Source organism: Bacillus nitroreducens, assembly GCF_964021195.1.
Genome location: NZ_CAXHYI020000001.1, coordinates 173,015 through 230,685, shown reverse-complemented (window position 1 = coordinate 230,685; position 57,671 = coordinate 173,015). Strand labels below are relative to the sequence as shown.

The following is a 57,671-nucleotide window of genomic DNA, read 5'->3' as shown; positions in this document are numbered from 1 at the left end:
AATAACGATTTAGTTTATACAAAATATGGATACCACCGTAAATCCAATAAATCACCAGGGTAGCGTCCAATGTCAAGATTAAGAGAATTTTTTTTGATAAGAGATAATCGCAAAGTCGGTCAGGTAAAATTAAACCCTTAAGTTATATATGTAGTAGGGGTTGTTTTTTTATTTGACTAGGAATACTAAATATTCCTATAAGGATTAATAACCCGATTAGGCTTATCTGTTCTAAGTAATTATTTTTCGAAAAGAGTGCAAGAGTTATTGCACTAACGAGTGAGTTGGTCCAAGAAGGTTTAAACGAAGAAACAAAAATAGGAATACCACTTGCTAAGATATTGAAGAAAGACTCATAAGATGGATTGATAAATGCGTATAACATTAAAAGTTAGATGTGGTTTCGAAATGCATACAATTTTTTATGTTGACAATATACCCATTGGGGTATAATATAAGACATGTAACATGAATTACTATTTCTTAAATAGGGTTGACACCCGTTTTTATTTTAGTTACTTTTATACCTATAGGGGTATAGGTAAAAAACAAAGAATGGAGGTATCTACATGGATATAGATAAAGTATTAGATGCAAAAGGATTAGCTTGTCCCATGCCGATTGTAAAAACAAAAAAAGCAATTGATAGTCTTGAGTCTGGCCAAATCTTGGAAGTTCTTGCAACTGACAAAGGTGCAAAAAATGATTTAACAGCATGGGCAGCATCTAGTGGACATGAACTAGTTGAAACAAAAGAAGAAAATGGTGTCCTTTCCTTTTATATTAAAAAAGGATAATACATGAAGAGAGAACGGGGAGGAAAAAGAATGACTGAAAGAAAAAAAACAACAATCGTATTATTTAGTGGGGATTATGATAAGGTGATGGCTGCTTATATTATTGCAAATGGTGCTGCAGCCTATGATCATGAAGTAACTATTTTCCATACTTTTTGGGGATTAAATGTTTTACGTAAAGATGAAGAGATTAAAGCAGAAAAAAGCTTCATTGAAAAAATGTTTGGCAAAATGATGCCTAGAGGCGCAAATAAACTAGGACTTTCAAAAATGAATATGGCAGGTATGGGGCCAAAAATGATTAAAGATGTTATTAAAAAACACAATGCATTACCATTACCACAGCTTATTGAAATGGCACAAGAGCAGGACATAAAGCTTGTTGCATGTACAATGACAATGGATTTACTTGGACTTAAACAAGAAGAACTGTTAGATGATGTTGAATTAGCGGGAGTGGCAGCTTATTTGGCAGATGCTGAAGATGGAAATGTAAACCTGTTTATCTAAAATACTTTGTTGCAAACAGGAGGAATGAACATGGAATACATCAACTATATCGTTTTTGCACTAATTGTAATTTTTATCATACAACGTCTGATTCCTACAACAGGAATAAGACATATTAGCACAGCTGAATTGAAGAATGAATTAAAGGACAAAAACAAACAATTTATTGATGTTCGTACTCCTGGTGAGTTCAAGGGCTATCATATTAAAGGATTTAAAAATATGCCTCTTCATCAACTTGCACAAAAAACGAATGAACTTTCAAAAGATAAAGAAGTAGTTGTGATTTGTCAAAGTGGTATGAGAAGTCAAAAAGCTAGCAAGCAATTAAAAAAATTAGGTTTTAAGCATATAACGAATGTTAAAGGTGGCGTAAGCTCCTGGAGATAAGGATATTTGTAGTTAATAGTATCAAATTTAATAGGAGGAAATTATAGTGAAACAACTAACAGCAAAAGAAGTTGAAACTTTACTAAGTGAAAGAACAACCTTAAATATTATCGATGTTCGTGAAGTTGATGAGGTTGCAGCTGGAAGAATCCCTGGAGCGGTTAATATTCCATTAGGACTAATAGAATTCCGTATGAACGAACTTGATAAGTCAAAAGAATATGTTATGGTTTGCCGTTCAGGTGGTAGAAGTGGAAGAGCTTCTCAATTCCTTGAAGGACAAGGATTCAAGGTGATCAACATGGAGGGCGGTATGCTCGCTTGGGAAGGTAAAGTTGAATAAATTTTTTTGAGTGTTATTATACCCTATTGGGTATGGAAGTGGTGTCAAAATGTTGATTTTAATTAAATATTGAACGTTAAAAAGATATTTTGGAGGTAATAAAATGGAGTCATTAAAAACGAACCTTGTATTAGATGCAAAAGGTTTGGCATGCCCAATGCCGATTGTCAAAACTAAGAAAGCAATTAATAATTTAGAGGGCGGTCAGGTTTTAGAGGTGCAAGCAACCGATAAAGGTTCAAAAGCAGACCTTAAAGCATGGGCTGAGAGTACAGGGCATCAATACATTGGTACAATCGAAGAAGGCGATGTACTAAAACATTATATTCGTAAAGCCAGTGGTGAAGAAGAGACAGAGAAAAGACATCCTAATGTAGTATCAAACGAAGATTTGGGGGCTGCTCTCTCTTCTGGAAAGGATATTCTTGTTCTTGACGTTCGTGAAGCTGCCGAATATGCATTTAGTCACATTCCTGGAGCAATCTCCATTCCGTTAGGAGAATTAGAGGAAAGAATCAATGAACTAAATGCAGATCAAGAAATCTATGTTGTTTGCCGCACAGGTAGTCGAAGTGATTTAGCATCACAAAAGCTTACAGAAAAAGGTTTCAAAAACGTAATTAATGTGGTACCTGGAATGAGCAAGTGGGCTGGAAAAACTACTAGTTTAACAAATGAATGAGATAAGGAGTAATGAACTCATGAATAATATTACAGTGTACACGACAACTCGTTGTCCTTATTGTGTAATGTTGAAAAATTTTTTAGCAGATCAAAATATTCCTTTTACTGAAATGAATGTTGACTCAAAACCGGAAATGATGCAGTATGTTGTAAATAAAACTGGTCAAATGGGTGTACCACAAACGGAAGTAAATGGAAAATGGGTCCTAGGCTATGATCCGAATAGTATCATGACAGCACTAAAAAATGAATAAGTAATCGTATTATAAAAATTTTTAATTTTAATAATACCATAGGGGGTAATTGATAAATGACTGTTAATGTAATGACTGCAAAAGAGGTTACGAAAAAAGTGTTCGATAAAGAACCATTATTTATCTTAGATGTTCGTAACGAGAGTGATTTTAACGATTGGAAAATTGAAGGTGAAAACTTCGACTATTTAAACATTCCTTACTTTGAATTACTAGACGGGGTTGAAGAGATCCTTGAAAAATTGCCAAAAGACAAGGATATCCTAGTTGTTTGTGCGAAGGAAGGCTCATCAATCATGGTAGCAGAAATGTTTTCTGAAGCTGGGCTAACTGTATCCTACCTTAAAGGTGGTATGAAGGCTTGGAGTGAGCACTTAGAGCCAGTTAAAGTTGGCGATTTGAAAGATGGTGGAGAAGTCTACCAATTCGTTCGTATCGGAAAAGGCTGTCTATCTTACATGGTAGTATCAAACGGTGAAGCAGCGATTATCGATGCAACTCGTATGACGGATATCTTCCTTGATTTTGCTGAAAGCAAGGGTGCGAAAATTAAGCATGTATTTGATACTCATTTACATGCTGACCATATTTCGGGAGGAAGAAAAATAGCAGAAGCCACAAATGCAACTTACTGGTTACCACCTAAAGATGCTACAGAAGTTACGTTTGAATACGCGGCTTTAGAAGGCGGTCAAGATGTGACAATTGGAAATACAACCATTACTATTCATGCATTGTATTCTCCAGGACACACAATTGGCTCTACTTCTTTTGTTGTTGATGAAAAATTCTTACTTTCTGGTGATATTCTGTTTATTGATTCAATCGGTAGACCAGACCTTGCTGGTTTGGCTCAGGATTGGGTAGGAGATCTTAGAGAAACTCTCTATAATCGCTATAGAGAATTGTCTGATGATCTAGTTGTTTTACCAGCTCACTTCATGATTATCGATGAATTAAATGAGGATGGTAGTGTATCTGAACGACTAGGAACACTATTTGTGAAAAACCACGGTCTAAATATTACGGATGAAGCAGAATTTAGAAAAATCGTAACAGAAAACTTACCACCACAACCAAACGCATATCAAGAAATTCGTGAAACAAATATGGGGAAAATCTATCCTGATGAAGAAAAACAACGTGAAATGGAGATCGGACCAAACCGTTGTGCGGTTCGCTAATGACAAACTTAATTGATAGGAGTAGGTAATTTCATGGAGGTAGCAAAGGTATTAGATGCAAAAGGATTCGCATGTCCAATGCCAATCGTAAAAACCAAAAATGCAATAAATGAAATCGAATCAGGCCAAGTACTTGAAATTCATGTAACTGACAAGGGTGCAAAAAATGACCTAACAGCTTGGGCAAAGTCTGGTGGTCATGAGCTAATGAAGCATGAAGAAGAAAATGAAGTATTAAAGTTCTGGATAAAAAAGGCGTAAACAACAATAAAGGGAACCGTTTCTGGTTCCCTTTTGTCAAGAGGAGGTAAATATTAAATGGATTTTGCTTTTATTATTACAATCTTTTTGATTGGTTTTATTGGTTCATATATATCAGGTATGTTAGGAATCGGTGGTTCTATCATTAAATATCCAATGCTATTATATATTCCACCATTATTTGGATTAGCAGCATTCAGTGCCCATGAAGTGTCAGGTATCAGTGCTGTTCAAGTATTTTTTGCCACCATTGGTGGTGTCTGGGCATACCGTAAGGGTGGGTATCTAAATAAAAAACTTATTTTCTATATGGGGATTAGTATTTTAGTAGGTAGTTTTGTTGGTGGATTTGGTTCTAAATTTATGTCAGAGGGCGGTATCAACGTTGTCTATGGTGTATTAGCGTTAATTGCTGCTATCATGATGTTCATTCCGAAAAAGAATGTTGACGATGTTCCGTTTGACCAAGTGACGTTTAATAAATGGCTAGCAGCTGTGCTGTCTTTTATCGTAGGGATTGGAGCTGGAATAGTTGGAGCAGCTGGAGCATTTTTACTTGTACCAATCATGCTCGTGGTCCTAAAAATCCCTACCAGAATGACAATCGCATCTTCACTTGCAATTACATTTATTTCATCAATTGGTTCAACTGTAGGAAAAATCACGACAGGTCAAATTGAATATATCCCAGCCGTTATAATGATTGTAGCAAGCATAATTGCCTCACCACTTGGTGCAAACGCAGGGAAGAAGATGAACACAAAGGTATTACAGATTATCCTTGCAATCCTAATCGCTGCAACTGCAATAAAGATTTGGATGGATATTCTATAAACTAAGATTATAAGTTTGAATCGATGGATGTACTATTTCACTGAAATGGGGTGAAACGATGGAGAAACCCAGCAAAAATTGCGGTCATGGTACTTGAGGAATTAAGACAAACAAGGATTCAACGTTTAAGGTGCACATAACTGACGGAAAAATCATTGAAACGGTCAGAGTGATCGGTTATCGATTTATTGCATTTAAATATTTTTCAACTCGCTTAAATAGCGGGTTTTTTAAAAAATCTGTTTTCTGTTTTAAACACAAGGTAAGCTGGTCGATTGACAATATACCTATACGGGTATAATATCATCCTATAGTGTTTCCTTAATTTATTGTTTTAAGGGGCTGTTAAACGATTGATATTGTTTTTACTTTTGATACTATTTATACTATGGGAACTATATAAGAGGTATTTTCCTGTAGTTGGTACACACTGTGAAGATACATTAAAAGTTAATTTTACGGTTGTTGAGGTTATAGATGTAAGAGATTACAATATTTCGTACAAAGATATAATCGAGAAATCTATTAATATTCCTGTCGCCTATTTGGAAAGGTATTGTTATGAGATACCAGATAAAAAGATTCATGTTGTGGCTTCAAATAGACTTGAGAAAAACGTAGCTATTCGAATCTTAAGGCGAAAAGGATTCCAAGTGACAGGATATAGAGTGTATGATTCTCATAAGTTTATCAAAGAATTGCCAGTAAAATAGGGAATCATCAACCCTATGTTGAAAGGGGACAACTTACATGGATTACGATGAGAAAACTAAGAACCGTGTAAAACGAATCGAAGGACAATTACGCGGTATTTTACGAATGATGGAAGAAAATAAAGATTGTAAAGATGTTATTACTCAACTTTCCGCAGCGCGTACAGCTATTGACCGAACAATTGGGGTGGTGGTTAGCTCTAACCTAGTTGAATGTGTACGTAACGCTGATGAAAAAGGGGAAAGTACAGAGAAACTTGTGAAAGAAGCAGTTGAATTACTTGTAAAAAGCAGATAAAGACCTAAGAAGGTCTTTTTGTTTATCCAAAAAATTATGATTTCATTATTCAAATTAACATGCTTCGATTTTAAGAGCTACTTTTTATTGATAATGAGAAGGATTATACTTAAACGAATGGGTGCGTTAATCCAAGAAGGATTAACCACCTTTTTTGTTGATTTCCTTATTGAACAAAGTGGGCAAAAAGACAAGGATTTTTAATAAGAGATTTTTATTGGACTAAAGGATAGCGATTGTTCGAATAGAGCAGTCGCTTATTCACTATCGGAGCAGGTTAGAGGAAAAAGGATTAACACCCCTTTTTGTCGAAATTAAAACAGATACAAGTTATTGAAAGAGGAAATAGTAGAGGAGATTTGGATGATAACTAATATGAAGGATTACATGAACGATGTTATGGTAGAAAAGAACTTTTCAGGAACAATTATTGCTCAAGATGACAAAAAAACTTTGGTAGAGAATAGTTATGGTTATGCGAATCGTTCCGAGCAAATAATGAACAGCTTTGATACACGATTCGGAATAGCATCGGGCTGCAAGCTATTTACAGCGATCGGGATTTGTCAGCTTGTGGAGGATGGGTTACTTTCTTTTGATACAAAGCTAAAAGAGTGTCTTAGTTTTTCATTTCCTTATTTTGATCAGGATATAACGATTCATCATTTATTAACACATACAGCTGGAATACCTGATTACTTTGATGAGGAAGTTATGGATGATTTCGAGGAGTTATGGATGAAGAATCCGATGTATCACATCAGAACCTTAGAAGATTTTTTACCTTTATTTCAGAATCAACCAATGAAATTAAAGCTAGGTGAGAGGTTTCATTATAATAATGCGGGATACATCATACTCGGGTTAATTATAGAACAAACAAGCAAAGTTAAATTTGCTGATTACATAACGGAAAAAGTTTTCAAGAAAGCGGGGATGACTGACTCTGGTTATTTTGAGTTCGATGCTTTACCACCAAAAACAGCGTTTGGTTATATTGACTTTCCAGATGGTACTTGGAAGACGAATATTTACTCATTGCCCGTAAAAGGCGGTTCAGACGGTGGGGCTTACGTTACTGTAAATGATATGGCAAAGCTATGGGATGCACTCATAAATCATCAATTACTAAGTGAAGAATACACTCGTCAGTTACTTAGTCCGCACATTAATACGAATGATGATAACGAGCAGTTCTATGGTTATGGCGTATGGATTAATAAAAACAATGATGAAATTACAAAATACCACATTATGGGTTATGATCCTGGAGTTAGTTTTCATTCAGCGTTCTATCCTAAAAGCTCAATTAAAACTGTTGTATGCTCGAATCAGTCAGAGGGGGCATATGACATTTTGAAAGCGATTGAAGCAAAAATATTAAAAGAAAGACAATAATCGTCTGAGATGTGAAGCATTGTGCTTCAACGAACGGGTGTGTTAACCTAAGAAGGTTTAACGCTTTTGTGTTTTTGAAGTTGTTGTACTAAAGAATATCCAGATTCATTACAAGAAATTTTAGAGCAGTCGCTTTTTCATATCGGGGTAGGTTCTTGAAAGATGCAAAAATCGGTTAAAAATATAAAAATAATATAATCCTTATCTCTGAAACCTTTAAAAAATTCAAACGTAGTAAAGTTTAGGGAGTGCAGCAGAAGAAGTGAGGAGTGATATATTCGTATTCGCTTCTTTCTCTGAATTTGGCAGACTCACTTTGACTTTTAAGGAGGTTATTATGAAATTTCATGCGAAAAAAGACATGACTTTTCGAATTTTGATTTGGGTCTCGGTATTCCTTTTCTTAGGACTATCTGTTGGACTATTCATACCGATTTACCATGAAGCAGGATTGGCCGCAAGTATAACGTTTTCTTTTATATTTGGGATTTTCGCCATCTTGATTTTATGGTTATGGTATCGAACATTTTATGTTGTAACAAATGAACATTTAATGATCCATATTGGCCCATTTAAACGCCGAGTTGAGCTGAATAGTATTACAAGAATTGAAAAAACAAATGCCCCATTAGCGTCAATTGCACTGTCAAAAGAACGTTACAATTTATATTACAATGCATATGATTATACGATTATTGCACCTGAAAATATTAAAAAGTTTGTTGAAGTTGTTAATGAAAAAAGAAGAGAGCCGATTGAGTTCATAAAATAATCACAACTTAAATTTGCTGTTACTACGGAGAATAAATGATAGACGGTACTTCTTATGAAATTTATTCAGTTTTATTGAGCTAACGTCTGCTTTAAGTATACAAGGAGAAGTGAAGTATGAAAAAACATTGTTGTGAGGATATGGATTTTCATGCAAATTATAAGTGTGATATACATGATAATCCCTTTGACTGTCCAGATAAAACAATCATTTATAATAAAAAAGATAATGACTACGGATTGATAATTCATGATGGAGGTTCTTCAAGTATAGAATTTTATTTTTGTCCGTGGTGCGGATCAAAACTATAGCTTGTTATTGTGCTAGGAGTTGCGATAGCTGAACAAGGTTAACGCTTCTTCAACTAAGGGGGAGACTAGTTGAAGAAGTATCTGGTGAAGATTAAACTAAAATAGAGAATTGAGGGGGAGTATCATTGATAAAAGGATTATATGAAGCACATTTACCAGTAAGTGATTTAAAACGTTCAATAGAGTTCTATACTAACCTTGGACTGGAACTTGACCATACTGTTGAAGATAGGGTGGCATTTTTATGGATTGAAAAAGATAGTAGTTGGTTAGGTTTATGGAAAACGGATAAAGTAGAACTTGAGTATCATCCTTCTATAAGGCATATAGCATTTCAAGTATCGTTAGAAGGGTTAAAGAACTCAATTAGTTGGCTCAAGAATAAAGGGTACGAACCTAGAGAGGCTTTTGGATTTGAGCCAGTGGAGCCTTTCGTAATGCCTCACAAAGATTATGCTCACGCTAAAATTCATTTTAATGATCCTGATGGCAATAGTTTAGAATTCATATGTAAGGTAAACAATCCTAAACAAATTACAGAACGTATGTATTTGAGTAAGTGGGAAGAAATCAATAAATAGAATAACGAGACTACGGTAAAATCATTAAGCGAAAATGTAGTGATTAGAATAATAGAAGTATTACCTATTGAGCAGGGGGCTATGTTTTTATATCAATTTCTAGCGCATAATGAATACAATCGAGAAATGGTATTTGATTTTCTATCGAAACTTAGAGAGCCATTTAGTTCGGTGAAATTAAATGGAGGACAAATCAAAATTACATCAAAACATGCAAATGTTAAAGAATGATTTGATTATCTAAAATCGAAAAAAGTAGAAGTGATATCTACAATTATAGAAAACGATAATGGGTACTTAGTGAATAATAAGAGGAAGTAGAAAATGTGCAGTTGAATAATTGTAATAAAAAAATCTATAAGATGCATTTGAAAAAGCAGTTAAATTAACGAGAATAGAATTCTTATTGCCCTTCTCCCATTTAATGCATTATTTTACTTTCAAATTTAGTTTTCAAACCATAAAAAATACTGTCATATCAACAAAAAAGCAAGTGCTAATTCTGTAACGAATTGCCTTGCTTTTTTTGTGTTTTAATTGTTGCAGGTACTTCAAAAGAGAAGGGCCTCCTACAATAGAAGTACCCTTACAATCATTGCATATCTCTTATTTTAGTACTGGCCAAAAATCTTTGTTGGCTTCGATTAAATCATCAAGTACAGTCTTTGCTATTTCCGCAGAAGGGAAAGTTTTATTAAGAGCAAAGGCCTGAAGTGCTTTTTGGTAGGAACCTTCAAGTGCAGCCTCTACTAATAATTTTTCAGAAGCTACTTGCTGTTCAATAAGACCTTTATAGAATAGACTAATAGGTTTTAAGCGAATCGGTTCAGGCCCTCTGCTTGTTACATATGCTGGGATTTCAACCATCGCGTCATCTGGAAGATTTGGAATCGCTCCATTGTTTTCAACAATTAATAGGAATCGTTCACGTCTGTCATAGGCAATGGCCATTGCGACATCGACAATAAAGGTTCCGTGCACTCCAACATTAAAACCTTCTTTAAATTCACCAGTTTCCTCTAAATGCTCAATTGAATCAAAGAGATTTTTTTCACGATTATCCATTACACGATTTGCTCTCGTATAGTCTGGATTTGTTTGCTCGACAACTGTTTTCGGTATCAAATAATATTGAAGATATGAGCTTGGAATATACTCAGGGAAAAGCTGTAGCATGTTTGCCACGTTTTTATGCGCTTTGACCCAATCAACATCAGAGTGTTGAAGGTCCTTTGATTGGGCTGGAGTTACAAGCCCGTTCACACTCATATATTCACGTAATTCGTTCATTCGGCTTTGTCCGTTCACATACACATCTGTGAACCATCCAAAGTGGTTTAAGCCGAAATAGTCGACTTCAATTTCATTCTTATCCACATCTAAAATTTCAGCCATACGTAACATCATACCGATTGGCATATCACAAATGTTTAAGATCCGTGCATTCGGACGTTCTTTACGAATCGCTTCTGCAACAATGGCAGCTGGATTCGAATAATTGATAATCCATGCTTCAGGAGCATAATGAGTTGCAAAATCACATAGCTCAATCATTGGAGCGATTGTACGCAGCCCATAGGCCATACCACCAGGTCCGCACGTTTCTTGACCGACAATACCGTGACTGAACGGGATTTTTTCATCGAGTTCACGCATTGCATTACCACCAACGCGAAGCTGTGCAAAGATAAAGTCAGCACCTTCAAATGCAGCTTTTGGGTCGGTTGTGGCTGAAACTTTGACGTTATCATCAAATTCGCCAACAACTTTTTCGGTAATAAGCGCTACTTTTCGTTGACGTTCTTCATTAATATCGTACAGGCGAATTTCACTTACAGGGAACTCGTCCTTTTTTAGCATTAATGCTTTTGCGATTCCAGGAGTATAGGTGGAGCCACCACCAGCAATTGCGATTTTATACGTTTTCATTTCTAAGCACCTCGTCTGTTTTGTTTTTGTTAAGCTTCTAGATGTAAATCTACGGCATCGCGATATTCAGAAACCTTCATCCCAAAGACAATATGGAATTCTTCTTCAGAAGGTTGGGACATCCCTAGTGAATCAGGGATTTTTTGTAGGGCCTCTTTGTCAACCAACGAAGGGTCATGTACAAAGACGCGTAGACGTGAAATACAGTTTGTATAATCTTTGATATTTTCTTTGCCGCCAAGATATACAATTAAGTTCTTTGCAATTTCATTTTTATCGCTCTTAGTTCGGATCAGTTTTGATGCTTCTAGTTCTGCTTGTAAAACTTCTTCTGTATCTTCGTTAGGCTCACGACCTGGAGTCATGACATTGAATTTTTCAATATACCATTTAAATGTAAATAGGTAGGCGAAGAACATCCCAATCCCAACGAGTAGAACGGGCACCCAAGTGGACTTATGTCCTTGGAACACACCATTAAAGATTAGTTCAATAATGTTATTTCCACCTAAATATGAAGCGTTTAAAAAGTCGAGAATGGCAAATGAAATACCAGTAAATACAGCATGGATAACAAATAAACCTGGAGCTAAGAACATGAATAAGAATTCAAATGGTTCTGTTACACCAGCAAAGAAAGAAGCACTCGCTGCTGAAATAGCAATGACTTTAGCACGGTTTTTGTTTTTAGCCGCAAGATATATGCCGAGCAGGGCACCTGGAATTCCAAACACCTTGATTGGCGTTGCTCCTTGTCCAAGCCAAACACGAGTGACATCTGAGAGATCCCCAGTAAACTGTCCACAACCTAATGCTCCAGTAGTAATGGCTTTTGTACCGGTAAATACTTCACCGCATATTTCAACAACACCACCTACTGGTGTGAAATGCGCAATGGAGTACCAAACATGATGAAGACCAGTCGGAATTAAGATCCTTTCAATAAAACCAAAGAGAAATGATCCGATTAGACCTGCACCTGTTACAAGTTCTGCTGCATTATAAATTCCTCCACCAATAAATGGCCAGATAAAAGGAACAGCAATTCCAATTGGCATGAAGATGAGACCAGTTGCGATTGGTGGAAAATGCTTTCCTTGATAAAAACTAAAAATCATTGGCAGTGTCTTCGTTTTATACCGTTTGGTTATCCAAGCTGCCAACGTACCTACGATTACCCCACCAAGGACTCCGGTATCAATGGTTTGAACCCCTAGAATCATGGTTTGCATCGCTTTTCTCATTTCAAGTGTTTGTGAAATACTAACAAGATTGTTATCTCCCACAGCTACATTTGGCGGCAGTGCCATGCCAAAAGCTGTCATCGTTAACCCAGAGAATGTAATCATAAATAGGTAACCAATTAAGGCTGAAAAGGCTGCCAATTCTTTAGAGCCCTTTTCTGACATTCCAATGGCAATCGAAACGGCGAAGACAAGAGGCATAAATCGAATGACAACGAGACCAGATTCACTCAATACATTGGCAATAAATTGAATCCACGTACTACCTAAAAAGGGAGCTGCCTCAATAAAGTGAGGATTCTTTAAAACGGCTCCTAGTGATAAAAGTAAGACGAAGAATGACATCACTGCCACAGCTAATAGGAAGGATCGTCCTAGTAGCGAGAAATAACTTTGTAGTTTCTTTTTCATAATAAGTACCCCCTTTATACAAATGTCTCTGTTTTTGTTTGTATGCGTTTCAACAATGACAATATATCACGTTATTTTATGAAAAAGGTTGTTATTAAAACATGTTTCATATCCGTGAAAACGTTTGAAACATGTTTTAAGCTTCCTGAAAAGCCTAGATACAAGAAGAGCTCATCGGCTAGTATAGAGATAGAATGTTAGAAAATATACCTTTTTGGAGGCATACAAATGAAAAAACATTATGATATTGTTGTGGTTGGTGGCGGTCCAGCTGGAATTAATGCTGCCATTGCAGCAGGACGTAAAAATAAAAACGTACTATTAATAGAAAGACACGGATTTCTAGGGGGAATGTCAACCATTGCGAGCGTATACCCTTGGATGACGTTTCATACAGAAGATGGTAAACAAGTAATCAAAGGAATTGCGGAAGAGATTGTTCAACGCTTAAAAGACCTTGGTGCATCTCCAGGTCATCTGCGTGACACATGTGGGTTTGTTTATAGTGTAACTCCATATGATCCTGAAGTGTATAAGGTGCTTGCCGTAGAGATGTTAGTAGAAGCGGGTGTGGAGTTACTTGTCCATAGCTTTGTAGATCACGTAAATGTTGAAAATGGAAGAATTCAATCACTTGAAATCTCTTCAAAGTCAGGTCGTCAAACAATAAGTGCGGATATGTTTATTGATACTTCTGGCGATGCGGATGTTGCCTTTTTATCTGGAGCTACAACATTAAAGGGTAGAGATGAGGATCAAAAAACGCAGCCGTTAACGATGAAATTTAGAATGAGGGGTGTGGATCTAGAAAAAGTAAAGGAACAAATGATACAAAACCCAGAGAACTTTTTCCCGAAAACACCATTTTCAGAACTACAAGACATTCCGTTGACAGCAGTGCAAGGCTTCTATAAGGAATGGAAAGAAGCGAATGTACCGATTAATCGTGACCAAGTCCTCTTTTTCGCGGGCCCTGCTCAGGATGAAGTGCTTGTCAATATGACTAGAGTACAAGATTTGGATGCAACAAAAATAGAAGATTTGACACAGGCTGAATTTGAAGGACGTAAACAAGTCTTGATGGTAGCTGATTTTCTGAAAAAATGGATCCCAGGATTTGAGAAGGCTTCGATTTCAAGTACGGGCACTCAAATTGGTGTCAGGGAGTCTCGCCGAATTAAAGGAAACTATATCCTAACAAAAGAAGATGTTATTGCAGGACGTAAGTTTGACGATGTCATTGCCAAAAGCGGGTATCCAATTGATATTCATGCACCAAGTGGAAATGGTATGCAGGTTGCTTGGGTGGAAGGTGACGGTTCCTTTGATATCCCTTATGGCTGCCTAGTTCCAGAAGGAGTGGACAACTTGCTTGTTGCTGGACGTTGTATGTCGGCTTCACATGAAGCATTAGCAACGACTCGCTTAACACCAAGCGCAATGGCTACTGGACAAGCGGCTGGAACGGCTGCTGCATTAGCACTTACCACTCACACCACACCTGCAAACATTAACGTAAAAGAACTTCAAAATCAGCTTTTGAATGATGGGATGGTTCTATAAGGAGTGCTGAAAGGTATAAAGATATTGCTATAATTGAAGCAACCATTTATTGAATAGAGGAATCAACCTTAACGAACTAGGTGTTTTATTACACCAACATTTGTTAAGGTTTTTTCGTTTTTAGAGGGAGTTACGTGATAGATGATTGTCTTGAATGATCCCTTTACATATCGGAAAGGGTAAACACACTTGAAAAAAGTTTTACGAGTGATGAATGAACTATTTGAATTTTATGTTAAAATAGTGCAATATCGAAGAATAAACAGCTAGTACAGTCTTAGTAATCGATGAATACAGATTAAGACAGGGGGAATACCTGTGCGCAGGCTTGTTATTAGTGATATACATGGGTGTTTGGATGAATTTAATGATTTATTAAAACTCGTAAACTATGTACCAAATCATGATCAATTAATTTTACTTGGTGATTATGTGGACCGTGGAACTAAAAGTAAAGAAGTCGTTCAAAGAGTAATGGAACTATCTGAGCATGAACATGTAATCGTTCTACGTGGGAATCACGATGAGAGGTTTCTACAGGTCCTCAACTGGGACTCTGAATTATACGACATCTTTATAAAATACGGTGGAAAGGAAGCATTACAAAGTTATTGTCCTGACGCAGGAAACATGTCTATTCATGAAGTGATTCAGTATATTAACCAAGAGTTCTACAACCATATTGACTTTCTTCAACAGACAAAACTGTATTATGAAGACAATGATTTTATCTATGTTCATGCAGGTTTAGATCCAGCATATCCAAACTGGAAGGAACAGCCACCTTCAACTTTTTATACCATTCGTGATGAGTTTGTGCATAACAAAACCAATGTTGATCGGAAAGTCATTTTTGGACATGTCAACACGAATAAAATCCACCAATCATCTACTATTTGGTTTTCCGATGATAAGATCGGAATTGATGGCGGATGCGCAATGGGCCATCGATTGAATTGTTTGGAAATTATTGATAGGAATACGTTAAATGAGTATTATGTGGAGAGTAGTACACATTATGTTTCTTCAAAGTAGAGTATCTTTGACAGATTAAAAGTAACTTGCTTTATAGCTATGTATCAGTTGAAGTCAAAGTTAATAACTGCATAAAAGCCAAAAGATTACCCGACTGGGTAATCTTTTTTACATACTTGTCCATTGGCAAAGTATTTTTTTCGATATTCATTTGGAGTCATTTGATATATTTTTTGAAAAGTTTTTGTAAACGATTTAGGATCCTTATAGCCTACTAGTGTACCAATTTCATATATTTTCAGGTTTGGATTTTTTACTAACTCGCGCGCTTTTTCCATTCGAACTCTAGTTAAATAAGTTAAAAAAGTTTCTCCCGTTACGGATTTGAAGACTTGCCCAAAGTAATGGTCTGTCAGATGTAATCGATTTGCAATTTCCTTCAATGTTAATGGTTTTCCTAAATTAGTTAAGATATAGGATTGAGCACTTAATACAAGTCTTTCGTGATAAGTAGTTGGATCATCGTTCGTATTGGTATCTTCATTTTCATGAGGAGGGAGGTCCTTAAGTATTCGGTCAATCGCATTCATTAGTTCGTCAGTATCTATTGGTTTAAGTATATAGCCTTTGGCATTATATTTCATTGCTTTTTGAGCGTAAGAAAACTCTTCATAACCGCTCATAATGATAACCTGGATGGGTAATTCTTTCTCATAGATATACTTCGTTAGTTCAATACCGTCCATTTCTGGCATTCGGATATCCGTTAAAATGATGTCTAATTTCTCATTCTCCATCCAAAAAAGAGCTTCTTTCCCATTTTCAGCAGTACCAACCACATCGATATTCCGTTCGTGCCACTCATCCATAGATTTTAAACTATCGGAAATCAGCCAGTCATCATCCACTATTAACATTTTTAACATCTTGTACCTCCATCGGTATGGTAATCGTTACGGTTGTACCGTTGTTTAACTCGCTATCAACTGAGATCCCATAGGAACGACCATAATGTGCTTGTATTCTAGTTTGAACATTATAGAGACCGATTTTATTCTCATATTTTGCTAGTTCTTTAGAATTAAATCGTAACTGATGATTAATCTGTTGCAGTGTAGAGGAATCTATTCCAACTCCATTATCCTTAATCGTAAAAATAATATTCCGACCCTTCGTTTCCCCGATGATATCTAGACGTCCTTCGGATTTAAGGGGATCTATGCCATGAATAATGGCATTTTCAACAATTGGCTGCAGAATCAATTTTACTGATAAATAATCTTCTATCTCAGGGTTAATGGAGAGTGTGTAATTCAAAGGCTTTCTCATTCGAGCCTTTTGAATTTCTAAATAGTTTTGTATATAATTCATTTCTTGTTTAATGGGAATCTTTTCTTCAAAAGAGCTTATGCTAGATCTCAGAAGTCTACCAAGGAGAACAATTAATCGGCTAATTTCATGTTCTCTTTTTTTACGAGCTAATGAATTGATGGTTTCTAAGGTGTTATAAATAAAATGTGGATTAATTTGTAATTGCAAGGCAGTGATTTCTGCTTCTTTTTTTAGTTTTTCTTCATGTTTGACTGCTTGAATGAGTTTTTTTAATTCACCAGTCATTTTGTTAAATCCTTTTCCAAGCTCACCAATTTCATCTTTAGATTGTATCGTAATCTTTTCATCAAGATTACCTGACTCTACCTTTTTCATGACCTTACCTAGATTTTTTATTGGTGATGAAATTCTGTGAGAAATAAATAATGCCGCAAGTAAACAAATTAATGCGGTCGTGAGTGTAATGATAATAGAAATTTTTCTGAGTTCGGTGATCGGACCATAAAATGTGTCCTTTTCAAAATACTCTGACACATACCATCCTGTAAATGGGAATTCTTTGGTGAAGACAATGAATTCTTTGCCAGAATCACTTGTAATAGTAGAGCCAGATACTGAGGGTCCTATATTTTTAAATTCTAGGTTAATCTCTGGCGCTAACACAAGCTTTTCTTTGTCATGAATAAATGTTCCAGAATTTTTAAAAGTATTTCCTCCTTCACCTTGAAGTAATGACCTAACCAAATCTTCTTTAAAATCAATGATAAGGTATCCAAACGACTTTAATTTACGATCCCAGACTTTTTTTACATAGGAATAAACTCTTTGTTCCTTATTTACGTTTGTATATGGACGATTATGAAGGTACGAAATATGTGGAGTTGAGAAATTTATAAGTTCCAAGTCTTTAACCCATGGAAGATTTTTGAAATCCTCGTTTGAAAAATGTATGTCATGAGAGTATCCATAGTTATAAAAAAATCCATTATTACTAACAATCATAACCCCAGCTATTTCGGGTCGTATATTTTGAATACTTAAAAGTAGATCATCTAGCTCCAAAAAATACCTCGGGTGGTCTAAGGGATTTGAGTTTGTTAGAAATTCAGAAAAAACTTTACTTTCTGTAATACCTTTTTCCATCCTTTCTAAATCATATAAAAGTTTGGAAAGAACGCTCATCTTTTGTTCTAAAATATCATCAGCATGCAATTGTAGATTTGCATGTAAATTATTAAAGTATCTATCATACGCAATCCATCCTATAGCTCCCATTGGGATAAAAGAAAAAAGAATAAAGGTCATAAATAGTTTGAAAAAAATCGAGTTGATAAATTTCATTTCAACACCCCAATTTTAGGAAGTTTCTTTGAAACTTTGAAATATACCCACGATTCACCCCCCTTTTTTCCATTTTTTACTCCATTGAATGAAAATTTGTATGATTTACAATTATTAATAAATAAAACTTACTTATATTCTATGAAAAGGAGCGTGAAATGTAAAATAGTATTTTGTGAATCTCTTAGTGTTCAAAATGAATAATAGAAAAGGGATGGGGATGTTTATGAAGGGGATCAATCAAAAAATTTCTTTTTTACTAGTACTATTAATGTTTTTTACAGTAGCGTGTCAATCGCCGACATCATCAACTGGTGAGCAATCAAAAACAGATACGACAGAGGAAAACAACAACGAAACAGCAAGTGGAAATAGTGATGCACTTGATCTTATGATACCCAACTTCTACAACGATGTTGAGAAGCAGCAATGGGAGACTGTTGTTGACAAATTTAAAGAGTTAAATCCTGGGATTGAAGTGAATTTAACAACTGGGGATGTGCAAGTAGAGTCTGGTAAGTTGCCAACATTATTACAATCAGGAATTGAGCCACCAGATGCAATCTTGATGAATGCAGGTCCAGGAAGGGTCTCTATACTATCAGATGTTGATTTAATACAGTCTCTCAATGAGCTCTATGAGAAGAATAATTGGAAGGATGAACTTAGACCTTTTGCATATGACCTTATTTCAAAAGGGGAATACATTTACGAGGTACCACACATGATTGATGCGATTGGAATGTTTTATAACAAAGATGTTTTTGAAGAGCATGGGGTAGAGGTACCAACTACTAAAGATGAATTTTTGAAAGCGCTTCAAACCTTGAAAGATGGAGGAGTTGCACCAATCACTGTTGGAGCAAGAAATGGATATGCAATTGGTTGGATTTTTGGAGTGATGATGGAAAGTGTAATGGGAACGGAGAAAGTAGAAGAATTACTATATGGGGATGGAAAATGGAATGACCCTGAAGTAGTAAAAGTAGCGGAAATGTTAGCAGAATGGGTAGATGAAGGCTATATTACCAAAGAGTCAGTTACACAAACTCAGGCAGATTCTAAGTTCAGATTTTTATCAAAACAAGCTGCTATGGAATCAGAAGGTACGTATCTCATTACCGATTTAGCAGATCAAAACCTTCAAGACAGTGTGGATATGTTTATGATGCCATCTTTTGTTGATGGGAAAACAGCGAAGCCTGTTGGGGGTGTTGGACAGACTTGGGTAGTTCCGACAAAGGCAGTCAATGTTGATTATGCTGAAAAATGGTTGGGATTCATTTTATCAGAGGATTTTAGCAATATTGTATTAAACTTCCCGGATTACAACTTTATTCCAGCATCTAAGGCATCTATGGACATTGAACCTGTTGTAGAAGTATTAAAGTCTGCAATGAAACAAATAGAAGAAGGTTCTGGATACAATCCTAGTGTATTTATTGGTGTTGAAGCGAAGGAAGCTTATTATCAAAATCTTCAAGGACTTGTAGGTGGGTTAATTTCACCACAAGAGGCGATGGAGAATATTGAAAAGGGTGCAGAAAAAGACCGAGCAAATGGATTTAGTTTAAAATAATGACTTTTATGGGGCTTGGTCAATTCAATCATTTGACCAGGTCCCGATTAAGAAAGGAGGCCATCGATGAGTCAATCACCACCTGCGTTAGAAATGGATAAAAAAAGTGTATTAGCCGTTAATAACAAAACGAAAATGAAAGTCAAGAAAGCTATTACAGTCGCTTCTTTTCTTCTACCAGGCTTGACATTGTACGCGATATTTATGCTATATCCAATGATTGACGCAATACGTTATAGCTTCTTCGATTGGGATGGAGCATCACCATCCATGAATTTCGTAGGATTAGAGAATTATGTCCAACTAACAAAAGACACTATTTTCTTAAAAGCATTAGGTCATAACTTATTATGGGTCGTACTCAGTCTTACTTTAATGGTCGTTCCTACCTTAGTATTGGCAGTATTAATCAGTAGAGTGAAGAAAGGTAAGATGTTTTTTAGGGCAGGGTTTTATTTACCAAGCGTTCTATCTTTGGCTGTTGTTGGAGTGCTTTGGTCTAAAATCTACGATCCGATGATGGGACCAATCAATGTTTTTCTAAGAAGCATAGGATTAGAGAGTTTAGCAAAAAACTGGTTAGGAGAGCCTTTCTTTGTTATCCCAGCTTTAGTTATCGCAAGTACTTGGGCGTTCTATGGATTATATTTAATACTTTTTCTAGCAGGTCTTCAAAGTGTTGATTACAGCGTATATGAAGCTGCAGACATTGATGGTGCTGGTCCAATCAGTAAGTTTTGGCATATTACGATTCCTAGTTTGAGAAATACATTAAATGTCGTCATCAGTATGGTCATTATCCATGCACTAAAGGGATTTGCATTAATTTGGATCATGACACAAGGTGGACCATTCTACATGAGTGAAGTTGTCTCCACATATGTGTATAAAGCTGCATTCAGTATGAACAAAGTTAGTTATGCAACTGCTGGAAGTGTGGTATTAGGAATTATCGTAATTGCATTTACGATTGGCTTTAACTATTACAGGGAAAGGACTGAATAGGATGGTAACAAAATTAAGGCATTTAAAAGGATCCCAAGTAACTCTGTGGATTACATTATCAGTATTGTTACTTTTCATAACATCTCCTATTCTATATGCCATATTAGCGAGTTTTAAATCGAATATGGAGATTTTTAATTCACCTTTCTCATTGCCAAAATCATGGAATTTCGATAATTACATCGGTGCATGGAATTTAGGAAACTTTAAAACCTATTTTCTAAATAGTGCATTTATAACGATAGGTGGTATGGTCCTAGTTGCATTAGTGGCTGCACCAGCTGGATACGCATTTGCACAACTTTCATTTAAAGGAAATAATTTAATCTTTTATCTCGTTTTATTAGGGATGGCACTCCCAGTTCAAGCAATTATTATTCCGATCTTTTTTCAACTGAAAGCGATGGGAATGGTGGATACTCTAACAGGTGTAACGTTAGTATCAGCAGGACTTGCACTTCCATTTTCAATATTTCTAATGAGAAATACGTTCCGAGACGTGCCAAGAGAATTGCGGGAATCTGCGGCTATTGATGGTGCGGGGGAATGGAGAACCTATTGGACTATTATGTTACCACTTGCCAAACCAGGTTTAGTAGCACTGCTAATCTTTACATTTATGAATATCTGGAATGATTTCTTACTTCCACTTGTTCTATTAATTTCGCAAGAGAAATTCACAATTTCATTAGGTCTTTATTCATTCCAAGGGGAACAAACGACAAACTTTGGATTAATCTTTGGAGGAACTGTAATAAGCATGATTCCAAGTATTATTGTGTATTTAATCTTCCAGCGTTCCTTTGTTGAAGGGATGGCAAGTGGAGCAAATAAATAATAGAAGATTCAGCGTTAGAAAATAAAACAAAAGGAGAGATTTTTAAATGGCTACAATTACAGATTTATATGTGGGGAAACACACAATTAAGAACGATTGGGGTTCCATTCAATGGCTTAGCGGTCAAGAAATCGATCCTGATTCTGAAATGACGTTTGGAATGGTCTATATCAATGCTGGTGAATCAAACCCACGACATATTCATCCAAATTGTGAAGAAGTTATTTTCGTTATATCAGGTGAGTGTGAACACAGTTTAGGTGATGAAACTTACCATCTAAAACCAGGAATGATGCTCCGTATCCCAAGAGGTGTACCTCATAATGCAACCGTTACCAGTTGGGAACCATGTAGAATGATTATCGCTTATTCGGCACCAGATAGACAAACAATCGGTGAATAAGATTAACAAAAATATTCTCTTCAATCTAATGAAAAAGTTTAGTTACGTATTATTACGAATCCCTATTTTAACAACTCAGACTACTTTGTTGAGGAGTATAAGTGGATAGTCGTTGGATATTTAAATCGGTGAAATATTAACAAAGGAGAGATTTTAAATGGCTACAATTACAGATTTGTATGAGGGAAAACACCTGATTAAAAATGATTGGGGTTCCATTCAATGGCTCTGCGGTCAGGAAATAGATCCAGATTCAGAAATGACGTTTGGAATGGTCTATATCAATGCTGGTGAATCAAACCCACGACATATTCACCCAAATTGCGAAGAGGTTATTTTCGTTCTATCAGGAGAGTGTGAACATACGTTAGGAGACGAAACGTATCACTTAAAACCAGGCATGATGTTACGTATTCCTAGAAATGTACCACATAATGCAACGGTTACTAGCTGGGAACCATGTAGAATGATTATCGCTTATTCAGCTCCAGATAGACAAACCATTGGTGAATAAACGCAAACAATTCGAAACAAAAAGGAGACCAGATGATGGAACCGATTAAATTTAACTATGAATATACGAATAAAGTTCGCATCGGATTTATAGGTTGTGGAGCACATGCATATCGAAATGTATATCCTACCTTTGATTATGCACCGATAGAACTTATTGCCGTGTGTGATTTAAATCAAGAAAGAGCTGAACTTTACAAGAAACGTTTTGGTGCAAAAAGTGCGTATACCGATTATATGGAAATGATAAAAAAAGAGGATCTAGATGCTGTATTTGTGGTGTTGAATTTTGATAAAAATGGTCATCCAATTTATCCGAAAATTGTTCCAAACATTCTTAAAGCAGGACTCCCTGTTTGGATGGAGAAGCCGCTTGCACAAACTGTAAAAGAAGCAGAGGAGCTACTAGAAGTAGAAGCTCAGACTGGCCAGACAGTACTTGTATCGAATAAACGTTTTTTCTATCCGACTTTTGTAAAAGCTAAGCAAATTTTACAATCTAATAGTTTTGGAGAAGCCGTTTCAGTAAGTGGTAGATATCCTTTAACATTATCTCCATTCGACGAAAAACTTGGAGAGAGAACAGGATTACATTGGTTCTTAGACATTTGTCACCCGATGTCAGGCATTCAATTCCTTATGGGCGATGTGAAAGAAATGATGTTTATCGAACATCAGCCAAGTGGGAATGTTCAAACTCTATTAAAATTCAAGTCTGGTGCTATAGGAAATCTAGAATTGCCTTCAACACAAGCAGATACAAGTCCATTTGAACGTTATGAAGTGATTGGGAATAAAGAAAATATCGTAATCGATAATGCAATTCGACTAGCCTATTACAGGGGATCAAAGGGTAGTGGAGAATACGGAAAAGCTCCAATCTACATTGGAGATAATCCTGTAGAAGGTCCAGTACATTGGGAGCCTGAATTCTCACTAGGGCAAGTATACAACAAAAACTTGTTTTTGCAAGGAATGGTTCAGAGTGTAAATCATTTTGCCCATGCAGTATTAAATGATAGAAAAGTGGAACTAGCGACATTAAGAGACGCTGTTCAGCTAACAAAGATATTCGAAGCATATAAAAACAATCGTTCAGGTAAATGGATCACAATCGAGTAGACAGGGGGACAAAAAATGAAGTTTAGTATTTTCACTGACATGTTAGGAACGGAATCTTTTCAAGAATCGCTATTACATGCAAAAAGCTTAGGATTTACAAATGTTGACCTAAGAGGAAAGTTAAATGGATCTACGATTGATGATATTACACCAGAAAAAGCACGAGAATTAAGTGCAATGATTAAAGAGCAGGACTTACAAGTAAGTAGTCTTAGCTCTTGGGCTGTTAATTCTTGTACATTCTCAGGTCCTCCAAAATATGACAACTATGATGAAGAACACCATAAGCAAATGGGTGAGGTGTTGAACCGACTATTTGATTTAGCAGATATCTTTGGTTCAACGTATATTCGTATCTATTCTTTGTATCGCCAAGAGGATTTCAATTTACTTTCAGACGAAGAGAAGGATGCGCAATATCGTCACAATGCGAATGTCATGCTTCGTCATGCGGAACATGCGAAAACGAGAGACAAGATTCTTTTAGTAGAGAATGAACCACCAACTCTTACAAGTAGTGCGTCAGAGCTTGGCATTCTTATGAAATATACAAATCATCCTAACCTAAAAATTAACTGGGATATTTTGAATGGCTGGAGAGCGGGAGAATACCCAACAGTTGAAGCATATGAGCATATTAAAGGCCATGTTCATCAAACACATTTAAAGGGTGCATATCGTCTATCAAATTCAATCACAAAAGATAATCCAACAGGATTATTTGGTAACTTTGCTATCGCAGGTAAGGATGATTATGACCATGTACCAGTGATGCAAGCGATTGCCGAACATGATTCAAAAGCTATTTTAACAATTGATACGCATTATCCATCATTCTATGTTCAAGACCGCATTGGTGAGGTAGAAGTAGTTCGTCAAACGAAGACGTTTTTTGAGGGAATTGTAACAAAGGAGGGTGCACATGAGTAAGAAAATTGTTTTAGTAGGTTCATTGGATACAAAGGAAAAAGAGTTTTTATATGTCAAAGGAATTATGGAAGAGAATGGACTTGAAACCACTTTAATCAATACAGGTGTTTATCCTGCTTTTACAGATGGAGATATTTCCAACGAGGAAGTCGCCAAGGCTGGCGGCTCCTCCTTGAAGGAGTTACGTGAAAAGAATGATCGTGGTACGGCTGTTACTGTCATGGCTAATGGTGCCAGGAATGTTCTAAATCAATTAGTAAATGAAGGCAAAGTTGCCGCCGTGTTTGGGATGGGTGGAACGGCAGGAACAACGGTAGGGGCTACAGCAATGAAAGATGTTCCAATTGGAATTCCTAAGCTATTGGTCTCCACAGTTGCATCTGGTAATACAAGACCATATGTTGGTGAGAAAGATATTATGATGATGTATTCAATTGTGGATATTGCAGGTATTAATAGCCTCTCTTCACTTATCCTAAAAAACGCTGCCAATGCGCTAAGCGGTATGGTGAAAGGGAATGAAATTAGTATTGAAGTTGAAGAGAAACCAATGATTGGTGCAACCATGTTCGGAGTTACGACTCCTTGTGTGAATCAAACTCGAGAAATTCTTGAGCAAAAGGGATATGATGTACTCGTTTTCCATGCCACTGGTGCGGGTGGAGACTCTATGGAAGCCTTAATTAAGGAAGGCTTCATTGAAGGAGTCGTAGATATCACGACAACTGAACTAGCAGACGGACTTGTTGGTGGAATCTTTAAATCTAGTGACGCACGACTTGAGGCAGCTGGTCAAGCAGGCATTCCACAGGTTGTTTCAGTTGGCGCGTTAGATATGGTGAACTTCGGTCCTCCAGAAACGGTACCAGAAATCTTCAAGGATCGAAAATTCTATCAGCATAATCCAACCACAACATTAATGAGAACGACAGTTGAAGAAAATCAAAAATTGGGCGAAACAATTGCTGGAAAATTGAACAAGAGTACATCACCAGTTACTCTCGTCTTTCCAAAAGGTGGCGTTTCATTACTAGATCGCGCTGGTCAGCCATTTGATGGGCCACAAGAAAGAGAAGCCTTATATAAAGCGCTTAAAGAAAATCTACAAGATCATATTACAATGATTGAAGTAGAAGAAGATATTAATGATCCAAGTGTTTCGGAGTTAATTGCTTCAAAACTGTTAGAACAAATGAATGCAAAGAAAGGGGATACAACACATGTCTAAATCAAGAGTGGAAGTCATTCAAAAATTAAAGGAAAAAATTAAAAACAATGAGGTTATTATTGGTGGGGGAGCAGGTACTGGTATTTCAGCTAAAAGTGCGGAAGCGGGTGGCATTGATCTAATCATCATTTATAATTCAGGTCGCTATCGTATGGCAGGTCGTGGATCATTAGCTGGATTAATGCCATTTGGAGATGCAAACCAAATTGTTGTTGAAATGGGTCATGAGGTGTTAACAATCGTGGAGGACACTCCTGTGTTAGCGGGTGTTTGTGGCACAGACCCATTCAGAAATATGGATGTCTTTTTAAAACAACTTAAAGAACAAGGATTTGCTGGTGTACAAAACTTCCCGACAGTTGGTTTAATCGATGGACAATTCCGTCAGAACCTAGAGGAAACAGGAATGGGTTATGACTTAGAAGTGGAAATGATCCGTAAAGCACATAATCTAGGACTTGTTACGTCGCCTTACGTATTTAGCGAAGAAGATGCGATTAAAATGGCAGAAGCAGGTGCAGATATTTTAGTTGCTCACGTTGGTCTTACAACCAAAGGTGCAATAGGAGCACAAACTGCAATGGGTATCGATGATGCAGTTGAACTCGTACAAAAAATTCATGATGCGGGTAAATCGGTTAACCCGGATATCATCGTATTATGTCATGGTGGTCCAATTTCTGAGCCTGAAGATGCAGCCTATGTATTAAGTAGAACAAACGGTGTGTCTGGATTCTTTGGGGCATCTAGTATTGAAAGACTACCAACTGAAAAAGCTATTTCTGGTCAAGTAAAACAATTCAAAGATATTAAACGAAGTTCAAAAGTTCAAGCATAAGGGAATATCTACATTTGAAATAAACACGTCACCATATTCGTAATCAGGGACCACTGTAATCTCGTATTTTTGTGAGGAATTACAGTGGTCTTTTTATGGAGTGAAGGTGAAAAAATGATGGAAAGGGGAGGAATGTGTGAAGCAGACGAATCTCTACGTACTGTTAATTGTCATGATGGCTGCATGGGGTTTTAATGTGATTGCTGTAAAAGTCGTTGTCTCTGAGTTTCCACCTGTCACAATTACAGCGATTCGTGTATTTATAGCATTTCTTGCACTAGTACCATTCATTTTGTATAAAAAATTGTATCGAAAATTAACAAGAAAAGAATGGTATTACGTCATCGGAATTTCTGTTTTTGGTATATTTGGTTTTCAGTACTTTATGTCAGTTGGTTTGAACGATACAACGGCAACAAATGCGGGAATTATTTTGGGAGCATCACCCATTGCTACGGCAATTGCAGCGGCAATTTTTCTAAAAGATACGTTCACGATACTAAGAGGATTAGGCTTTGTTTCAGGTTTTATTGGTGTGACTACCATCATCTTGGCAGGTAGTAATGAGGGATTTACTGTTTCAATCGGTGATGTGTACCTTTTAATCTCAGTCATTGTTCAAACCGTTAGCTTTGTCTTGATCAAGAAGGTCTCTGTAACACTCCATACTACTTATTTAACAGGAATTACCCTATTAATCGGTTCATTTATTCTCCTGATAAATGCGCTTATTACTGAACCGAATGGCATCTCTCGAATTCCAGAGGGGAGTGCTGTTGCTTGGGGTCTATTGATTTTCTCTGGTTATGTCGCTACAGGATTAGCATACTTAATTGTAAATGCCGCCATCCATAAGGTTGGAGCAGGGAATTCCGCCATCTTCTTAAATCTATCACCATTTTTCGCTGTGATTTCTGCCTATTTCGTTTTAGGTGAACGGATTTATTTGTCACATTGGATTGGCTTTGGACTGATTGTGATCGGTGTACTTCTAGGAACGGGAGTAGGGAAGTTCAAACATAAAAAGGAAGGGACAATCAGTTCGACTATAAAAGCATAAAAATATGAAACAGTCTTGAGGGTGTTCCATTTTCCACCTGATGAAAAGTATTTCTATTTAAAACCTAAAGAGAAAAGCACGTTACCAAAACGTGCTCAGGCTGTCGAGAAAGTCTCGACAGCCTTTATTCTTTTGATACACTTTACTAATTCACCGCATTAATATGTTATAATATAGTTAATAAATTAGGGTTGGTGATATTGTGTTAAATACTAGGGAAAATACACAAAATGAAATTGAATTTGTATCAATTGACGAGCTTGTTCCAGATAACCATCTGTTACGAAAAATAGATAAATACATAGATTTTTCTTTTATAATTGAGAGAGTAAAACCTTACTACTCTGAAGATAATGGTCGACCTTCGATCGACCCTCTTGTTCTTTTTAAAATGATGTTTATTGGATATTTTTATGGTATCCGTTCCGAAAGACAACTTGAACAAGAGATAAAACTTAATGTCGCATATCGTTGGTTTTTAGGTCTCAGATTTAAAGATCCTGTACCACATCATTCCACAATAAGCTGGAATCGCCATAAGCGTTTTAAAGATACAGACATCTTCCAAGAAATCTTTGATGAAATTGTTCTTCTTGCAATGAATCACAAAATGGTTGGCGGAAGAGTCTTATTTACGGACTCCACTCATCTCAAAGCTAATGCGAATAAACATAAATTTACAAGGGAAGAAGTTGAAGTAGAAACTCGTGAATATTTAAATGAGTTAAATAAGGCAATTGAAGAAGATCGTGCTGAACATGGAAAAAAGCCTTTAAAGGAAAAGGAGGAGGTGAAAGAAACAAAAGAGATTAGAGTAAGTACCACAGATCCAGAAAGTGGGTTTATGTCGCGAGACAATAAGCAAGAGATGTTCTGTTATTTAGACCATCGGACAACAGATTTGAAGTTTAACATTATAACTGATGCATTCGTAACTCCAGGTAATGTCCATGATTCAATACCATATCTTAGCCGTTTAGATCGTCAAATCTTACGATTTAACTTTAATGTGGAAGCTGTTGCTCTTGACTCTGGATACTTAACTAATCCGATTTGCAAAGGATTATCAGATCGTAAGATCTTTGGAGTTATTGCCCATAGAAGGTATCAACCAACAAAAGGACTCTTTCCAAAATGGAAGTTTAAATATAATAAAGAAAATGACATTTATGTTTGTCCAAATAGCGAGGAACTAACATATCGTTCAACTACAAGAGAAGGTTACCGAGAGTACAAGTCAGATCCCAAGAAATGTTCAACCTGCCCTCTTCTTGAACAATGCACTAGATCCCAGAATAAGCAAAAAGTTGTTACTCGTCATGTTTGGGAAGATCATAAAGATAAGGTGAGGCTAAATCGCCTCTCTCCAGAAGGGAAAATTCTTTATAAGTTTAGAAAAGAAACCGTAGAGCGAAGCTTCGCAGACTCAAAAGAGCTGCATGGGCTTCGCTACTGTAGGTTACGGGGAATTAAAAATGCTAGTGAGCAGGTATTACTTACAGCAGCCTGCCAGAACATGAAAAAGATTGCCAACCACCTAGCCAAGCAAGGCTAGATGGTTGGGAGTGATATTTTCAAGATTTTTGATAAAGAATAATGTCAACTTACAACTACAAAAACCACCGAAAACAAAAAGTGTAGAGAAAAAATACCCCTTTCTCTACACTCTGAGCACGTTACCAAAACGTGCTTTTCCTCTTTTCGAATGCTAATCCAGCTTATGACTTTCCCTGATCTCTTTTCCATGGGGGATCCGCATAGTAATGGAGTAATCTGTTTATCCTGTAAATCCCCCATGGAATGAGTGCAGATAATAGGGCAAGTGTAATCGTAAATAAGGAAGGCAGTCTATCGATAATCATACGCCACATATACGTTTCTCCTTTTTATTTAACGGTTTCAATGGATGAACCAATTTCTCTTAATTTAAAATTCACTTTTACTTCGACTTCAGCCTTTGAAAAATAGTTCTCTCCTTTTTCCCAATTATCTTTGACGGATTCCCATGTTCGATAATGTTCTTGCTTTAAGTGTTCACCCAAACCAATGACATCGGCATTAAATTCTTGTTGTAGCTTTTCGATGACGTGAGTGATAAGTCGTTCTATTTCGTTTTTGGCATTGTTTTCAATTTCACGTAATGCTTTACGATCCAGTAAGTCTAGGTTTCCGTAAGATTCCCCAACGTTTCCATCAGAGTTTATTTCGAGTGAAAATTTCATTCGGTTCTTGTCCAAATTATTTACCGTGATTTTATTTTTGGTATCCTTGATTTCAACTGCAAAATATTGGTTCTTAACTAAAAACTCGATGACTGCACCTGTCACATCACTATGAATGAAATTCAGGGCGATTGTTTCTTTTTCATCTAACGTTCCAAGCATTCTTTGATCATGGGCGTCAAAAACGGCCGCACCAGATATATCTGCTTGTTTATCTTTCACGACAAGTCTCGGTACAACAAAACTCGTTCCAATTAATAAATTCTCATGAACTTCCCCTAGGTTGGTGGGGGGTAGCATTCTAGCTGTTTTCACTGTATTTTGAGTGATCGCTTCAAGGAACATTATTGGGATGGGTTCGATTTTATGGTCAATATTTAAAGCATCTCTTGCTTCACCATCTGTCACCATTACCTTCGCTGCACGTCTCATCTCATGATCACGTACAAATAAATCAAGTGCATCGTATAAATATCCTTGTCTGGCAAGCTGCTCTGACAATACAATAATTTTCACATGTTGCAGGAAGGGGGAGCGGCTAAGTCTGGTGGAGAGCTGTCTTGTGATTTGGAAAATCGTTTTCCCTTCGGAGGTGACATTTAAGTAGGGATTGCCACCAGATGATCCACCATCTGCTTGCCCACTCGTTCCATTCCCTTGAAAGCTAGAAGGGACTACAAATTGGTAGGTCAATCTATAGTTTTCCTTTCTGACACCTTCAGGACTTTCTCCAGAATTCTCTTCTGTTGTATCAATGGCAAGACCCACCACAAACCCTCTCTCTTCAATTTCTACACGATCCCAGCACCCTGTAAGTGATAAAAGGATGAAGAGGATTCCTGACAATTTTAAGAGTTTAGCCATTGCCCTTCACTCCTCGTAGTTTTGCAATCAACAGTAGTAGTACGGGAAAGAACATACCAAATCCAATTCCGATATAGCTAATCAATTCACCAAAGATTGCTAGTTCTAATACATTCTGAGGTACCATCGCAATGATAAACATGATGGGTGAAAGGATAAAAATCAATGTCATACGTTTTACCTTTTTAAATACAGCGTTCAATGCAAGCAGGGTGATGTCGTATGCCATGGCTGCCGTTGTAAAAAGTGTCATCACCCAGATCGTAAAAAAGAGTGATTCAAATCTCTCGAAAAACCCACCTGGGATTTCAACTAATCTTGCTAATTCAGCTGTGGGGTAGAGTAAATTTTCAGTTACATCTGTACTGAAGACACCAATGACAATAATAAAGACAATTATATATAACAATAAGGGGATAGAGATCCCAATCATGACGGACTTCACCATTTTATTTGGTTCGTTCATGAACATATTATAAAATAAGAAAATTTCAAAACCTAAAAATGAGAATACCGTTTCCTTTGTAGCTTTAAAGATCCCACTCCATTCGGTGACAAAAAAGGGCCTAACATTTTTGACCTCAAAAAAGTTAATATTTAATAAAATTAAGACGGCCAATATCAAGAGAACGATAGGTAAAAACATTAAATTGAGGCGAAGAAGCACAACACTTGGTCCAGAAACGGCATAAATCACAACCAGTAGAAACGTGAAACAAATCACCTCAATGGGCGTGTTATCGAACAAGTAGAGTTTTGAAATATCAGCCGTACCCCTCATTTCGTAACTAACAAATAACATCGCATAGAGGGCAAATAGAATCGTTATAATGGTTGCCGCTTTTTTATTTATAATTAAACACACTACATCATATAGATTTTGCTTAGGGAATTGAGTCGTAAGCTTACCTAGCACCCAGGTAAAGAAAAGAACGAGCATGCCTCCAAAAGCAATTGAAATTAATCCATCAATTGACTTTGTCGTACTAACAATTGTACGAGGAAGTACAAGGATTCCAAATCCAATGACCATACTTGCGATACCCAACGTGACTTCTTTACTACCAATTTCATTGTCACCGTATTCAAACGTTTTCAAGAGTGTCCATCCCCTTTATTCGAACGTGTATCATCAACGGTCTGTAAATGTTGAGGTCGTTTGTGTTGTGCTGTTAATGGTGCACGTATGAATAAATCCTTCCAATCGTGATAAAAAGTAGGAGCAAATGGCGCCGAATAAGGTATACCAAAGCTCGTTAAACGTGCGATATGAATATTAATCATAATGTAAATGAGAATGATTCCATAAAGACCTAAAGCACCTGCTGCTAACATGATAAAAAATCGCAAAATTCGAAAGGCAATTCCTGCACTATAGGTTGGAATAGCAAACGAAGAAACAGCCGTTAATGCGACAATGACGACCGTGACAGGACTCACAATTCCAGCTTGAACAGCAGCTTCACCAATTACGAGACCACCGACAATTCCAATCGTTTGTCCAATGGTTTTCGGTAGACGAATCCCAGCTTCACGGAGAAGTTCTAAGGTTGCTTCCATTAATAACGCTTCAATGATGGCTGGAAAGGGCAGTCCTTCTCTTGAAGCTGCAAGGGAAAAGGCTAATTTTGATGGAATCATCCCTTGGTGAAAGGAAACAAGTGATATATATAATCCAGGTAGAAACACCGCAAGAAACGCTGCGACATATCGAAGGATTCGGATCAAACTACCAATCATCCAGCGTTCGTAATAATCTTCAGGTGATTGGAAAAGAGATACGAGTGTTGTCGGTGCCAATAAAGCAAAGGGTGTACCATCTAATAAGATGGCTACTTTTCCTTGTGTAAGCGAAGAAGATACCTTATCTGCACGCTCTGTATGTGTAACCAGTGGAAAAGGTGAAAGAAAACTATCTTCAATCCATTCTTCAATCGTTCCACTTTCTAGTGCATCATCAACATCAATATACTTTAATCGACGATTAACTTCGGCTAAAATGTCTGGATGAACAATCCCTTCAATATAACAAACAATTAAATCCTTCTTAGAGCGGCGGCCAATCTTACTAGATTCAAACCGAAGATTTGGATCCCTAACATGTCTTCGAATAAGCACGGTATTTGTACGAATATTCTCAGTAAAACCTTCGCGCGGTCCTCTAATTAGCGATTCAGTCATCGGTTCCTCAATCCCACGGCCAGCCCAGCCTTTACTTCCGATAATAAGTGCCTCATTCGTACCATTTACAAAAAGAGCAGTGTCACCAGATAAAATAGAAATCATCACTTTGTCCATCGTTTGTACCTTCGTTAGTTCATGGATGGAGAGAATGTCTTTCTCTACTTTTTTAAGAATCTCTACTCCTGTTGCTGGTATCTTCTGATTCCCATTCGCAAATTGTTGTTGAATATTTTTAACCACTTCTTCATTCACTAATTCTTTATCCACTAAACCATCGATACAAACAATCGCACAGCTATGTCCGTTTTCACCGATTGTGAGTTCTCGTATAATTAAATCAGCGGGAGAGTCTAAGATTTTTTTTATATTAGCTAGATTTTCGTTGAGATCAACATAGATTGTATCTGGTATGTCATGATCTTGATTTGAGCCCTCTTTTTTCGGTTGTTGCGGTTTTGATTTTGTTAAATGTTTGAATAGGTGCCGTAGCATCTCCATATCCCCTAACTTGCACAATTAGGCAGTGTAAAAAAGACTGTCCTTCCTCATAATTTCTCCAATTGTGCCTATATTATGTAGGGGAAGCGCAGGAAGAGTGAATTTAATTGAATTAGGAAGAACATTTTACAGCCATTCTTTGCGAACGAATTCGTCATCAAAGTCTAAAAATTAGGACACACGGTCTATACTGATAAATAATACAATATGTAAAATAGGAAATTGAGGTGTTATTCTGGAACTGCTTGAAGTACATGGCTTAGGTCATTATTCCAAAGCTGAATTAACGTCACACATTCTGTCTCATCTTGACGAGGCACTGAATGACTTCCAAATTGAAGTGAAAAAGGTAGCCATCATCGGTAGTAGACTATACAGTCATTATCATCCTGAAAGTGATTTAGACATTGTCATCGAGTATGCTGGAACGGAAAGAGAAGAAGATGTATCTCTGTCTTTGATGCATGAGGCCCTATACATTGACCATATAAAGGTGGATTTTCTACCTTTTTGGGATGTGAATGGGGAGAAGATTGGCAATCGGAAGCATGTTGTTTTATATGAAGAATCCTGACTGTTTGTAGGTTTATTAAAAATGAATGGGTAGAAAGACTATTCCTATCAATATACTGAATGGAAACAATTGGATTGAAACTTCCTCCAATTTGAAACGTATATAAGATATGCCGCAAATTGGAGGAGATCAAGTGAAGAAACGATTTTTAGTTTTTTCTCTCATAGGAATGCTTTTTCTTGGAGCTTGTTCCGTTCTGGATGATGTGAATAATACGTTAACATATGTGAATGAAGCAACAGATTATGTCAATGAGGTGAGTGCATTCGTAAATGAAGCACCAGACCTAGCCTCGCAAGCAGTTACGGATGAACAGGCTCGAGTAGAACTTGAAACGATGCTAACAGAAATGAAAGAAGACATCGAAATATTTAATGGTCTTGAAGCACCTGGAACCGCTGAAGACCTACATCAACAAATTGTTGATTACAACACCCAAGCGGAAGAAGGAATCAACGTCGTATTGGAAAATGTAGAGAATGGACAATTTGATCCAGCATTATTTGAAAATAGTGAAATCTTTCAAACGTTCCAGAACATAACCAATACAATGGATCAGATTCAGCAGCTAGGAGAATTAGGGGAATAGAACAGCAGTCACGATACATGTAAAACAGCTGTGATAATCGAGTTTTTGATTGTCACATTTTTTTATGTAGAAATGTAGTCAATGCATTTTGGTGTATATTCATTACTGTGGAAGACGTTGGTAATGTCTGCTAACTTTTTAGACGATTGTAGGGTCTAAAATATAGGATCCAATTTCTAATGGTTAGTTATACAGATACAATGATTTTACAAATGTAAAAGGTTGGAATATAATGCAGGTATATTTTCAAAAAGTGAATATGTAGCAAATAGGTTTCTTAATGTGCTCATGTTGAGCCATTTAAGACTAAGAGGGAAGTTGGTGCAATTCCAACACGGTCCCGCCACTGTAAGCAAGGAGGAAGGTTACACTTGATCCACTGTGCAACGAGCATGGGAAGGCGTATCCAACCGTTGATTTGTAAGTCAGGAGACCTGCCTATTTGTTTTGTTTAAGCTTCCTCGAGGAAAGGAATGTTTAAAGTGCGGCAATCTCTAAATTGCATTTGTTTGCTATTTGTTTTTTAGATTGCAAGTTATATATACGACAGGTATATACTGCCCTTTACACAACGCTTTCGTGAGGAAAAGCGTTTTTTTGTGCTCATAATCTCTAAAGAGCTACTTGGTATGGCGATTGAAGGAGGCGAAAGATGGGAACTTGCTATCATGTGGATTTATTTCTTGTTCGACATGGGATAACCGATTGGAATCAGGAAAAAAGATATTTAGGACATACGGACCGACAACTTATAAAAACTGAACTATATCAGCTTATCGATCTGAAAAAAGACCTTGTAAAGCAGGAATTTGATTCAATCTTTACTAGTGACTTACGACCTTGCCAAGAAACAGTAGACTTTTTAAATATCTCTTTGGAGGCTACCGTAGATTCAAGATTAAGAGAAATCGATTTTGGTGATTGGGAGGGCAAAACATATCATCAGTTAAAATATGAGCAACGTTATCGGGATTGGCTTGATGATTGGGAAGAAGTGCCAATTCCAAATGGTGAGACACCTGTATCATTCAAATCGAGAATTGATGCCTTTCTCGATGATTTATTTCAACAAGTAATGAAGGATCCAACAGGTGAGAAAAAACATGTACTCGTAATTACTCATGGAGGTGTCATTCGTTACATCGTCTCAAAATACCTCGCTTTAAAAACTTTTTGGGAAGATTCGGTTTCATATGGTCAGGGTGTAAGATTATCCATGCAGTATGAAGGGGAATGGAAATGCGATTCTTTAATGGCAGTGCCTGCTCGGAAAATAGAAACTTTGTTAGAGAAAGAATGAATTGATGTAATGAGGTAACTCTTATACAGACCATTCGCTAGAAGAGCAATGGAAAAGTGATTACAGTTGAACTTACGAATTGTCAAAACGATATAGATATTCGTAATGGGTTTAACGAATTATTAGGCATCTATCTTATCGAAGATTGTTAATAGTGCGAAAACGACCTTTCAAGTTTTCACACTCTTTGCTATAATAGGTATAAAGTGAAACGTTCAGGTAAAGGCGCCTTAACTCCAAGCCAATTCTATGGCTTGTGGTTAAGGTGCCTTTTTTACGTTATCAAAAAATGTGAACGCTTTCTTAACTCTGGATTGTAAAGGAAAACAAATAAATTGGAGGCTTAAAAATGTTTAAATGTACATTGAAAAATGAAGTGTATCAATTTCATTCCATTAAAGAGATTTTAGCAAAAGCAAGTGAGGAGAAATCTGGGGATATTATGGCGGGGATTGCAGCCCGTTCGAATCTAGAACGAATGGCAGCAAAATTTGTTTTAAGTGAATTAACGTTAAAGGACATTTACGAGGAACCAGTGATTCCATATGAATCCGACGAAGTGACAAGGATTATCTATGATGATATCAATCAATATATTTATCAAGAAATTTCGGGGTGGACGGTTGGTGAATTAAGAGAATACATCCTCTCGCACAATACTGGTTCTTCCCAATTATTACGAATCAGTAAGGGCCTAACAAGTGAAATGATTTCTGCTGTTGCAAAGCTAATGTCTAGTATCGATTTGGTGTTGGCTTCACAGAAAGTGAGACCGACTGCTCATTGCAATACAACAATTGGAGAACAAGGACGATTGGCGTTTCGTTGTCAGCCTAACCATCCCAATGACAATCTTGAAGGCATTCTTGCTTCCTTGAAGGAAGGACTATCTTACGGGGCAGGGGATGCAGTTATTGGAGTGAATCCGAATAATGATTCAGTAGAATCGGTATCTAGGATTTTACATATGACACATGATTTTATGAGACAGTGGGAGATTCCAACACAAAATTGTGTATTAGCACATATTGGCACACAAATGAAAGCAATTGAAAAAGGGGCCCCTAGTGGAATCATTTTTCAAAGTTTAGCTGGAACAAATGCAACAAATGATGATTTTGGAGTTTCAAAGTCTATTTTAGACGAGGCGGCAGACCTCATGGCGAAACACGGCACATCAGCAGGTCCGAATCAGTTTTATTTCGAAACAGGTCAAGGTTCTGAGGTATCACTTAATTCACACCATGGTGTGGATATGCAAACGCTTGAGTCAAGAACGTACGGTTATGCACGCCACTGGAAACCATTTATGGTGAATAATGTTTCTGGCTTTATTGGACCAGAAACTCTTTACGATGGAAAACAAATGATACGAGCAGATCTAGAGGATCTGTTTATGGGGAAATTGCATGGAATTCCAATGGGAATTGCACCTACTTATACAAATCATATGCAAGCGGATCAAAATGACCAGGAAATCGCTGGAATGTTAACCACATTAGCTGGTGCAAATTTTTATATGGGAGTTCCTGGCGGGGATGACGTCATGCTTAGCTATCAGGATACAAGTTACCACGATGATGCGAGTTTAAGAGAAATGTTAGGTTTACGTCCATTAAGAGAATTTGAGATTTGGTTAGAAAAAATGGGGATTATGGAAAATGGTCGCTTAACGGAACGAGCAGGAGATTTATCTATTTTTAAATAAAAGGAGATAATGGAATGGATATTCAAGACATTGTCAAACAAGTAATAGAAGAATTGGAAAAAAAGAAAAAGGGTTCCAGCAAACATGATCAACAAGACAATACCAAGAACCATATTATCGTTGAGAATAAAAGGGAAGTTGGAGTAGATAACCCAGTGGATTATGAGATCATTCAAAAAGCAAGGGCGATAACACCAGCTAGAATTGGTGTTGGGCGCACAGGGACACGATTTAAAACAAAGGAATATCTCTATTTTCGGATTGACCATGCAGCTGCACAGGATGCCGTATTTAATGGTGTATCAGACGAGTTTTTAGAAAAGATGAATCTACCCGTCCTTCAATCAAAATCAGAATCGATGGATGAATACTTAATGAATTTAGATAGTGGGCGTTTTTTAAACGACACGTCTAGAGAGTGGGCTGAAAAGAATCTATCAAAAAATAAACAAGTTCAAATTATCGTATCGGATGGCCTAAGTTCAACTGGGATCGAAGCCAATATACCAGATTTGCTGCCAGCATTAATACAAGGACTACAGGTGAAAAATATCTCAATCGGAGAACCTGTTTTTATTAAAAGAAGTCGAGTGTGGATCCAAGATGAGATTGCTTCGATCACAAATTGTGATGTCGTGATTTCCTTGATAGGTGAACGACCAGGGCTTGCTACATCCAAAAGTATTAGTGCCTATCTCATCTATAGACCAACAGAAAATACGGTTGAGGCGGATCGAACGGTCATATCGAATATACACGATGGGGGGATACCTCCAGTCGAAGCAGGTGCCTACCTCGCTGACATTATAGAAAAGGTCTTAACACATAAGGTAAGTGGTGTGAAGCTTACTCAATTATCCTAAACGTTGTCGTAACAGGTATAACGAACTGTCTGTGAACATTCGTTGTACCTGTTTTTTGTCTAAAAGTCTATGAATCTCATTTATTATTAAATTCACAATATTGACATAAAAATATAAGACTCTTATAATACTTATTATATATTGCTCTCAATAGAAATAGGAGATAAGTACTATGACAAACAACAAGATTGAAGAGTTGTGTACCCTCCACACAAATCTATCTGAGGAAGACATTGAAATAATTAAAGGTGTAGCTACGAATTTAGGCTTGATTGCAGATTTAAACAGGGCAAATGTATTTGTTGATTGCCTTACCAAAGAGGGAAAACATGCAATCGTCGTAGCGGAAGCTTCGCCAACAACTACTAAATCAATCTATTCAAAACCTATTGTTGGTAAATTTGCGTATGATGTTTTTGAACCTTCTGTATTGTCTTCTTTGAAGACAGGAAAACCCATTTTTCTAAATCGTGCCTTAACACAAGAGGGTAGAACCGTAAATCAGAGCGTTGTCCCAATCAAAAATAGTAGGGATAAGGTTATCGGTACCTTAATCATGGAAAAAGATATCACAGAACAGTTAAAAACACAGGAAAAAATGGAAGCGTTATCAGAGGCGACCGAGACTTTGAGCGAAATTTTGGTTGGAATCACACAAAATCGTCCAATCATTCCAGAAATGCTTGAAGAATCTCTGTTCTTACTTAATGATCGGGGTAGAATTGTGTATTGCAATCCTTCCGCATCAAATTTAATCCAAGAGACTTATCTGGATGGTCATTGGGTTGATCGAAAGTTGATTGAGTTTTTTCCCGAAATCAATCGCATTCTTGAAGATCCAGAAGACCTTCTTATCAAAGAACTAACCATTCTAAATCGGGTTTTTCAAGTGAAAAAGATCAGACTATCTTTGAAGGAAAGTGAATACGGTTTCTTTGTCATCTTAAAGAATATAACAGAATTACGAGAAAAAGAGCGTGAACTGATCGTGAAGTCAGTTGCGATTCGAGAAATTCATCATCGTGTGAAAAATAATCTCCAAACGATAGCAAGTCTACTACGTTTACAAATGAGAAGAGGGCTTCCTGAAGAAAGTAAAATTCATTTTGAGGAAAGTCTCAATCGAATCACAAGTATTGCGTCTGTATATGAAATTATTCTATCGAATTCAACGGTAGATGATGTGGATCTCTATCAATTGATTGAAAAAATTGGAAATGCACTTGTGATGGAATCAGGGGTAGATATGAATATTTCGATTTCATATTCTGGCCCAAATATACAAATCAAATCCGATAAAGCTGTAACTGTTGCACTCGTTGTCAATGAATTAATCCAAAACTGTGTAAAACATGCATTTAAAACAATTGAATTTGGCGAAATAGAGGTCTTATTACAGCAAATGGACGGTCAAATTATGGTTCAAGTAATCGATAATGGGGAGGGTTATTCACCTCCATCCAAAACATCATTAGGGTTAGATATTGTGCAGACCCTCATTGAACATGATTTGTCAGGTCAATTTAAGATTCAGAAGGCTGAAAATGGGACTGTTGCTTCAGTTGTTTTCCCGTTAAAGGAGGGAAATTAGGCATGAAAAAAAGGGTATTGGTGGTTGAGGATGAGTCGATTACTCGGATGGATATTGCAATGATGCTTGAGGAAAATGGCTATGAAGTCGTTGGGCAAGCTAGCAATGGTGAAGTGGCATTAGAAAAGGCTTTCTCGCTGAACCCTGATCTAATCATTATGGATATTAAAATGCCTAAATTAAATGGTTTAAAAGCAAGTGAAATTATCTCAAAAAAGTTACATACTCCTATACTGATTTTAACGGCGTACAGTCAGCGTGAATACATTGATAAAGCAAAGCAAGCAAATATTATGGGTTACCTAGTGAAACCTATTACAGAGGCGAACTTAATTCCAGCTGTGGAAATTGCCTTAAGACAAGCAGAAAATGCTCATTCATATCGTGAACAAGTACAGAATATGAATAAACAACTACAGGAAAGAAAAGTAGTTGAAAAAGCCAAAGGAATTATCATGAAAAAGTTTAATGTTCACGAAGATGAGGCATATAAAAAAATGAGAAAGATTAGCATGAATAAACAGGTTACTCTGGAGAAGGTAGCAAAGCAGATCATATTAAAATATGATGTGTAACATTTTTTACAAGTGAATAGACGAAGCAAAGGCGCTGTAACGGTATAATCCATCATTATACCGTACAGTGCCTTTTTGTCTTTTTATAGGGTGTCGATCTTGTAAAAAATATACGTATTCTCCATCTATATAAAATAAAAACGAAGAACAGGGAGTGAATTGTATGGAAATGGTAGGGCAAATTGTCATTTATATCATCATGCTTTGTGCGGTTGCAGGAGCTGTAGCTGCAATTCGAAACAGTGATGATGGTTTGGGCGCTCAATTTATGGAAGGATTACATGCGGTTGGTCATATTTTTGTACCTGCTGCGGGAATTATGGCATCCATTCCATATTTATCTTGGTTCATTGATAAAGTATTTGGCCCCGTCTTTTCAGCGATTGGAGCAGATCCTGCGATCGCAGCGACGTCTATTCTAGCAACCGATATGGGAGGCTACCAATTAGCGGATGTCTTAAAAGAAACCCATGAAGGCTGGATCATGGCCATGATTGTTGGATTTATGGCTGGGGCAACCATTGTCTTCTCGATTCCAATGGGTCTAGCCATGCTTGACAAACGTGACCATAAATATATGGCGCTTGGAGTCATGGCAGGGGTATTAACGATACCAATTGGTGCACTCATTTCAAGTTCAATTATTTTATTTACAAACTCAGCGGTACGAGATTTTATCTCTACATCGGGTGATGCAACTTATCAATTTGCCATCGGTTTTGGTCAAATTTTATTAAACTTAAGTCCTTTAATCATATTTGTCGTACTGATTGCAGCTGGATTATATTTCCTACCAGATTTAATGATCAGAGGGTTCATGTTGTTTGGACGATTGATGGATGCAGCCATTAAGCTTGTACTTGTCTTCTCGATTGTTGAAATTTTCACAGGGTTCTTCTCAACAGTGTTTGGTGCATGGGGATTCGATCCAATCATGGCTGATGCAGACGATCAATTCCGAGCTCTAGAAACAGCGGGTTATATCGGGATTATGTTAGCAGGTGCATTCCCGATGGTTTATTTACTACAGAAGTATGCAGGAGGTCCACTTGAGGCACTAGGAAGAAAGCTTGGCTTGAGTAAAGAAGGAAGTGCTGGGTTGATTGCGACAATTGCCAATATCCTCGCGATGTTTAAGCTAGTCAAAACAATGCCACCAAAAGATAAAGTAATCAATATTGCATTCGGTGTGTGTGCTGCTTTCTTACTTGGAGATCACTTATCTTTCACAGCAAATTTCCAACCTACATTAATTCTTCCAATTATTGTTGGTAAAATCTCTGCTGGTGCCATTGGTATTGGTTTAGCGTATTGGTTATCCGTACCAAAGGCATTGGAATTAGAGAAGAAAGATCGTGAAGCAGGAATCATTGGAAAAGACGAGTATTTACCGAAGGAAGAAATAGTAGAAGAAAAACGCAGCTTAGAGGCATAAACCAAGGAGGTTGTCAGATTGAGTGAAGATAAAAAACGATTTATTCAAGAATTTGTTCCAGGCAAACAGGTTACATTAAGTCACTTAATCGCGAACCCAGGCCCTGATATGTTTGAAAAATTAGGCATACAGCAAGCAGGAGCTATTGGTATTCTCACATTAACTCCAAGTGAAACCGTGATCATTGCAGGCGATCTTGCAACGAAAGCGGCAGATGTTGAAATTGGCTTTTTAGACCGCTTTACTGGGAGTCTCGTAATTGTTGGAACCGTATCTTCCGTCGAAATGGCCATGGAGGAGATTAATAGATTTTTATCAGAAACGTTAAAATATACCCCAGCAGCCATTACTAAATCATAAAGGAGTAGTAAGATGACTAGAAAAAATAGAGCGATGTTAATTGGTTCGATTGGGGCTGGGAAATCTACGTTAACAAATGCTCTTCTAGGTCGAGAAGTTAAAGCGGTTAAAACGCAAGCATTAGTATATTACGACTGGATTGTGGATACACCTGGTGAGTACACGGAAAACCCGTTATATTATAAAAATATAATGGCGACATCACTGGAAGTGACCCATGTATTGTTTTTACAGGATGCGACAAGGAACAAAACGATTTTCCCGCCAGGTTTTAGTACAGGTATGAATAAACTCCCAATTGGGGTCGTGACAAAAAGTGATTCTGAAAAAGCTGATATTGATTCAGCGATTCAACAATTAAAACGAGTGATACCAAACGGACCAATAGTCATTAGTTCCTCTATGACAGGTAAAGGTATTCAGGAGATTAAGGATCTGGTAAACTGTCATACGATGCGAGATATGAAAGAATATGCTCAATTAAACAAAAGTGAATCACTGATTTTTGATTGAAAACCTTTACATTTAAAAAATAATAGATTATAATATTACTATAACAAATGAATGTACTAGGCAAAGGCGCCTTATATAATCTGTCAACCTGACAGATTGTATAGGGTGCCTTTTTTATTTTTTAGAAGCTTGGAATGAGGTGAGTTACATCAAAAAGTATCAGCCTCAAAGTGAGGAAATATTAAGTGCTGGCATTGATATTGGGACCAGTACGACGAAGATTGTGATTAGTCGATTTTCATTAATGAATATGGCTGGCGGTACGCATATGCCACGAATTGAGATAGTGAATAAAAAGGTCATCCATCGAAGCCCAATCTATCGAACGCCATTATTGAATGCAACCACCATCAATATTGAGGAAGTCGAAGAACTTGTCAAAAAGGAATATGAAAAGGCGAGTATTACCGCAAACGATATTAAAACAGGGGCAGTCATTATCACTGGTGAAACAGCAACAAAACAAAATGCCCAACAAATGGTTCATCAACTATCCGATCATGCTGGTGATTTTCTAGTCGCAACTGCAGGACCAGATCTAGAGGGGATTATTGCCGCAAAAGGTTCAGGCGCATTTGAGTTTTCGAAAAAAACAGGAAAAGTGATTGCCAATATCGATATCGGTGGTGGAACGGCAAACGTAGCGGTCTATAAATCAGGGAAACTATGTGGAACATGTACGCTACATATTGGCGGACGTCTAATTGAATATAGTCAGGCAAGAGTGAGAAGTATTTCTCCACCAATTCGAGAGCTATTTACTCAATGGGGCGTTTCAGTTGAAGAAGGAGATGCCAAAAACAAGTCTGTAGAGAAAAAGCTAACGGACTATATGGCAAATGTTCTTTCTAGAATGCTAGAAAGAAGACTGACGGACTCAGATAAAGTCCTGCTTTTAGGACATGAGCCAAATTGGAATGAAGAAATTGAAACGATCATGTTCTCAGGCGGGATTAGTGAGTGTATCTATCGTCAGGAATCCGCATCTACAAGTGAAACTCACTATGACGATATCGGAGAAACGCTAGCTAGTTCATTAAAAGAAAGTAAAGAGTTAGCTAAATGGACTTGGATTCATCCCGATGAGACTGTACGAGCAACAGTACTGGGTGCTGGGACACAAACGACTGAAATTAGTGGCGCAACCATCCAGGTGGACAGCCATGACTTACCGCTAAGAAACTTACCTGTTTATCAAGTTCCATTAGGCAACAACTTAGAGACAGGATTGAAGCAACTCGTAAAGTCGGTTGAACAGGCAAATGAAATGTATGACCCAAATAAAGAGGGACAAAACTTTGCCTTGTATTTTACAGAGATCCCATATTTAAGCTTTAAGGATATCCAATCATTTGCCAGAGCCATTTTGGATGCAATGAAAGAAAAAGTAAACACCAAACAGCCACTCGTTATCGTTCTTGAAAGTGATCATGCAAAGGCATTAGGGCAAACATTGAAAGTTCAACGTCCATCACAAAGTATCATTTGTATTGATCAAATTCGGGTGGAACATGGTGACTACATTGACATTGGGCATCTTCTACAAACGAGTGTAGTTCCAGTCGTGATAAAAACCTTAACATTCCACCATTAAGGAAGGAGGGGGCCAAATGAGGCTAAAAACGAATTACTTAGGTAAAGTTTATCAATTTCATTCACTAAAAGATTTATTTGCAAAAGCAAACGAAGAAAAATCAGGAGACCGTTTAGCTGGTATTGCAGCTGAAACCGTACAAGAACGGATTGCTGCCAAAGAAGTACTTAGTCAATTGACACTTTCAGATATTCGGGAAAATCCACTTCTCCCTCCTGAAAAGGATGAAGTATCAAAAATCATTGAAAGTCAGGTAAAAGAGCCCGTCTATCAATCAATTAAAAATTGGTCTGTAGCAGAGTTACGAGAATTTATTTTAAATGATGAGGTAACAGGTGAGGATCTGAAACGCCTGAGTTTAGGGTTAAATAGTGAAATGATTGCAGCCGTTACAAAAATCATGTCCAACCTCGACCTGGTACATGCTGCAAATAAAGTAGAAATTATCACAAAATGTAATATTGCAATTGGACACAAAGGAACCCTTGCATCCCGTCTTCAACCAAACCATCCAACAGATCATGTAGAAGGTATTATTGCTTCATTAAAAGAGGGACTTTCTTATGGAATTGGAGATGCTGTGATCGGGATAAATCCTGTAGATGATTCTGTTGAAAGTGTCAAACGAATGCTACATGCGACACATGATTTTATTGAAGAGTGGCAAATACCAACCCAAAACTGTGTATTAGCACACGTAACCACACAAATGAAAGCGATTGAACAAGGAGCGCCAGCAGATATGATTTTCCAAAGTATCGCTGGAACGGAAGCTGCCAATCGTTCCTTCGGGATTTCAGCAACCATGCTTGAGGAAGCGAGGGACATGGCTAAAACCTTAGGAACTGGAACGGGTCCACAATGCTTATACTTTGAAACAGGGCAAGGTTCTGAATTATCAGCAGAAGCTCATTTTGGAATCGATCAAATGACATTAGAATCGAGAAACTATGGTTTTGCGCGTTACTATGACCCATACATCGTCAACACGGTTGTTGGGTTTATCGGCCCAGAATACTTGTATAACAACAAGCAGGTAATCAGAGCAGGGTTAGAGGACCACTTTATGGGGAAAATGCATGGAATTCCGATGGGTGTGGATATTTGTTACACCAACCATATTAAAGCCGACCAAAATGATATTGAAGATTTGAGTGTTCTTTTGACTGCGGCAGGAGTGAATTTTGTCATCGCTACACCAATGGGGGATGATTGCATGCTTAACTATCAATCACTCAGTTACCATGACGTAGCGACATTGAGACAAACATTGAACAAAGGGGCGTCCCCACTATTTGCGGAATGGCTGGAAAAAATGGGCATATTTGAAAATGGAAAACTGAGCAAAATTGCTGGAGATCCAACCATTTTTTCACGTTAGGAGTTGAATCAAATGAATGCAGAGCTAATTGAGATGGTCACGAAGCTCGTGATTGAAAAGTTAGAACAAGAAGGCACGGATCAACAACAGTCCGTAGATGATAAACAAAAAGAAACTGCTGTTACATTCTGGGATCATTCTTCCCATTCAAAAAAGAAAAAGACCGTTACGTCTACAGTTCAAGAAGAGAGTGTGGAATCTGGTGGCGATGTTATTCACATTAAGCCCTATACCAATCATTCAGAGGTTCCAACCGAACAGGAACAAGAAGTACCAACTAGCCTTGAGACATCAATCGGAATTGAAAACCCTAAAAATCCTGATGAGCTAAAGGAATTAGTGTCAAAAACACCTGCTCGAATTGGGATTGGAAGAGCGGGTCTTCGTCCCAAAACGAATACATGGTTGAAGTTTAGATATGACCACGCTGCAGCTGTAGATGCAGTCTATGGAACGGTGAATGATCAACTCTTAGAAACCTTGGATTTATTTAAGGTGGAAACGAAGGTAAATGATAAAGAGGTTTATATACGCAGACCTGATTTTGGAAGGAAATTATCAGATGAAGCCAAGAAGACCATTCTTGAGAAATGCAAGAAAAACCCAACTGTTCAAATCATTGTATCTGATGGGTTAAGCTCAAGCGCAGTCGAAGAAAATGTGGAAGATGTGTATCTCTCTTTACAACAATCGTTGAAAAGTCTTGGCATTGATACGGGGACCCCTTTTTATATTGAAAAAGGCAGAGTCGCCGTAATGGATGATGTTGGTGAGGTCCTTCAACCAGATGTTGTCGTTCTCTTAATTGGTGAACGCCCTGGACTGGTTAGTGCGGAGTCATTGAGCGCATACCTGTGTTACAGGCCAAGAATCGGAACGATAGAAGCCGATCGGATGGTTATTTCAAACATCCATAAGGGAGGTATTCCTCCGGTAGAAGCAGGTGCGTATATCGGAACTGTGATTCAAAAAATACTAAAATATGAAGCTAGTGGCGTATCACTGGTTCAGAAAGAATCATAGGAGGTAATCAATTTGGCTTTAGAACGAATTTATGCTGATATTTTAGCTGTTCGTATCATACCAAATGTAGATCCTGTATTGGGAAAGGAATTAAACCTTGAACCTCATCAGAGAAGTTTGGGAATCTTTACATCAACAGTTGATGATATTGGATACACAGCTTTAGATGAAGCGACGAAACGGGCAGCTGTTGAGGTCGTCTATGCGAAATCGTTTTACGCAGGATCTGCTCATCCGTCAGGTCCTCTATCTGGTGAAATGATCGGGATCTTAGCTGGTCCAACACCAGATGAGGTGAAAAGTGGAATTGAAGCGGTTCTACAAACGGCTGAGACGGATGCTTATTTTGAAGCACTTGATTCTGCCAAAACGCATGCTCTATTTGCGCACGTGATATCAAGTTCTGGTTCTTACCTCTCAAAAGAAGCAGGAATCAATCAAGGAGAACCGATTGCATATTTAATCGCTCCTCCACTTGAAGCTGTATATGGTTTAGATGCAGCATTAAAGGCTGCAGATGTAGAATTAGTGAAGTTTTTTGGACCACCATCTGAAACAAACTTTGGTGGGGGCTTGCTGAGAGGTTCACAATCTGCGTGTAAGGCAGCAGCCGATGCGTTCCGAGATAGTATTCTACGGATTGCTGAAAACCCTTTGAAATTCTAGATAGAAAGGAGTTTATCCTGTGCAATTTGACCAAGATCTCCAATCCATTCAAGAAATGCGCCATGCCGTTAAACGAGCGAAAGAAGCGCAGCAGAAGTACTTGTCCTTCTCGCAGCAGCAGGTTGATGAAATTGTTGAACGGGTCGCAAAAGCTGCTTATTCAAAATCTCTTGAACTTGCAAAAATGGCTGTTGAAGAAACAGGGATGGGTGTTGTTGAGCATAAGAAGATAAAAAATGAAGTCGGTTCGATGGCCGTCTATGAATCTATTAAAGATGAAAAGACAGTTGGAATCATCAATGAGGACAGAGCAAATAGAATAACTGAAATAGCGTATCCCTTCGGAGTGGTAGCTGGGATTATCCCCACAACAAACCCTACTTCGACAGCTATTTTCAAGGCATTGATTTCCCTGAAAACAAGAAATGCCATTGTTGTCAGTCCACATCCACGTGCCGTGAAATGTACAGTTGAGGCATTAAAAATTTGTGAACAAGCAGCGATTGAAGCGGGAGCACCAGAAGGGCTAATTGGTTGGATTTCAAACCCTTCGATGGCTGCAACCTCTGAATTAATGAAACATCGTGATATTAACGTGATTTTAGCAACGGGCGGCGGTGGTTTAGTAAGGGCTGCCTATAGTTCTGGCAAACCAGCTTATGGTGTAGGACCAGGAAATGTACCTTGTTATATTGAACGAACAGCCAATGTTGCGAAGGCCGTTTCCATGATTGTGGATAGCAAATCCTTCGATAACGGTACCATTTGTGCAACAGAGCAAGCGCTTGTGGTTGATAAGAGCATTAAAGAAATGGTCATTCGTGAGTTGAAAAACAATGGATCATACATCTTGAACGAAAGTGAAAAAGCAAAGCTAGAAAAACTTATCTCGCCAGATCCAGGAAAATTGAATCCTGCTATTGTCGGTCAAAGTGCCGTTCGAATTGCGGAGATGGCTGGATTTACGGTACCGTCTGATACGAGAATATTAGTGGCTGAAGAAACAAATGTGGGAAAACATGTCCCATTCTCAATCGAAAAGCTATCTCCAATCTTTGGTTTCTACACAGCCAATAGCTATGAAGAAGCAAAAGAATATTGTATTAAGCTTCTCAATATCGGTGGAAGAGGTCATAGTTTAGCCCTTCATACCAATGATGAAAAGGTGGCAAATGAATTTGCCCTCGAAATGCCTGTCTCAAGAATGATGGTTAATACACTTTCGTCAATTGGGGCAGTCGGTGCAACAACAGGATTATTACCATCGTTGACCTTGGGGTGTGGTTCTTTTGGCGGCAATATCACGTCTGATAATGTAACAGCTCGTCACCTGATTAATATCAAGAGAATGGCATATGGAATTAAAGAAGTTTCAATTCCAAAACCATCTCAATCAAATACAAGCATCAAACAAGAAACAAGTAAACCACCAAGTGTGGATGAAATTGTTAAGAATATCTTGAACAAAGTACCATCGAAAAATCAAATCGATGAAAAACAAATAGCCGAAATGGTCAACCAAGTTATCAAAAAATATCAAATGAATTAAAAAAATGAACCTATAGGAGGAATTTAAAATGAGTAGAGAATTAACAGCATTAGGAATGATTGAAACAAAAGGATTAGTGGCATCTGTAGAAGCAGCTGATGCGATGGTAAAGGCAGCTAATGTTCACTTAGTAGGGAAGGTACATGTTGGTGGAGGAATTGTAACAGTTTTAGTTCGAGGGGATGTAGGGGCAGTAAAAGCTGCGACTGACTCTGGAGCTGCTGCGGCTCAACGTGTTGGGGAAGTCATTTCTGTACACGTGATTCCACGTCCACATAATGAATTGGAAAGCATTTTACCAAAATTAGAAATCAAAGAATAATAGACAAATCGGTTAGGAGCATGGAACATGGATCAACGACTCATAGAAACGATTGTAGAGGAAGTTGTTACCCAATTGAATGGGAGAAAGACAAATGCTGATTCCATTCCAATCGCAGTTTCTGCTCGACATTGCCATTTGAGTAAGCGTGATCTTGAAGAACTTTTTGGTGAAGGATTTGAGTTAACTAAAAAGGCGGATTTGTCACAGCCTGGACAATTCGCAGCAAATGAATTCGTAACAATTGTAGGACCAAGAGGCAGCATCGAAAAAGTGCGCATTCTTGGTCCTGCGCGTACTATGACTCAAGTCGAGATTAGTCAAACAGATTCGATTAAGCTTGGTGTAAAACCACCACTTCGTGAGTCTGGTCATCTTGAAGGATCAGCACCTGTTACGATTGTCGGACCTAACGGAAGCATTTACAAAAAAGAAGGGTTAATCATTGCTCAGGCGCATATTCACATGAATCCTGATGATGCACAAAGACAAGGTGTAGAAGATGGAGAATATGTGAAGATTGAGATCGAAGGCGAACGACCAATAACTTTTGGTAAGGTGCTCATTCGTGTTTCACCAAAATACAAACTCGAAATGCATGTCGATACAGATGAAGCCAATGCTGGGTTTATAAAGGGGAAAACATTTGGGAGAATTGTGAAATATGAGGAGAACAGATCATGATTGATCGAGAGATGATTGAACGAATTGTAGGAGAAGTAGTGGCGAGATTATCGACTGAGAATTCCCAGATACAAGCAGTCGAAAAACCAAATTTACTAGTGGTTGGAGATATTTCATTTGCAGAGCCTGAACAATTATCGAAATTACAAGCAAAATGGTCGATTAGTACGTATGTCGGCAAGGAAAAAGTAAGATTGGATGAGATCAGTCATGTCCTATTTATGCACGCCACACAGGACCTGCTTGTAAAAGGAGCTTTGGGAATCTTTGACACACCTGAGAGCAAATTACTTTCTCGATGTTTGATGGAGTCAACTCCAGTTACAATTGTACCCACTATCTATTTAGAAGACCATTTATTTTCCAAGAGTCCCATTAATCATGCCTATGTTGCTCAATTAAGAGGATATATGGAAACACTCGAAAAATTTGGAGCAAGGGTTGACAAGTTTGAGAGATTTGTAGAAACAAAGAATGAAGCCACTGCTCTAAAGCAGGAGAATCAGCCAGCATCCAATAAGAAAAAGATTTTGACAAGGCGTGATATACAGGATTGTAAAGGCAATCTCATTGAGGTGGATGCTAATACCATTATTACACCGCTAGCGAGAGATACGGCGAGAGAAATGCAAATAGACATCAGGATACTTGATTCAAAAGGGGCGAACAGGTAAATGGAATTAGGGACAGTGATAGGAAACGTTTGGGCTACAAGGAAAGAAGATGAGTTACAAGGATTAAAATTCTTAATTGTGCAACCTGAACATGCAGACCGCACGAATGTTGGCGTTCCATTTGTTGCAGTAGATAGAATTGGAGCTGGCTTTGGTGATCAGGTTCTTGTCACGCGTGGAAGCGCAGCTGCGAATCTATCTAGTGAAAAAAAGATACCAATAGATGCCCTGATTATAGGAATTATAGATTCGGTTGATGTAGAAAAAGAGGTGAAATGAACGTGGGTAGAGCACTAGGAATGATTGAAACGAGAGGATTAGTCGGTTCGATTGAGGCAGCAGATGCGATGTTAAAATCGGCTGATGTGACATTGGTTAAACAAGAAAAGGTCGATGCAGCCCTTGTTACAGTTTTAGTTCAAGGGGATGTGAGTGCTGTCCAAGCTGCAGTTGATGCTGGAAAAGAGGCGGCGAAAAGAGTCGGAGAACTGGTTTCGGCACATGTCATCCCACATCCAGATGAATCAATCAACTCTTCATTATTTGTTGAGCAGAAGGAAGAAAAAGAAAAAAACGCACCAAAAACGACAAAATCAACAACAAAACGAAATACAAGAAACACGAAAAAGAATGCAACGAATGCCAAGACTGAAACAACGAAAGCTGAGCCTAAGCTAGATGAAGAAAAATCAGAAGAATAGGTCTCTAATTGACTAGACAACATGACAGAGAACGGAGGGAGAAACATGGCGTTTACACGAAGAAAATTAGCTGTCATAGGTGCAGGCTTTACGGGTGCAACAGCTGCTCTGATGCTTGCTCAAAAAGAGCTAGGAGATGTTGTATTAGTTGATATTCCTTCACAATCAAATCCTACAAAAGGAAAAGCCCTTGATTTGCTAGAGGCAAGTCCAGTCCAACGATTTAATGCAAACATTACTGGAACCTCTAATTATGAAGACATACAAGATGCTGATCTCGTCCTCATTACCGCAGGTCTTCCACGTAAACCAGGAATGAGCCGCGATGATTTAGTCGCTACAAATGAAAAAATTATGATAGAGGTTTCTAAAAATATTAAGAAATATGCGCCGAATAGTTATATTCTTGTACTAAGTAATCCAGTTGATGCGATGACCTATGTGTGTTACAAAACAACAGGTTTTCCAAAAAATCGAGTAATTGGCCAGTCAGGTGTACTGGATACAGCGCGTTTCAATACGTTTGTTGCGGAGGAATTAGGCATTTCAATTGAAGATATCTCAGGATTTGTTCTAGGCGGACATGGAGATGATATGGTTCCACTGGTTCGTTACTCTTATGCAGGTGGAATTCCTCTTGAAAAGCTCCTCCCAGCTGAACGAATCGAAGCAATCGTAGAAAGGACACGTAAAGGTGGGGGCGAAATCGTTAACTTGTTGGGGCAAGGAAGCGCCTATTATGCACCAGCTGCTTCGATGGTTGAAATGGCTGAAGCCATTCTTAAAGATAAAAAACGCATCTTACCATCTATTGCTTATCTAGAAGGTGAGTATGGTTTTCACGATATTTACCTAGGTGTTCCGACCATTTTAGGTGGGAATGGTATTGAAAGTGTCATTGAAATTCCGTTAACAAATGATGAAAAACAAGCGCTTGCAAAATCCGCACAATCTGTAAAAAATGTCTTGAGTATATTGGAAACAAAGTAAATGAGTTTATGGATTGTCAAATATCATAACTAAAAAGACCACTATTAAGAAAAAGTGGTCTTTTCTAATGCTTACATCTTTAATTGTCAAATCGCAACATCTCAGTACACAAAATAAATCAAAATCGACGTCACAATCCCAATCCACACACTTAGTAAAATACAGTATCCCATAATATGACGGATATGGAGGCCAACAATACTTAAGATAGGTAGAGCCCAGAACGGTTGGATGAGGTTCGTCCAAGCATCTCCCCAGCCCACCGCCATAGCGACAACAGCCGGATCAGCCCCGAGTTCCAATCCTGCAGGTACTTGAAGAGGACCTTGTAACGCCCATTGTCCGCCACCCGATGGCGCTAAGATATTGACAAGGCCAGCTGTCCAGTACGTAAAGACACCGAACGATTCGGCACTAGACACGGACGCCATGCCTTGAATGATTTGATCAGCCAGACCTGAGCTTCCAAGTAGTGCGATAATCCCCGCATAGAAAGGGAATTGTAGAATGATCGGCGAGATTGAACCAGCAGCTTCTTTAAAGGCTTTCCCGTATTGGGCAAGAGAACGGTGAAAAATCAGTCCCAATGATAGAAACAAAAGATTAATGAGATTCAAGTTTAAATCGATACTATTCGAGAATTGTAGCACTACATAAACGATACCGACTAATCCAATAAGAATTCCGAGGATAGGTGTGTGTTCTAGACGGTATGCGGGAGTATTTGTTTCCCCTGTATCTTCCAATGTTGATTGAGAAGTCGTCTCGGTTTTTGCTTGATATGGAATGATATTCTTTTTTGGAGCCATTAATAGGATAAAGATAGGAATTGTGATGAGTAGTGTAAGGAAAATAATGATCGTTCCTGGGTGAAAGATGGTTTCAGAGGTTGGGATGACTCCCATTACATCGGCTAGAAAGTGATCCTTTGTTGCAATCGTTAGAAGGATTGAGCTTGAAAGCCCAGCTGTATATAGGACAGTAGGAGCATAGGCACATGCGACCAATAATGGAAAATGAGCATTTTTATTTCGTTTTCCCACCTCGCGAGCGACGATAGCGCCGACAACAACAGCGAGTCCCCAGTTAATATAATACGCAGCGGCCGAGATTAAGAACGTAAATAAATATGCCTTTGTTGCCGTGTTTGCTTTAGCTGAGATGGCCTCTAATCCTCTTCGGATAAAAGGAACAGAAGCTAGCACCATCCCCGTCATAAGCAACAAGACCATCTGCATCGTAAACGCTAAATACGTCCAGAAACCATCTCCATATGACTGAAACAAATTCATAGGGTCAGCGGGAGTTGTAAAAAAGGCTAAGATAAAAACGAATAAGGTCATGATTACGGCGATGACAAACGCATCAGGCAAATACCGCTGAATCACACGTGAGAAACGCTCTGACACTCTGTTTAACATGTATCATCCCTCCTTTTTTATTACCAAAAGTATGAGGGGAGATGGTGTTTTATGCCATAGGTATAAAGGGGGAAACGCGAAGTGGTCAATGTTTTTAGTTTTCTTCATCGAATAAGTATATTCATTTGGAGGGAGGTACCTAAACTGGCGATGTTTAGGCACCTAGTTAACTATCATCTATTCTTTTCGTTTCCTTTTTCGATAGACAATCCAAAGAACAAATATAATAACAATTGGAACGATGATAGGGGATAGCCCAACGAGTAGTACAACCACACCTGAAAATACGGAAATGATTCCGTTAATTGTATCGACAAATAGACTTTTTCCTTTTTGCCATGTATTCAAGGAATCGTTCCCTTTGATGGAATCAATCTTCACTAATTGTTCTTCTAGATAAATCGTAACGGTGGAATAGTCTACATTGTTCTTTAAATATTTCATTCTTCCTTGAATTTGCTCTTTTTCTTCTTGTACTCTTGAAAGGTCGTTCGAGATTTTTAAGAGATCCTCTGTTTTCGTGGCTTGTTCCATTAAGGTTAAGAGCCTATTTTCTACAGCTTCTTTTGCTTTTAAGCGGGACTCGAGGTCCACAAATTCTTCACTGACATCATTACCTGTAATGCTTTTCTGCACCACTTTTATACTCTTTTTTTCTATTTCGGTTAAGTATGATTGAAAATAGGACTGTGGAACTTTAAGAATAATCGTTCCAGTAATCGATTCTGAATCATGGTCATATGTCGTTGATTCTACGATATATCCACCAAGCTCAGTCGCTTTCTGCTGGATGTCTGCGGCCACAGCATAATAATCTTTCACTTCTATCGATAGATTGGCATGGTAGATAAACATTCGGTCATGATTCATGCTCTCACCAATATCGTTACCTACAACTGCATCTTTAGCTTCAACAGGTCGATCCACCATCACGTTCTCTTCACGAATGTCCGTCCGAGCCATTTCTGGCTGTGGTGCAGCCATATCCATACTTTTACTTTCTGAACCTTGACCACTACATCCAGCTATGAATAGTAAGAATATCATCAATATTAGGTTAAGGAACCATTTCTTCATCATTTTCCCCCTAGCTCTATTTACCAATTAGACGGATGTTTTTATAAATGGTTACAGTGATTGGATGAAAATCCATACTCTTCAAGATTGAAATCCGACCAAACAAAGGGGGGATCCTGATATAAAACAATGCCTATTATCTGCACTATGAAAAATTTCAACAACAAAAAGGTAGAAAGCATGAGATATCTTGCATTGGAAAATACTGTTGTAATGGTATATAGAAGGGGAAAAATGGTATTTGTTAAGTTATTTAGAGTAAAACAAACGTAGTCCCAAGTGAATTACACTTGGGACTATATTAACTTGTGAGAGATTTTTGATTCTGATTTTATAATTGCCACGGTCGACCTGAAGGTTTTGGATTTTTCCTTGGTGTCGTTCCGAGTTCTTCCCTTGTCATTCGACGTGGCTCAATTCCTTTTTCAATTCTAGTACGTATTTCTTTTGAGTAAGAAAATAGATTGGGAGGAAAGAAAACTCGTTTTGATTCTAATAGACATGATGGGCATTCTGCGGTTGCTCGATTACCAGTGCTAGATTTAAAAAAAAGGGTAAATTCGCCACATTCTTTGCAGTGAAATGTATAACTTGGCACGATTGATTTCCTCCGATCCTTTCTTATTTTGGTGTGATATCCTTATCAAAGATTTGAGTTGGAATGGCAATGGTGCAGCATGCATTAGGGATATCAACGATACCAGCCACGCGTCCTTCAACTGGGGCACTACCTAAAATCATATATGCTTGCTCACCTGTATAACCGAGTGTTTTTAAATAGTCAATGGCATTTAGGCATGCTCTACGATAGGCAATATGAGCATCTAAATAATGTTGTTTTCCAGAAAACTCATCCACTGATACTCCTTCAAATACTAGGAAATCTGAGTAATGTGGATCTACTGGACCAGGTTTAAATACTGGATTTTCTTTGATGTTATACTTGGCCATTCCACCTTTGATGACATCTACTTTTAAATCGATGAATCCTGCCATTTCAATTCCACCACAGAACGTAATTTCACCATCGCCTTGTGAGAAATGAAGGTCTCCAACGGATAGCTTTGCACCATCTACAAATACAGGAAAATAGATTCTCGACCCTTTTGATAGATTTTTAATATCACAGTTACCGCCATTCTCTCTAGGTGGAACAGTCCTTGCACCTTCTCTAGCGACACGGTCGAATTCCGCCCCTTTTAAAGTGCCTAGAACAGCATTATCAGGGGTAGGAGCCTTCGCTAATTCAGGAATACGATTTGGATCCGTATCGATTAATTCTTGTTCACGTTTGTTCCATTTCTGTAGTAATTCCATTGAAGGGGCGACACCAATCAATCCAGGATGCATAATACCAGCAAATTTCACACCAGGAATATGTCTGGATGTTGTATAAATACCCTCGAAATCCCAAATAGATTTCGCAGCATGAGGATAGTGCTCTGTTAAAAAGCTTCCACCATTTTCTTTTGCAAAAATTCCATTGAATCCCCACTCCGCCTCTTCAAGAGGACCAATATCTAAAATATCAACTACTAGCAAGTCACCTGGTTTAACACCATTCACATACACAGGCCCACTTAACACATGAACTCTTTCTAAAACTAAATCTCGGATATCATTTGGATTATCATCATTCTTTACTTGTCCATCGGTCCAATCCTTACATTCCATACGGAAAGAAGTCCCAGGGTCGACAGCAAAAGCGGCTGGAATATCTGGATGCCAGCGATTATGTCCTGGATGGGCTTGTTCCTCCATTGGCTTATTGAGGTCAATACTAAACATCTTTTTAGGCATAAAAAAAATCCCCCTTTATCTCCTGAAAGGAATAATAGAAGTACTTCCAATACCAAGTGTATGCTCATTAGGAAAAGCTATGACTCCAAAATTAATAATTATTCTCAATTAAACAAGGGACAGAATGTTAGTTTAGGAAACTAGAGGTAGAGGTAATTACATTCTTTAATGTGATGATAAGAGAAACTCCAACATTCTTAAATATACACTTCATTTAACAGATGTTACCGTTCATGGGGATCAAAATGCTTTGGATTTTATATAATTATTTGCATAAAATTGTCTGTGAAGAGGGGAGTATCCTTCTTATGAAGGACCGCGTCTTACAATGGTTCTCGATGTATTCAATACGATGATGAAATGATTAGATGTATAAGACGCAGTTAGTAATCTTTAGGTTGTTCCTCAAATACTCGTACGTTATGATAATAAATATCCCAACAGTAATGAGGTAGATAAAATGATATATCTTGAAAATACACCTAATGTAACGGGCGTTACCGTTTATGGGGATCAAAATGATTTTGATTTGTTATATAACTCTCTGCATAAAATTGTCGGTGAAGAGGGGGAGTATCCTTCTTATGAAGGACCACGACTTCGAGTGTTAGGAGTGTGTTATGATATTCGTCATGCGCTAATGGGTGGTAGAGAAATCAAATTAGTCGACAATGGACTAACACCTGACATCATGAAATTTCATTCCATCATTGCTCCGAATCATAATACGTATTTAGGATTTAATGTACTGTGGCCTGAACTTTTGTTTGTCACGATGGTGTTAAATGATTTTGTTAGCCTGTATGCGAGAAAAATCTCAAAAGATAATTACAATGGAACACAAGATCATCGTGTCATCTGGGATCCAGCTG

The 57,671-nt window shown here is 37.7% G+C and carries 63 protein-coding genes and 1 riboswitch (1 of these 64 cut by a window edge); of the genes, 51 read left to right on the top strand and 12 right to left on the bottom strand.

Annotation, left to right across the window (positions count from 1 at the left end; genetic code table 11):
* The first annotated feature begins 569 nt into the window (after window positions 1-569).
* From ACWPVE_RS01215 to ACWPVE_RS01140, 16 genes are all read left to right on the top strand, one after another.
* Window positions 570-797 carry a sulfurtransferase TusA family protein gene (locus ACWPVE_RS01215; RefSeq protein WP_453990113.1) on the top strand — a complete coding sequence of 76 codons (228 nt, stop codon included), beginning with the start codon at window positions 570-572 and terminating at the stop codon, window positions 795-797.
* A 30-nt stretch (window positions 798-827) separates the two neighbouring features.
* Window positions 828-1,307: a DsrE/DsrF/DrsH-like family protein gene (locus ACWPVE_RS01210; protein WP_453990111.1), complete on the top strand. Its 480-nt coding sequence runs from the start codon at window positions 828-830 to the stop codon at window positions 1,305-1,307.
* A 30-nt stretch (window positions 1,308-1,337) separates the two neighbouring features.
* Window positions 1,338-1,697 (top strand): rhodanese-like domain-containing protein, encoded by a 360-nt coding sequence (locus ACWPVE_RS01205; protein ID WP_453990110.1) that lies wholly within the window; start codon window positions 1,338-1,340, stop codon window positions 1,695-1,697.
* Window positions 1,698-1,743: 46 nt separating this feature from the next.
* Entirely contained in the window at window positions 1,744-2,040 is a 297-nt protein-coding gene (locus tag ACWPVE_RS01200) for a rhodanese-like domain-containing protein (protein ID WP_453990109.1), read from the top strand.
* A gap of 103 nt (window positions 2,041-2,143) precedes the next feature.
* Window positions 2,144-2,722 carry a sulfurtransferase TusA family protein gene (locus ACWPVE_RS01195; protein ID WP_453990107.1) on the top strand — a complete coding sequence of 193 codons (579 nt, stop codon included), beginning with the start codon at window positions 2,144-2,146 and terminating at the stop codon, window positions 2,720-2,722.
* A 19-nt stretch (window positions 2,723-2,741) separates the two neighbouring features.
* On the top strand, window positions 2,742-2,978 hold the full coding sequence (locus ACWPVE_RS01190) for a glutaredoxin family protein (protein WP_453990105.1): 237 nt from the start codon (window positions 2,742-2,744) through the stop codon (window positions 2,976-2,978).
* Between the two features lie 56 nt (window positions 2,979-3,034).
* Window positions 3,035-4,162, top strand: coding sequence for an MBL fold metallo-hydrolase (locus tag ACWPVE_RS01185; protein ID WP_453990103.1), 1,128 nt, complete (start codon window positions 3,035-3,037; stop codon window positions 4,160-4,162).
* A gap of 33 nt (window positions 4,163-4,195) precedes the next feature.
* Window positions 4,196-4,423 (top strand): sulfurtransferase TusA family protein, encoded by a 228-nt coding sequence (locus ACWPVE_RS01180; protein ID WP_453990101.1) that lies wholly within the window; start codon window positions 4,196-4,198, stop codon window positions 4,421-4,423.
* A 57-nt stretch (window positions 4,424-4,480) separates the two neighbouring features.
* The gene (locus ACWPVE_RS01175; protein WP_453990099.1) at window positions 4,481-5,257 is read left to right on the top strand and encodes a sulfite exporter TauE/SafE family protein; all 777 of its coding nucleotides are present in this window, start codon (window positions 4,481-4,483) and stop codon (window positions 5,255-5,257) included.
* A gap of 353 nt (window positions 5,258-5,610) precedes the next feature.
* Window positions 5,611-5,970, top strand: a complete 360-nt coding sequence (locus ACWPVE_RS01170) for a hypothetical protein (RefSeq protein WP_453990097.1) — start codon at window positions 5,611-5,613, stop codon at window positions 5,968-5,970.
* A gap of 37 nt (window positions 5,971-6,007) precedes the next feature.
* Window positions 6,008-6,268 (top strand): metal-sensitive transcriptional regulator, encoded by a 261-nt coding sequence (locus ACWPVE_RS01165; protein WP_453990095.1) that lies wholly within the window; start codon window positions 6,008-6,010, stop codon window positions 6,266-6,268.
* 363 nt (window positions 6,269-6,631) lie between these two features.
* Complete coding sequence (locus ACWPVE_RS01160) at window positions 6,632-7,666, top strand: serine hydrolase domain-containing protein (RefSeq protein WP_453990093.1); 1,035 nt, start codon at window positions 6,632-6,634, stop codon at window positions 7,664-7,666.
* Window positions 7,667-8,003: 337 nt separating this feature from the next.
* Complete coding sequence (locus ACWPVE_RS01155; protein ID WP_453990091.1) at window positions 8,004-8,438, top strand: PH domain-containing protein; 435 nt, start codon at window positions 8,004-8,006, stop codon at window positions 8,436-8,438.
* Between the two features lie 116 nt (window positions 8,439-8,554).
* Entirely contained in the window at window positions 8,555-8,749 is a 195-nt protein-coding gene (locus ACWPVE_RS01150) for a DUF6980 family protein (RefSeq protein WP_453990089.1), read from the top strand.
* A gap of 125 nt (window positions 8,750-8,874) precedes the next feature.
* Window positions 8,875-9,330 carry a VOC family protein gene (locus tag ACWPVE_RS01145; RefSeq protein ID WP_453990087.1) on the top strand — a complete coding sequence of 152 codons (456 nt, stop codon included), beginning with the start codon at window positions 8,875-8,877 and terminating at the stop codon, window positions 9,328-9,330.
* Between the two features lie 39 nt (window positions 9,331-9,369).
* Window positions 9,370-9,561, top strand: coding sequence for a hypothetical protein (locus ACWPVE_RS01140; protein ID WP_453990086.1), 192 nt, complete (start codon window positions 9,370-9,372; stop codon window positions 9,559-9,561).
* Between the two features lie 375 nt (window positions 9,562-9,936).
* Here ACWPVE_RS01140 and ACWPVE_RS01135 read toward each other — a convergent pair whose 3' ends face one another.
* Window positions 9,937-11,259, bottom strand: coding sequence for a 6-phospho-alpha-glucosidase (locus tag ACWPVE_RS01135; RefSeq protein ID WP_453990084.1), 1,323 nt, complete (start codon window positions 11,257-11,259; stop codon window positions 9,937-9,939).
* Between the two features lie 29 nt (window positions 11,260-11,288).
* Complete coding sequence (locus tag ACWPVE_RS01130; RefSeq protein ID WP_453990083.1) at window positions 11,289-12,914, bottom strand: PTS transporter subunit EIIC; 1,626 nt, start codon at window positions 12,912-12,914, stop codon at window positions 11,289-11,291.
* 228 nt (window positions 12,915-13,142) lie between these two features.
* Between ACWPVE_RS01130 and ACWPVE_RS01125 the strand changes: the two genes are divergently transcribed.
* Entirely contained in the window at window positions 13,143-14,477 is a 1,335-nt protein-coding gene (locus ACWPVE_RS01125; RefSeq protein WP_453990082.1) for an FAD-dependent oxidoreductase, read from the top strand.
* A gap of 318 nt (window positions 14,478-14,795) precedes the next feature.
* On the top strand, window positions 14,796-15,512 hold the full coding sequence (locus ACWPVE_RS01120) for a metallophosphoesterase family protein (RefSeq protein ID WP_453990080.1): 717 nt from the start codon (window positions 14,796-14,798) through the stop codon (window positions 15,510-15,512).
* A gap of 86 nt (window positions 15,513-15,598) precedes the next feature.
* Here ACWPVE_RS01120 and ACWPVE_RS01115 read toward each other — a convergent pair whose 3' ends face one another.
* Together ACWPVE_RS01115 and ACWPVE_RS01110 are read right to left on the bottom strand one after the other, a co-directional pair.
* Window positions 15,599-16,378, bottom strand: a complete 780-nt coding sequence (locus ACWPVE_RS01115; protein WP_453990078.1) for a response regulator transcription factor — start codon at window positions 16,376-16,378, stop codon at window positions 15,599-15,601.
* On the bottom strand, window positions 16,353-18,125 hold the full coding sequence (locus ACWPVE_RS01110; protein WP_453990075.1) for a sensor histidine kinase: 1,773 nt from the start codon (window positions 18,123-18,125) through the stop codon (window positions 16,353-16,355). The genes ACWPVE_RS01115 and ACWPVE_RS01110 overlap by 26 nt, the downstream gene beginning before the upstream one ends.
* 226 nt (window positions 18,126-18,351) lie before the next feature.
* Between ACWPVE_RS01110 and ACWPVE_RS01105 the strand changes: the two genes are divergently transcribed.
* The 11 genes from ACWPVE_RS01105 to ACWPVE_RS01055 all read left to right on the top strand — a co-directional run bounded on the left by ACWPVE_RS01105 (window position 18,352) and on the right by ACWPVE_RS01055 (window position 29,196).
* Window positions 18,352-19,704 (top strand): ABC transporter substrate-binding protein, encoded by a 1,353-nt coding sequence (locus ACWPVE_RS01105; RefSeq protein WP_453990073.1) that lies wholly within the window; start codon window positions 18,352-18,354, stop codon window positions 19,702-19,704.
* A 66-nt stretch (window positions 19,705-19,770) separates the two neighbouring features.
* Window positions 19,771-20,709, top strand: coding sequence for a carbohydrate ABC transporter permease (locus tag ACWPVE_RS01100; RefSeq protein WP_453990071.1), 939 nt, complete (start codon window positions 19,771-19,773; stop codon window positions 20,707-20,709).
* 1 nt (window position 20,710) lies between these two features.
* Window positions 20,711-21,547 carry a carbohydrate ABC transporter permease gene (locus tag ACWPVE_RS01095; RefSeq protein ID WP_453990069.1) on the top strand — a complete coding sequence of 279 codons (837 nt, stop codon included), beginning with the start codon at window positions 20,711-20,713 and terminating at the stop codon, window positions 21,545-21,547.
* 46 nt (window positions 21,548-21,593) lie between these two features.
* On the top strand, window positions 21,594-21,950 hold the full coding sequence (locus ACWPVE_RS01090; RefSeq protein ID WP_453990067.1) for a cupin domain-containing protein: 357 nt from the start codon (window positions 21,594-21,596) through the stop codon (window positions 21,948-21,950).
* A 157-nt stretch (window positions 21,951-22,107) separates the two neighbouring features.
* Window positions 22,108-22,464, top strand: coding sequence for a cupin domain-containing protein (locus ACWPVE_RS01085; protein ID WP_453990065.1), 357 nt, complete (start codon window positions 22,108-22,110; stop codon window positions 22,462-22,464).
* Between the two features lie 35 nt (window positions 22,465-22,499).
* Window positions 22,500-23,585, top strand: a complete 1,086-nt coding sequence (locus ACWPVE_RS01080) for a Gfo/Idh/MocA family protein (RefSeq protein ID WP_453990063.1) — start codon at window positions 22,500-22,502, stop codon at window positions 23,583-23,585.
* A 15-nt stretch (window positions 23,586-23,600) separates the two neighbouring features.
* Window positions 23,601-24,515, top strand: coding sequence for a sugar phosphate isomerase/epimerase family protein (locus ACWPVE_RS01075; RefSeq protein WP_453990061.1), 915 nt, complete (start codon window positions 23,601-23,603; stop codon window positions 24,513-24,515).
* Window positions 24,508-25,743, top strand: a complete 1,236-nt coding sequence (locus ACWPVE_RS01070; protein ID WP_453990059.1) for a Tm-1-like ATP-binding domain-containing protein — start codon at window positions 24,508-24,510, stop codon at window positions 25,741-25,743. Before ACWPVE_RS01075 ends, ACWPVE_RS01070 begins: the two co-directional genes overlap by 8 nt.
* Window positions 25,736-26,581: a phosphoenolpyruvate hydrolase family protein gene (locus tag ACWPVE_RS01065; RefSeq protein ID WP_453990057.1), complete on the top strand. Its 846-nt coding sequence runs from the start codon at window positions 25,736-25,738 to the stop codon at window positions 26,579-26,581. Before ACWPVE_RS01070 ends, ACWPVE_RS01065 begins: the two co-directional genes overlap by 8 nt.
* Window positions 26,582-26,717: 136 nt before the next feature.
* A complete protein-coding gene (locus tag ACWPVE_RS01060) occupies window positions 26,718-27,641 on the top strand; it encodes a DMT family transporter (RefSeq protein WP_453990055.1) in 924 nt (307 codons plus the stop codon).
* A gap of 202 nt (window positions 27,642-27,843) precedes the next feature.
* The gene (locus ACWPVE_RS01055) at window positions 27,844-29,196 is read left to right on the top strand and encodes an IS1182 family transposase (RefSeq protein WP_453990053.1); all 1,353 of its coding nucleotides are present in this window, start codon (window positions 27,844-27,846) and stop codon (window positions 29,194-29,196) included.
* Between the two features lie 163 nt (window positions 29,197-29,359).
* On the opposite strand, the gene ACWPVE_RS01050 is transcribed toward ACWPVE_RS01055, so the two are convergent.
* The 4 genes from ACWPVE_RS01050 to ACWPVE_RS01035 are packed head-to-tail and all read right to left on the bottom strand — an operon-like array spanning window position 29,360 to window position 33,403.
* Window positions 29,360-29,512, bottom strand: a complete 153-nt coding sequence (locus tag ACWPVE_RS01050) for a hypothetical protein (protein ID WP_453990051.1) — start codon at window positions 29,510-29,512, stop codon at window positions 29,360-29,362.
* A 15-nt stretch (window positions 29,513-29,527) separates the two neighbouring features.
* Window positions 29,528-30,727, bottom strand: a complete 1,200-nt coding sequence (locus ACWPVE_RS01045) for a Ger(x)C family spore germination protein (protein WP_453990049.1) — start codon at window positions 30,725-30,727, stop codon at window positions 29,528-29,530.
* Window positions 30,720-31,826 (bottom strand): GerAB/ArcD/ProY family transporter, encoded by a 1,107-nt coding sequence (locus ACWPVE_RS01040; RefSeq protein ID WP_453990047.1) that lies wholly within the window; start codon window positions 31,824-31,826, stop codon window positions 30,720-30,722. The genes ACWPVE_RS01045 and ACWPVE_RS01040 overlap by 8 nt, the downstream gene beginning before the upstream one ends.
* Window positions 31,823-33,403, bottom strand: coding sequence for a spore germination protein (locus ACWPVE_RS01035; protein ID WP_453990045.1), 1,581 nt, complete (start codon window positions 33,401-33,403; stop codon window positions 31,823-31,825). Before ACWPVE_RS01035 ends, ACWPVE_RS01040 begins: the two co-directional genes overlap by 4 nt.
* A gap of 346 nt (window positions 33,404-33,749) precedes the next feature.
* On the opposite strand from ACWPVE_RS01035, the gene ACWPVE_RS01030 reads away from it, so the two are divergent.
* The 21 genes from ACWPVE_RS01030 (at window position 33,750) to mdh (ending at window position 52,501) form a co-directional block, all read left to right on the top strand.
* Window positions 33,750-33,983, top strand: a complete 234-nt coding sequence (locus ACWPVE_RS01030) for a nucleotidyltransferase domain-containing protein (protein ID WP_453990043.1) — start codon at window positions 33,750-33,752, stop codon at window positions 33,981-33,983.
* Window positions 33,984-34,116: 133 nt separating this feature from the next.
* The gene (locus tag ACWPVE_RS01025; RefSeq protein ID WP_453990041.1) at window positions 34,117-34,572 is read left to right on the top strand and encodes a DUF6376 family protein; all 456 of its coding nucleotides are present in this window, start codon (window positions 34,117-34,119) and stop codon (window positions 34,570-34,572) included.
* Window positions 34,573-34,825: 253 nt separating this feature from the next.
* Window positions 34,826-35,028: riboswitch (cobalamin riboswitch) on the top strand.
* A gap of 196 nt (window positions 35,029-35,224) precedes the next feature.
* Window positions 35,225-35,872 carry a histidine phosphatase family protein gene (locus ACWPVE_RS01020; protein WP_453990039.1) on the top strand — a complete coding sequence of 216 codons (648 nt, stop codon included), beginning with the start codon at window positions 35,225-35,227 and terminating at the stop codon, window positions 35,870-35,872.
* A gap of 349 nt (window positions 35,873-36,221) precedes the next feature.
* Window positions 36,222-37,580 (top strand): ethanolamine ammonia-lyase subunit EutB, encoded by a 1,359-nt coding sequence (locus tag ACWPVE_RS01015; RefSeq protein WP_453990037.1) that lies wholly within the window; start codon window positions 36,222-36,224, stop codon window positions 37,578-37,580.
* Window positions 37,581-37,594: 14 nt separating this feature from the next.
* Window positions 37,595-38,443: an ethanolamine ammonia-lyase subunit EutC gene (gene eutC / locus ACWPVE_RS01010; RefSeq protein ID WP_453990035.1), complete on the top strand. Its 849-nt coding sequence runs from the start codon at window positions 37,595-37,597 to the stop codon at window positions 38,441-38,443.
* A 172-nt stretch (window positions 38,444-38,615) separates the two neighbouring features.
* Window positions 38,616-40,034, top strand: coding sequence for a sensor histidine kinase (locus tag ACWPVE_RS01005; RefSeq protein WP_453990033.1), 1,419 nt, complete (start codon window positions 38,616-38,618; stop codon window positions 40,032-40,034).
* Between the two features lie 2 nt (window positions 40,035-40,036).
* Complete coding sequence (locus ACWPVE_RS01000; RefSeq protein WP_453990031.1) at window positions 40,037-40,609, top strand: ANTAR domain-containing response regulator; 573 nt, start codon at window positions 40,037-40,039, stop codon at window positions 40,607-40,609.
* A 163-nt stretch (window positions 40,610-40,772) separates the two neighbouring features.
* Window positions 40,773-42,044 carry an ethanolamine utilization protein EutH gene (eutH, locus tag ACWPVE_RS00995; protein ID WP_453990029.1) on the top strand — a complete coding sequence of 424 codons (1,272 nt, stop codon included), beginning with the start codon at window positions 40,773-40,775 and terminating at the stop codon, window positions 42,042-42,044.
* A gap of 18 nt (window positions 42,045-42,062) precedes the next feature.
* Window positions 42,063-42,404 (top strand): ethanolamine utilization microcompartment protein EutS, encoded by a 342-nt coding sequence (eutS, locus tag ACWPVE_RS00990; protein ID WP_453990027.1) that lies wholly within the window; start codon window positions 42,063-42,065, stop codon window positions 42,402-42,404.
* A 12-nt stretch (window positions 42,405-42,416) separates the two neighbouring features.
* On the top strand, window positions 42,417-42,917 hold the full coding sequence (locus ACWPVE_RS00985; protein WP_453990025.1) for a EutP/PduV family microcompartment system protein: 501 nt from the start codon (window positions 42,417-42,419) through the stop codon (window positions 42,915-42,917).
* Between the two features lie 148 nt (window positions 42,918-43,065).
* Window positions 43,066-44,511, top strand: a complete 1,446-nt coding sequence (locus ACWPVE_RS00980; protein WP_453990824.1) for an ethanolamine ammonia-lyase reactivating factor EutA — start codon at window positions 43,066-43,068, stop codon at window positions 44,509-44,511.
* A gap of 16 nt (window positions 44,512-44,527) precedes the next feature.
* The gene (locus ACWPVE_RS00975) at window positions 44,528-45,892 is read left to right on the top strand and encodes an ethanolamine ammonia-lyase subunit EutB (RefSeq protein WP_453990023.1); all 1,365 of its coding nucleotides are present in this window, start codon (window positions 44,528-44,530) and stop codon (window positions 45,890-45,892) included.
* Between the two features lie 12 nt (window positions 45,893-45,904).
* Window positions 45,905-46,915: an ethanolamine ammonia-lyase subunit EutC gene (gene eutC, locus ACWPVE_RS00970; RefSeq protein WP_453990021.1), complete on the top strand. Its 1,011-nt coding sequence runs from the start codon at window positions 45,905-45,907 to the stop codon at window positions 46,913-46,915.
* A 12-nt stretch (window positions 46,916-46,927) separates the two neighbouring features.
* Complete coding sequence (gene eutL / locus ACWPVE_RS00965; RefSeq protein ID WP_453990019.1) at window positions 46,928-47,581, top strand: ethanolamine utilization microcompartment protein EutL; 654 nt, start codon at window positions 46,928-46,930, stop codon at window positions 47,579-47,581.
* Between the two features lie 19 nt (window positions 47,582-47,600).
* Window positions 47,601-49,130 carry an acetaldehyde dehydrogenase (acetylating) gene (locus tag ACWPVE_RS00960; RefSeq protein WP_453990017.1) on the top strand — a complete coding sequence of 510 codons (1,530 nt, stop codon included), beginning with the start codon at window positions 47,601-47,603 and terminating at the stop codon, window positions 49,128-49,130.
* Between the two features lie 28 nt (window positions 49,131-49,158).
* On the top strand, window positions 49,159-49,452 hold the full coding sequence (locus ACWPVE_RS00955) for a BMC domain-containing protein (protein WP_453990015.1): 294 nt from the start codon (window positions 49,159-49,161) through the stop codon (window positions 49,450-49,452).
* 27 nt (window positions 49,453-49,479) lie between these two features.
* Window positions 49,480-50,136 carry a phosphate propanoyltransferase gene (gene pduL, locus ACWPVE_RS00950; RefSeq protein WP_453990014.1) on the top strand — a complete coding sequence of 219 codons (657 nt, stop codon included), beginning with the start codon at window positions 49,480-49,482 and terminating at the stop codon, window positions 50,134-50,136.
* Window positions 50,133-50,810 (top strand): hypothetical protein, encoded by a 678-nt coding sequence (locus tag ACWPVE_RS00945; RefSeq protein WP_453990012.1) that lies wholly within the window; start codon window positions 50,133-50,135, stop codon window positions 50,808-50,810. The genes pduL and ACWPVE_RS00945 overlap by 4 nt, the downstream gene beginning before the upstream one ends.
* Window positions 50,811-51,089, top strand: coding sequence for a EutN/CcmL family microcompartment protein (locus tag ACWPVE_RS00940; RefSeq protein ID WP_453990010.1), 279 nt, complete (start codon window positions 50,811-50,813; stop codon window positions 51,087-51,089). It abuts the gene before it with no gap.
* A 2-nt stretch (window positions 51,090-51,091) separates the two neighbouring features.
* The gene (locus ACWPVE_RS00935; RefSeq protein WP_453990008.1) at window positions 51,092-51,511 is read left to right on the top strand and encodes a BMC domain-containing protein; all 420 of its coding nucleotides are present in this window, start codon (window positions 51,092-51,094) and stop codon (window positions 51,509-51,511) included.
* A gap of 45 nt (window positions 51,512-51,556) precedes the next feature.
* The gene (gene mdh, locus ACWPVE_RS00930) at window positions 51,557-52,501 is read left to right on the top strand and encodes a malate dehydrogenase (protein ID WP_453990006.1); all 945 of its coding nucleotides are present in this window, start codon (window positions 51,557-51,559) and stop codon (window positions 52,499-52,501) included.
* A gap of 101 nt (window positions 52,502-52,602) precedes the next feature.
* On the opposite strand, the gene ACWPVE_RS00925 is transcribed toward mdh, so the two are convergent.
* From ACWPVE_RS00925 to fmdA, 4 genes are all read right to left on the bottom strand, one after another.
* Window positions 52,603-53,922: a short-chain fatty acid transporter gene (locus ACWPVE_RS00925; protein WP_453990004.1), complete on the bottom strand. Its 1,320-nt coding sequence runs from the start codon at window positions 53,920-53,922 to the stop codon at window positions 52,603-52,605.
* Between the two features lie 177 nt (window positions 53,923-54,099).
* Window positions 54,100-54,999 (bottom strand): DUF4349 domain-containing protein, encoded by a 900-nt coding sequence (locus ACWPVE_RS00920; protein ID WP_453990001.1) that lies wholly within the window; start codon window positions 54,997-54,999, stop codon window positions 54,100-54,102.
* 331 nt (window positions 55,000-55,330) lie between these two features.
* A complete protein-coding gene (locus tag ACWPVE_RS00915) occupies window positions 55,331-55,597 on the bottom strand; it encodes a zinc ribbon domain-containing protein (RefSeq protein WP_453989999.1) in 267 nt (88 codons plus the stop codon).
* 23 nt (window positions 55,598-55,620) lie between these two features.
* A complete protein-coding gene (gene fmdA / locus ACWPVE_RS00910; protein ID WP_453989997.1) occupies window positions 55,621-56,799 on the bottom strand; it encodes a formamidase in 1,179 nt (392 codons plus the stop codon).
* 460 nt (window positions 56,800-57,259) lie between these two features.
* Between fmdA and ACWPVE_RS00905 the strand changes: the two genes are divergently transcribed.
* Window positions 57,260-57,671, top strand: the 5' portion of a protein-coding gene (locus ACWPVE_RS00905) for a DUF6904 family protein (protein WP_453989995.1). 341 nt of this gene lie beyond the right edge of the window; 412 of the gene's 753 nt are visible here — the first part of the coding sequence; its start codon is at window positions 57,260-57,262; its stop codon lies off the right edge, out of view.

Bases quoted from the DNA above. Each gene is read 5' to 3' on its own strand.
- ACWPVE_RS01085 (WP_453990065.1), top strand. From the start codon at position 22,108: ATGGCTACAATTACAGATTTGTATGAGGGAAAACACCTGATTAAAAAT.
- eutH (WP_453990029.1), top strand. From the start codon at position 40,773: ATGGAAATGGTAGGGCAAATTGTCATTTATATCATCATGCTTTGTGCG.
- ACWPVE_RS01190 (WP_453990105.1), top strand. From the start codon at position 2,742: ATGAATAATATTACAGTGTACACGACAACTCGTTGTCCTTATTGTGTA.
- ACWPVE_RS01135 (WP_453990084.1), bottom strand. From the start codon at position 11,259: ATGAAAACGTATAAAATCGCAATTGCTGGTGGTGGCTCCACCTATACT.
- ACWPVE_RS01195 (WP_453990107.1), top strand. From the start codon at position 2,144: ATGGAGTCATTAAAAACGAACCTTGTATTAGATGCAAAAGGTTTGGCA.
- ACWPVE_RS00955 (WP_453990015.1), top strand. From the start codon at position 49,159: ATGAGTAGAGAATTAACAGCATTAGGAATGATTGAAACAAAAGGATTA.
- ACWPVE_RS00920 (WP_453990001.1), bottom strand. From the start codon at position 54,999: ATGAAGAAATGGTTCCTTAACCTAATATTGATGATATTCTTACTATTC.
- ACWPVE_RS01065 (WP_453990057.1), top strand. From the start codon at position 25,736: ATGTCTAAATCAAGAGTGGAAGTCATTCAAAAATTAAAGGAAAAAATT.
- ACWPVE_RS01210 (WP_453990111.1), top strand. From the start codon at position 828: ATGACTGAAAGAAAAAAAACAACAATCGTATTATTTAGTGGGGATTAT.
- ACWPVE_RS01215 (WP_453990113.1), top strand. From the start codon at position 570: ATGGATATAGATAAAGTATTAGATGCAAAAGGATTAGCTTGTCCCATG.
- ACWPVE_RS01175 (WP_453990099.1), top strand. From the start codon at position 4,481: ATGGATTTTGCTTTTATTATTACAATCTTTTTGATTGGTTTTATTGGT.
- ACWPVE_RS01180 (WP_453990101.1), top strand. From the start codon at position 4,196: ATGGAGGTAGCAAAGGTATTAGATGCAAAAGGATTCGCATGTCCAATG.
- ACWPVE_RS01095 (WP_453990069.1), top strand. From the start codon at position 20,711: ATGGTAACAAAATTAAGGCATTTAAAAGGATCCCAAGTAACTCTGTGG.
- ACWPVE_RS01020 (WP_453990039.1), top strand. From the start codon at position 35,225: ATGGGAACTTGCTATCATGTGGATTTATTTCTTGTTCGACATGGGATA.
- mdh (WP_453990006.1), top strand. From the start codon at position 51,557: ATGGCGTTTACACGAAGAAAATTAGCTGTCATAGGTGCAGGCTTTACG.
- ACWPVE_RS01160 (WP_453990093.1), top strand. From the start codon at position 6,632: ATGATAACTAATATGAAGGATTACATGAACGATGTTATGGTAGAAAAG.
- ACWPVE_RS01185 (WP_453990103.1), top strand. From the start codon at position 3,035: ATGACTGTTAATGTAATGACTGCAAAAGAGGTTACGAAAAAAGTGTTC.
- ACWPVE_RS01205 (WP_453990110.1), top strand. From the start codon at position 1,338: ATGGAATACATCAACTATATCGTTTTTGCACTAATTGTAATTTTTATC.
- ACWPVE_RS01115 (WP_453990078.1), bottom strand. From the start codon at position 16,378: ATGTTAAAAATGTTAATAGTGGATGATGACTGGCTGATTTCCGATAGT.
- ACWPVE_RS01015 (WP_453990037.1), top strand. From the start codon at position 36,222: ATGTTTAAATGTACATTGAAAAATGAAGTGTATCAATTTCATTCCATT.
- pduL (WP_453990014.1), top strand. From the start codon at position 49,480: ATGGATCAACGACTCATAGAAACGATTGTAGAGGAAGTTGTTACCCAA.
- ACWPVE_RS01100 (WP_453990071.1), top strand. From the start codon at position 19,771: ATGAGTCAATCACCACCTGCGTTAGAAATGGATAAAAAAAGTGTATTA.
- ACWPVE_RS01080 (WP_453990063.1), top strand. From the start codon at position 22,500: ATGGAACCGATTAAATTTAACTATGAATATACGAATAAAGTTCGCATC.
- ACWPVE_RS00985 (WP_453990025.1), top strand. From the start codon at position 42,417: ATGACTAGAAAAAATAGAGCGATGTTAATTGGTTCGATTGGGGCTGGG.
- ACWPVE_RS01090 (WP_453990067.1), top strand. From the start codon at position 21,594: ATGGCTACAATTACAGATTTATATGTGGGGAAACACACAATTAAGAAC.
- ACWPVE_RS01125 (WP_453990082.1), top strand. From the start codon at position 13,143: ATGAAAAAACATTATGATATTGTTGTGGTTGGTGGCGGTCCAGCTGGA.
- ACWPVE_RS01005 (WP_453990033.1), top strand. From the start codon at position 38,616: ATGACAAACAACAAGATTGAAGAGTTGTGTACCCTCCACACAAATCTA.
- ACWPVE_RS01000 (WP_453990031.1), top strand. From the start codon at position 40,037: ATGAAAAAAAGGGTATTGGTGGTTGAGGATGAGTCGATTACTCGGATG.
- ACWPVE_RS01105 (WP_453990073.1), top strand. From the start codon at position 18,352: ATGAAGGGGATCAATCAAAAAATTTCTTTTTTACTAGTACTATTAATG.
- ACWPVE_RS01070 (WP_453990059.1), top strand. From the start codon at position 24,508: ATGAGTAAGAAAATTGTTTTAGTAGGTTCATTGGATACAAAGGAAAAA.
- ACWPVE_RS00975 (WP_453990023.1), top strand. From the start codon at position 44,528: ATGAGGCTAAAAACGAATTACTTAGGTAAAGTTTATCAATTTCATTCA.
- eutC (WP_453990021.1), top strand. From the start codon at position 45,905: ATGAATGCAGAGCTAATTGAGATGGTCACGAAGCTCGTGATTGAAAAG.
- ACWPVE_RS01155 (WP_453990091.1), top strand. From the start codon at position 8,004: ATGAAATTTCATGCGAAAAAAGACATGACTTTTCGAATTTTGATTTGG.
- ACWPVE_RS01150 (WP_453990089.1), top strand. From the start codon at position 8,555: ATGAAAAAACATTGTTGTGAGGATATGGATTTTCATGCAAATTATAAG.
- ACWPVE_RS00945 (WP_453990012.1), top strand. From the start codon at position 50,133: ATGATTGATCGAGAGATGATTGAACGAATTGTAGGAGAAGTAGTGGCG.
- fmdA (WP_453989997.1), bottom strand. From the start codon at position 56,799: ATGCCTAAAAAGATGTTTAGTATTGACCTCAATAAGCCAATGGAGGAA.
- ACWPVE_RS01130 (WP_453990083.1), bottom strand. From the start codon at position 12,914: ATGAAAAAGAAACTACAAAGTTATTTCTCGCTACTAGGACGATCCTTC.
- ACWPVE_RS00925 (WP_453990004.1), bottom strand. From the start codon at position 53,922: ATGTTAAACAGAGTGTCAGAGCGTTTCTCACGTGTGATTCAGCGGTAT.
- ACWPVE_RS01045 (WP_453990049.1), bottom strand. From the start codon at position 30,727: ATGGCTAAACTCTTAAAATTGTCAGGAATCCTCTTCATCCTTTTATCA.
- ACWPVE_RS01110 (WP_453990075.1), bottom strand. From the start codon at position 18,125: ATGAAATTTATCAACTCGATTTTTTTCAAACTATTTATGACCTTTATT.
- eutC (WP_453990035.1), top strand. From the start codon at position 37,595: ATGGATATTCAAGACATTGTCAAACAAGTAATAGAAGAATTGGAAAAA.
- ACWPVE_RS00940 (WP_453990010.1), top strand. From the start codon at position 50,811: ATGGAATTAGGGACAGTGATAGGAAACGTTTGGGCTACAAGGAAAGAA.
- ACWPVE_RS01050 (WP_453990051.1), bottom strand. From the start codon at position 29,512: ATGTGGCGTATGATTATCGATAGACTGCCTTCCTTATTTACGATTACA.
- ACWPVE_RS01075 (WP_453990061.1), top strand. From the start codon at position 23,601: ATGAAGTTTAGTATTTTCACTGACATGTTAGGAACGGAATCTTTTCAA.
- ACWPVE_RS01165 (WP_453990095.1), top strand. From the start codon at position 6,008: ATGGATTACGATGAGAAAACTAAGAACCGTGTAAAACGAATCGAAGGA.
- ACWPVE_RS01035 (WP_453990045.1), bottom strand. From the start codon at position 33,403: ATGCTACGGCACCTATTCAAACATTTAACAAAATCAAAACCGCAACAA.